45 protein-coding genes (2 of these 45 running past the window's edge) are annotated in these 57,671 nt (G+C 68.5%); 18 read left to right on the forward strand and 27 right to left on the reverse strand.

All coding sequences use genetic code 11. The features are described 5' to 3' along the window. The 4 genes from EV643_RS11475 to EV643_RS11490 all read right to left on the reverse strand — a co-directional run. Positions 1–168: the start of a DUF4190 domain-containing protein gene (locus EV643_RS11475; RefSeq protein WP_133799984.1), read on the reverse strand. It extends 498 nt beyond the left edge of the window; only the first 168 of its 666 coding nucleotides appear in the window; its start codon is at positions 166–168; its stop codon lies off the left edge, out of view. A gap of 233 nt (positions 169–401) precedes the next feature. Beyond that, a complete protein-coding gene (locus EV643_RS11480) occupies positions 402–1,571 on the reverse strand; it encodes a DNA polymerase III subunit delta' (protein ID WP_133799985.1) in 1,170 nt (389 codons plus the stop codon). Continuing rightward, positions 1,568–3,553 carry a dTMP kinase gene (tmk, locus tag EV643_RS11485; RefSeq protein ID WP_133799986.1) on the reverse strand — a complete coding sequence of 662 codons (1,986 nt, stop codon included), beginning with the start codon at positions 3,551–3,553 and terminating at the stop codon, positions 1,568–1,570. Before tmk ends, EV643_RS11480 begins: the two co-directional genes overlap by 4 nt. Before the next feature lie 61 nt (positions 3,554–3,614). After that, positions 3,615–4,727, reverse strand: a complete 1,113-nt coding sequence (locus tag EV643_RS11490; protein ID WP_133799987.1) for a pyridoxal phosphate-dependent aminotransferase — start codon at positions 4,725–4,727, stop codon at positions 3,615–3,617. Between the two features lie 64 nt (positions 4,728–4,791). Between EV643_RS11490 and EV643_RS11495 the strand changes: the two genes are divergently transcribed. After that, the gene (locus EV643_RS11495; RefSeq protein WP_133799988.1) at positions 4,792–6,216 is read left to right on the forward strand and encodes an aminotransferase-like domain-containing protein; all 1,425 of its coding nucleotides are present in this window, start codon (positions 4,792–4,794) and stop codon (positions 6,214–6,216) included. Between the two features lie 3 nt (positions 6,217–6,219). Here EV643_RS11495 and EV643_RS11500 read toward each other — a convergent pair whose 3' ends face one another. The 4 genes from EV643_RS11500 to EV643_RS11515 form a co-directional block, all read right to left on the reverse strand. Then, on the reverse strand, positions 6,220–9,024 hold the full coding sequence (locus EV643_RS11500; RefSeq protein ID WP_238165513.1) for a glycoside hydrolase family 2 TIM barrel-domain containing protein: 2,805 nt from the start codon (positions 9,022–9,024) through the stop codon (positions 6,220–6,222). Between the two features lie 108 nt (positions 9,025–9,132). After that, entirely contained in the window at positions 9,133–9,576 is a 444-nt protein-coding gene (locus tag EV643_RS11505) for a Fur family transcriptional regulator (RefSeq protein WP_133799990.1), read from the reverse strand. A gap of 18 nt (positions 9,577–9,594) precedes the next feature. Then, complete coding sequence (gene topA / locus EV643_RS11510) at positions 9,595–12,342, reverse strand: type I DNA topoisomerase (RefSeq protein WP_166665409.1); 2,748 nt, start codon at positions 12,340–12,342, stop codon at positions 9,595–9,597. 317 nt (positions 12,343–12,659) lie between these two features. Continuing rightward, complete coding sequence (locus tag EV643_RS11515; protein ID WP_166665410.1) at positions 12,660–13,961, reverse strand: alpha/beta hydrolase family protein; 1,302 nt, start codon at positions 13,959–13,961, stop codon at positions 12,660–12,662. Between the two features lie 153 nt (positions 13,962–14,114). Between EV643_RS11515 and EV643_RS11520 the strand changes: the two genes are divergently transcribed. The 4 genes from EV643_RS11520 to EV643_RS11535 all read left to right on the forward strand — a co-directional run bounded on the left by EV643_RS11520 (position 14,115) and on the right by EV643_RS11535 (position 22,950). Further along, positions 14,115–17,864, forward strand: a complete 3,750-nt coding sequence (locus EV643_RS11520) for an NPCBM/NEW2 domain-containing protein (protein ID WP_133799992.1) — start codon at positions 14,115–14,117, stop codon at positions 17,862–17,864. 294 nt (positions 17,865–18,158) lie between these two features. Then, on the forward strand, positions 18,159–19,466 hold the full coding sequence (locus EV643_RS11525) for a cytochrome P450 (RefSeq protein WP_133799993.1): 1,308 nt from the start codon (positions 18,159–18,161) through the stop codon (positions 19,464–19,466). Positions 19,467–19,791: 325 nt separating this feature from the next. Next, positions 19,792–21,351, forward strand: a complete 1,560-nt coding sequence (locus EV643_RS11530; protein ID WP_133799994.1) for a GGDEF domain-containing protein — start codon at positions 19,792–19,794, stop codon at positions 21,349–21,351. Between the two features lie 24 nt (positions 21,352–21,375). Then, positions 21,376–22,950, forward strand: coding sequence for a GGDEF domain-containing protein (locus EV643_RS11535; RefSeq protein WP_133799995.1), 1,575 nt, complete (start codon positions 21,376–21,378; stop codon positions 22,948–22,950). Positions 22,951–22,953: 3 nt separating this feature from the next. On the opposite strand, the gene EV643_RS11540 is transcribed toward EV643_RS11535, so the two are convergent. The 6 genes from EV643_RS11540 to EV643_RS11565 form a co-directional block, all read right to left on the reverse strand. Next, positions 22,954–24,393, reverse strand: coding sequence for a DUF7059 domain-containing protein (locus tag EV643_RS11540; RefSeq protein WP_133799996.1), 1,440 nt, complete (start codon positions 24,391–24,393; stop codon positions 22,954–22,956). A gap of 39 nt (positions 24,394–24,432) precedes the next feature. Beyond that, positions 24,433–25,221, reverse strand: coding sequence for a DUF2785 domain-containing protein (locus EV643_RS11545; RefSeq protein WP_133799997.1), 789 nt, complete (start codon positions 25,219–25,221; stop codon positions 24,433–24,435). Positions 25,222–25,401: 180 nt separating this feature from the next. After that, the gene (locus tag EV643_RS11550; RefSeq protein WP_133799998.1) at positions 25,402–26,166 is read right to left on the reverse strand and encodes an ABC transporter permease; all 765 of its coding nucleotides are present in this window, start codon (positions 26,164–26,166) and stop codon (positions 25,402–25,404) included. Position 26,167: 1 nt separating this feature from the next. Further along, the gene (locus tag EV643_RS11555; protein WP_133799999.1) at positions 26,168–27,163 is read right to left on the reverse strand and encodes an ABC transporter ATP-binding protein; all 996 of its coding nucleotides are present in this window, start codon (positions 27,161–27,163) and stop codon (positions 26,168–26,170) included. A 329-nt stretch (positions 27,164–27,492) separates the two neighbouring features. Further along, positions 27,493–29,796 (reverse strand): sodium-translocating pyrophosphatase, encoded by a 2,304-nt coding sequence (locus EV643_RS11560; RefSeq protein ID WP_133800000.1) that lies wholly within the window; start codon positions 29,794–29,796, stop codon positions 27,493–27,495. 227 nt (positions 29,797–30,023) lie between these two features. Continuing rightward, the gene (locus EV643_RS11565; protein WP_133800001.1) at positions 30,024–30,353 is read right to left on the reverse strand and encodes an STAS domain-containing protein; all 330 of its coding nucleotides are present in this window, start codon (positions 30,351–30,353) and stop codon (positions 30,024–30,026) included. A gap of 224 nt (positions 30,354–30,577) precedes the next feature. On the opposite strand from EV643_RS11565, the gene EV643_RS11570 reads away from it, so the two are divergent. From EV643_RS11570 to EV643_RS44115, 8 genes are all read left to right on the forward strand, one after another. Then, entirely contained in the window at positions 30,578–32,887 is a 2,310-nt protein-coding gene (locus tag EV643_RS11570) for a DEAD/DEAH box helicase (protein ID WP_202869513.1), read from the forward strand. Between the two features lie 39 nt (positions 32,888–32,926). Beyond that, positions 32,927–33,355 (forward strand): hypothetical protein, encoded by a 429-nt coding sequence (locus EV643_RS44830; RefSeq protein WP_202869514.1) that lies wholly within the window; start codon positions 32,927–32,929, stop codon positions 33,353–33,355. A gap of 378 nt (positions 33,356–33,733) precedes the next feature. Continuing rightward, complete coding sequence (locus tag EV643_RS11580) at positions 33,734–34,498, forward strand: ricin-type beta-trefoil lectin domain protein (RefSeq protein ID WP_166665411.1); 765 nt, start codon at positions 33,734–33,736, stop codon at positions 34,496–34,498. 532 nt (positions 34,499–35,030) lie between these two features. Next, entirely contained in the window at positions 35,031–36,458 is a 1,428-nt protein-coding gene (locus EV643_RS11585; protein WP_133800004.1) for an extracellular solute-binding protein, read from the forward strand. Beyond that, positions 36,458–37,381: a carbohydrate ABC transporter permease gene (locus EV643_RS11590; RefSeq protein ID WP_238165514.1), complete on the forward strand. Its 924-nt coding sequence runs from the start codon at positions 36,458–36,460 to the stop codon at positions 37,379–37,381. Before EV643_RS11585 ends, EV643_RS11590 begins: the two co-directional genes overlap by 1 nt. Continuing rightward, positions 37,378–38,199, forward strand: a complete 822-nt coding sequence (locus EV643_RS11595) for a carbohydrate ABC transporter permease (protein ID WP_133800005.1) — start codon at positions 37,378–37,380, stop codon at positions 38,197–38,199. The genes EV643_RS11590 and EV643_RS11595 overlap by 4 nt, the downstream gene beginning before the upstream one ends. 58 nt (positions 38,200–38,257) lie before the next feature. Beyond that, positions 38,258–39,358, forward strand: coding sequence for an ABC transporter ATP-binding protein (locus EV643_RS11600; protein ID WP_133800006.1), 1,101 nt, complete (start codon positions 38,258–38,260; stop codon positions 39,356–39,358). Beyond that, complete coding sequence (locus EV643_RS44115) at positions 39,358–40,611, forward strand: CehA/McbA family metallohydrolase (protein WP_166665412.1); 1,254 nt, start codon at positions 39,358–39,360, stop codon at positions 40,609–40,611. Before EV643_RS11600 ends, EV643_RS44115 begins: the two co-directional genes overlap by 1 nt. An 87-nt stretch (positions 40,612–40,698) precedes the next feature. On the opposite strand, the gene EV643_RS11610 is transcribed toward EV643_RS44115, so the two are convergent. The 6 genes from EV643_RS11610 to EV643_RS11635 all read right to left on the reverse strand — a co-directional run bounded on the left by EV643_RS11610 (position 40,699) and on the right by EV643_RS11635 (position 44,235). Continuing rightward, positions 40,699–41,319, reverse strand: coding sequence for a response regulator transcription factor (locus tag EV643_RS11610; RefSeq protein WP_238165515.1), 621 nt, complete (start codon positions 41,317–41,319; stop codon positions 40,699–40,701). A 338-nt stretch (positions 41,320–41,657) separates the two neighbouring features. Further along, positions 41,658–42,131: a hypothetical protein gene (locus EV643_RS11615; RefSeq protein WP_133800008.1), complete on the reverse strand. Its 474-nt coding sequence runs from the start codon at positions 42,129–42,131 to the stop codon at positions 41,658–41,660. Beyond that, positions 42,121–42,546, reverse strand: a complete 426-nt coding sequence (locus tag EV643_RS11620) for an Rv3654c family TadE-like protein (protein ID WP_133800009.1) — start codon at positions 42,544–42,546, stop codon at positions 42,121–42,123. The genes EV643_RS11615 and EV643_RS11620 overlap by 11 nt, the downstream gene beginning before the upstream one ends. Continuing rightward, the gene (locus EV643_RS11625; RefSeq protein ID WP_305000395.1) at positions 42,543–43,016 is read right to left on the reverse strand and encodes a TadE family type IV pilus minor pilin; all 474 of its coding nucleotides are present in this window, start codon (positions 43,014–43,016) and stop codon (positions 42,543–42,545) included. The genes EV643_RS11620 and EV643_RS11625 overlap by 4 nt, the downstream gene beginning before the upstream one ends. A 72-nt stretch (positions 43,017–43,088) precedes the next feature. Next, positions 43,089–43,295 (reverse strand): DUF4244 domain-containing protein, encoded by a 207-nt coding sequence (locus EV643_RS11630; protein WP_133800011.1) that lies wholly within the window; start codon positions 43,293–43,295, stop codon positions 43,089–43,091. Between the two features lie 106 nt (positions 43,296–43,401). Beyond that, a complete protein-coding gene (locus EV643_RS11635) occupies positions 43,402–44,235 on the reverse strand; it encodes an aldo/keto reductase (RefSeq protein WP_133800012.1) in 834 nt (277 codons plus the stop codon). 126 nt (positions 44,236–44,361) lie between these two features. On the opposite strand from EV643_RS11635, the gene EV643_RS11640 reads away from it, so the two are divergent. Further along, a complete protein-coding gene (locus EV643_RS11640) occupies positions 44,362–45,438 on the forward strand; it encodes an ArsR/SmtB family transcription factor (RefSeq protein ID WP_133800013.1) in 1,077 nt (358 codons plus the stop codon). Here EV643_RS11640 and EV643_RS11645 read toward each other — a convergent pair. Genes EV643_RS11645 through ssd form a run of 4 tightly spaced genes read right to left on the reverse strand, consistent with a single transcriptional unit; the run spans position 45,427 to position 49,329 of the window. Then, positions 45,427–46,185, reverse strand: coding sequence for a type II secretion system F family protein (locus EV643_RS11645; protein WP_238165516.1), 759 nt, complete (start codon positions 46,183–46,185; stop codon positions 45,427–45,429). The genes EV643_RS11640 and EV643_RS11645 overlap by 12 nt on opposite strands. Positions 46,186–46,233: 48 nt before the next feature. Next, on the reverse strand, positions 46,234–47,058 hold the full coding sequence (locus EV643_RS11650) for a type II secretion system F family protein (RefSeq protein ID WP_133800014.1): 825 nt from the start codon (positions 47,056–47,058) through the stop codon (positions 46,234–46,236). A gap of 34 nt (positions 47,059–47,092) precedes the next feature. Further along, complete coding sequence (locus EV643_RS11655; protein WP_133800015.1) at positions 47,093–48,250, reverse strand: TadA family conjugal transfer-associated ATPase; 1,158 nt, start codon at positions 48,248–48,250, stop codon at positions 47,093–47,095. Beyond that, positions 48,247–49,329, reverse strand: coding sequence for a septum site-determining protein Ssd (ssd, locus tag EV643_RS11660; protein ID WP_133800016.1), 1,083 nt, complete (start codon positions 49,327–49,329; stop codon positions 48,247–48,249). The genes EV643_RS11655 and ssd overlap by 4 nt, the downstream gene beginning before the upstream one ends. A gap of 229 nt (positions 49,330–49,558) precedes the next feature. Here ssd and EV643_RS11665 point away from each other — a divergent pair, with 229 nt between their 5' ends. Next, on the forward strand, positions 49,559–51,283 hold the full coding sequence (locus EV643_RS11665; protein WP_133800017.1) for a glycosyl hydrolase family 18 protein: 1,725 nt from the start codon (positions 49,559–49,561) through the stop codon (positions 51,281–51,283). A gap of 28 nt (positions 51,284–51,311) precedes the next feature. Further along, positions 51,312–52,859, forward strand: coding sequence for a cellulose binding domain-containing protein (locus EV643_RS46670; protein WP_133800018.1), 1,548 nt, complete (start codon positions 51,312–51,314; stop codon positions 52,857–52,859). 47 nt (positions 52,860–52,906) lie between these two features. Here the strand turns inward: EV643_RS46670 and EV643_RS11675 are convergent, their stop codons facing one another. After that, a complete protein-coding gene (locus EV643_RS11675) occupies positions 52,907–53,785 on the reverse strand; it encodes a LysR family transcriptional regulator (protein ID WP_133800019.1) in 879 nt (292 codons plus the stop codon). Positions 53,786–53,856: 71 nt separating this feature from the next. Between EV643_RS11675 and EV643_RS11680 the strand changes: the two genes are divergently transcribed. Together EV643_RS11680 and EV643_RS11685 are read left to right on the forward strand one after the other, a co-directional pair. Then, complete coding sequence (locus tag EV643_RS11680; RefSeq protein ID WP_166665413.1) at positions 53,857–55,068, forward strand: MFS transporter; 1,212 nt, start codon at positions 53,857–53,859, stop codon at positions 55,066–55,068. A 4-nt stretch (positions 55,069–55,072) separates the two neighbouring features. Continuing rightward, positions 55,073–55,522, forward strand: a complete 450-nt coding sequence (locus EV643_RS11685) for an aminoacyl-tRNA deacylase (protein WP_133800020.1) — start codon at positions 55,073–55,075, stop codon at positions 55,520–55,522. Here EV643_RS11685 and EV643_RS46675 read toward each other — a convergent pair. Both EV643_RS46675 and EV643_RS11695 read right to left on the reverse strand, forming a co-directional pair. Further along, on the reverse strand, positions 55,519–56,448 hold the full coding sequence (locus tag EV643_RS46675) for a helix-turn-helix domain-containing protein (protein WP_133800021.1): 930 nt from the start codon (positions 56,446–56,448) through the stop codon (positions 55,519–55,521). The genes EV643_RS11685 and EV643_RS46675 overlap by 4 nt on opposite strands. Then, positions 56,448–57,671: the 3' portion of a chitinase gene (locus tag EV643_RS11695; RefSeq protein ID WP_133800022.1), read on the reverse strand. The gene runs 471 nt beyond the window's last position; the window shows 1,224 of its 1,695 coding nt (coding positions 472–1,695); the start codon falls outside the window, past its right edge; the stop codon is at positions 56,448–56,450. The genes EV643_RS46675 and EV643_RS11695 overlap by 1 nt, the downstream gene beginning before the upstream one ends.

A 57,671-nucleotide genomic window follows, 5' to 3' on the forward strand; every position in this document is an offset into this window, starting at 1 on the left:
CGCGGCCAGGATCGCCGCGATCGGCGCGAGACCGGGCAGGCTGAACGCGAACGCCGCGACGGCGTACCGGTCGAGCCGGCGCTGGTCCGGGACCGGCACGCCCGTGAGCCAGGACTCGGCCGAGGGCAGCGTCCGCCCAGGCGGTCCAAGCGGAGGCGGTTGGGTCATGCGTCCTCCGGGATGGGCCACCAAAGCTGGCAAGTCCAGCCAGCCACCTCATCGGCCCCACCCCGCCCCGCGTTACACGCCCGTCCACCCACCAGACCCCGATCTCACCCACCGGGCACGCAGATCGAGCAGTCCGGGCGAGCCGGGAGGTAGGCGGGCGCCGGTGCGCAGGGCGCGGGGATGCGGGCGCAGGGCGCGGATGCGCTGGGGACGGGTGCGCGTGGGCGGGTGGGTCAGCCTTCGAAGAGGGCGATGGTCAGGGCTTCCAGGGCCAGGAGGGGGGCGACGTTGGTTTCGATGGCCTCGCGGCAGGCGGCGAGGGCCTCGATCCGGCGGAGGGTCTGTTCGGGCGTGGTCCGGGTGGCGAGCTGGTCGATGTTTCCGTGCAACTCGGCGTTGATCAGCTCCGCGCCGGCGGCCGTCTGGAGCACCAGGACGTCGCGGTAGAGCGCCATCAGGTCGACCAGCGAGCGGTCCAGCACGTCGCGTTCCCAGCGTTTGGCGCGGGCCTTCTGCTGGTCTTCGAGCTCCTTCAGCGCCGCGTTCGCCTCGCGCGGCTTGGCGCCCTTCGTCCCCACCCCGAGCGCCTGCTCCAGCTCCGCCCGCTCGCGCTCGTCGACGGCCGCCGCACTTGCCTTGGACTCCTCCTTCGCCGCGTCGACCAGCTGCTGGGCCGCGGTCAGGCAGGCCCCGAGATCACGCAGCGCGAACGGGACCTGGAGCACCCTCGTCCGCCGATCCCGGACCGTCTCGTCGCGAACCAGTGCCCGCGCCCGCCCGATATGCCCCTGCGCCGCCCGCGCCGCGAATCCGGCCAGCTCCGGCTCGGCCCCGACCTTGCGGACCAGCATCTCGGCGACCGCGTCCACCGGCGGAGTGCGCAGTACGAGCAGCCGGCAGCGGGACCGGATCGTCGGTACGACGTCCTCGACCGTCGGCGCGCACAACACCCAGACAGTGCGCGGAGCGGGCTCCTCGATGCTCTTCAGCAACGCGTCGGCGGCCTGCTCGGTCAGCCGGTCGGCATCCTCGACGACCATCACCTGCCAACGGCCCTGGGTCGGGCTCATCGCGGCCCGGCGGATCAGCTCGCGGATCTCGCCGACCCGGATCGACAACAATTCGGTCCGGATCAGCGAGACGTCCGGGTGCGCCCCGCTCAGCGCAGTACGGCACGAAGAGCACTCGCCGCAGCCCTGGTTCTCACACTGCAACGCAGCCGCGAAGGCCCGACCCGCGTTCGACCGGCCGGATCCGGGCGGCCCGGTGATCAACCAGGCATGCGTCATACCCGCCGTGGCCGCCCCGCTCTCGCCCCTCAGCCGTGCGGCCGCGCCGGCGACTGCGCGCTGCAGTACGCCGACTGCTGGTTCCTGGCCGACCAGGTCGTCCCAGACCGTCATAGCTCCACCTTCGGCAGCATCGGCAGCAACCGGGCCTGGATCTGCTGGGCGATCTGCTCGCGTTCCTGGGTGGCGTCGATGACGAGATAGTGCTGCGGTTCGGCAGCCGCGAGCTCGAGGAAGGCGGCCCGCACCCGCTCGTGGAAGTCCGCGGACTGCGCCTCGATCCGGTCCCGCTCCTCGAACCGGCCGAGCCCACGCTTCGGCGGCAGGTCCAGCAGGATGGTCAGGTTGGGCCGGAGGTCGTCGGTGGCCCAGCGGTTCACCCGCTCCACGTCGGCGATCTCGAGGTCCCGGCCGGATCCCTGGTAGGCGAGCGCGGAGTCGACGTACCGGTCGGTGATGACGACGGCGCCGGCCTTGAGCGCGGGCCTGATCACCGAGTCCACGTGCTCGGCCTTGTCGGCGGCGTAGATCAGCGCCTCGGCCCGGTGCGAGATGTCGCCGGTCGCCGGGTCGAGGACGATCTGGCGCAGCGTCTTGCCGAGGTCGGTCGCGCCGGGCTCGCGGGTGAGCAGCACCTCGTGACCGCGCTCCTGCAGCCATTTCACCAGGAGTGCGGACTGGGTCGACTTGCCCGCGCCCTCACCGCCCTCGAGCGCGATGAAGAAGCCCGTGGTCGGGTACACACCCGGAGTCTTGCCGAAGCTGCGGCGAACGTCACGCCAGAACGGCACCCCGGGCCGATCGTCCATCTGCCGCCAGGCGACCAGGCCGATCACACCGGCCAGGATCGCGGCGATCAGCATCGTCAGCGCCGCGCCGTTGTAGCTCAGCGAGCGGTCGCCGACCGTCACGGTCCGGCGGCCGATCGCACCGGCGATGAACGGCGCCACCGCGAGGGTGACCGCGAGCACGGTCCGGACCGCCGACTGGACGAACGCGAACGTCCGGCCGCGGACCGCATCCGGCACCTCGAGCCCGAGCAGGGTGTACCCCGAGACCCAGGAGGCGCCCGCGCAGAAGCCGAGCACGATCGCGATCATGGTGGCGATCTCGAGTTGCTGGATCAGCGCCAACCCGGCCAGCCCGATCCCGGAGCCGACCAGCCCGGCCGCGAACAACCGGCGCCGGGACAGCCCGGAGAACAGCCGCGGCGCGAACCCCATCCCGAGCGCGAGACCACCGAAGACAGCGCCGAACAGCACGCCGTACCCCGGATCGCCCGCGTCCAGATCCTCGACGTAGGTGCGGCCCAGTCCGATCACGACAGCACCGGCCGCGAACGCTCCGGAGATCCCGACCACCAGGCCGCGGACCACCGGCGTACCGGTGACGTACGACCAGCCGTCGACCATCGTCCGCCACAGGGTCGGGTGTTCCTCGTGCTCGTGCACGGCGCGGCCGATCTCGGCGACGGAGACGATCGCCAGCCCGCTGACCAGGAAGGTCGCCGCATTCACGTACACGGCCAGGTCGATCGAGAACTCGCCGAGCCCACGCGTCACCAGCGTGATCGCGGTGAAGATCACCGCCGCCGGCAGCGCCGACCCGTACGTCGTGATCAGGCTGAGCTGGTTCGCCGCCTCCAACCTGTGCCGTGGCACCAGGTTCGGCACGCTGGCGTCCTTCGCCGGGCCCCAGATCAGGCTGACGATCTCGATCAGCACGGTGGCGATCAGCAGCCAGGTCAACGTGCCGACCAGCGGGATGGTGACGAAGAACGCGGCCCGGATCAGGTCGCCCAGGATCATCGTCCAGCGCCGGTCCAGCCGGTCCGCGATCCAGCCCGCCACCGGACCCATCACCAGCGCCGGCAACACCCGCAGGAACAGCACCCCGCCGATCGCGAAGTTCGCCATCTGGTAGTCGTCACCCGCGAACGCCTTCGCCATCGCGGTCAGCGCCAGCAACCCGATCCAGTCGCCCAGGCTGCTCAGCCCGAACGCGATCCACAGCCGCCGGAACGCCCGGATCCGCAGCACCGCCCGCAGATCATGCGCCGGTGCTGGATCAGTCAACGGGTCATACACCTCCGGCACGCCCCGAAGCCTATCCGCCGCCCCCGACAGCGCCACGCTCGGTCAGCTTCTGGACCTCCGACTAGCGAGCTCGGCGGAGGGCGGTTGTCAGGGCCTCGAGGGCGGCCTTCAACTCGACAGCGGGGAGGTAGCCGAAGCCGAGGCGGAAGGTGCGGGGCTCGTCACCGAACCAAGTGCCGTTGGCGACCCGTACACCCTCGTCCGCGGAGACCTCGTAGAAGCGGCCGACTGCGGCGTCGTCGAAGGCGGAGGGCTTGAGGCGTACGCAGCAGAGTGCACCCGCGTCCGGCCGGATCCATTCGACGAGGTCCTCGTTCTCGCGCACCCACACGTCGGTCGCGGCCAGCCCATCCGCGAGCTGACGACGTCGTACGGCGAGGAGCTGGTCCTCCAACTCGAACACCCGGACGGCCAGCGCTTCGGTCACCGGCGGCGCGGAGACCACCGTGTTGAACTTGCCCAGCATCACCTGATCGACGAGCGCGGCATCGGTGCTGACGATCCACCCGATCCGCAGCCCGGCCGCACCGTGACACTTCGACAGCGACGCCACCGACACGGCCTTGGGCCCTAGGTGGACGGCCGTCTCCACCACCGGATCATCGCCGTACGCCGCCGTCCGATACGTCTCGTCCACCATCAGATACGCCTCGGGACAGACCTCCTCCATCGCGGCCACGATCTCCCGTAGCGTCCCCGGCGAGACGGCAACACCAGACGGATTCTGCGGCGTCGCAAGACTCACCAGCTTGGTCTCCGGCGTCAGCTGAGCCCGTACGTCGGCCGCGGTCAGCCGATAACCACCGTCGAAGGACACGGGGATCACCCGTACGTCGGCGCCGACGGATTCGTAAGCGTTGCGGGCCAACGGGAACAACGGCGCGGTCGTGACGACCTGGCCGCCACCATCGGCCAGCAGATACGCGAGCAGGAAGATCGCGTGCATCCCACCGACCGTGATCACGACCTGGTCGGCCTGAACTCCATGGGACGACGCGATCGCCGCCCGCAACCGGTGATCGCCGGAAGCCGTGCCGTACCCGAGCAGGAGCTCGCCCAGCTCAGGGGTCAACAGGTCGGCCAGCCGCAGGTCCGGCCCGTAGCTCTCGCCGAGTTCGTGCCGGGGCTGCTCGTCGGTCAGGGAAAGGATCTCGTTGCGGGGGAAAGTGGCCATGCCGTTCATCGTCCCGGCCGGGCCCTGGCGACCCCAGAGCCAATCTGGCAGAATTGGTTCGCGAATGAGACCAATCGAGCTGCTCGACCGATTGGGCCGCTGGTCGTCCGGCCGCGGCCCGCTGTACGTGCTGCTCGCGGCCCGGATGCGCCAACTGATCGACGACGGCGAGCTGCCTCCCGGCGTACAGCTGCCGCCCGACCGGGCGTTGGCGGGCGGGCTCGCGGTCGGCCGGACCACCGTCGTCGCGGCGTACGACCTGTTGCGCGCCGAGGGCCGGATCACCCGCCGGCAGGGCAGCGGCACCCGGGTCGCCGGCGCGCCATCCTCGGCAACTGTGGAAGACGCTCCGGTCGACCCGATCTTCCTGGATTCGCTGGAGTCCCGCGACGACGGCGTACTCCTCGCCATCTGCGCCGCACCCGGTGATCCACCGCCCGAACTGGCCGAGGCATACGCCAACATGCTGCCACTGCTCGCCAAGATCAGCGGCGACATCGGCTACTACCCGTACGGCCACCCCGTACTCCGGCAGGCCATCGCCACCCGGTACTCCGACCACGGCGTACCGACCGCTTCGGATCAGGTCCTGGTGACCAACGGCGGCCAGCAAGCACTCACTCTGTTGGCACGAGCGTTCCTACGACCCGGCGACCAGGTCCTAGTCGAGGCCCCCACCTATCCGGGCGCACTGGAAGCCTTCCGGGAGGAGGCCGCGGTACTACGCGGTCTGCCGGTGGGCCTGGAGGGTTTCGAGCCGGCCGTTCGCGAGCGTCGGCCGGCCCTCGCGTATGTGATCCCGACCTATCACAACCCGACCGGTTCCGTGCTGTCCGCGTTGGCCCGGCAACGGCTCGCGCGGTCCGCGGCCGCTTTGGGGGTGCCGCTGATCGAAGACGAAGTCCCCGCCGACCTGGGCTTTCCTGGCGTACCTCGGCCGCGGCCGCTCGCCGCTTTCAGCGATGCCGTGCTGTCGATCGGCTCACTCAGCAAGAGCGTCTGGGGCGGCCTGCGGATCGGCTGGGTCCGCGGCCCCACGCCGATCATCGCGCGGCTTGCCCGGCTCCGCGCGGTGTCCGACCTGGGCGGCAACGTACCCGCCCAACTGGCCGCCGCAGAGTTGGTCGCGCGGCTCGACTCCCTGGACCTCGCCACCGAGCTGAAGAGCCGCCACGACCAACTGCGCTCCCTGCTGGCCCGCGAGCTGCCGACCTGGGAAGTCCCGCCGATCCGCGGCGGCCAAACACTCTGGGTACGGCTACCGGAGGGCGACGGCAACTCCTTCGCCCAAACAGCCATGCGCCACGGCATCGCCGTACTACCGGGCGCAGGCCTGGACGTGACCGGCGACAGCGACGCCTACCTCCGCCTCCACTTCCGCGCCCGCCCAGACGAACTCACCGAAGCCGTCCGCCGACTGACCTCCGCCTGGCACTCCTACCACCCACCAGCCGGCCGGGTCTCCACCCGGCCGGCCATCGCGATCTGACAATCAGCTGACAAACTTGATCGACAGGGTCGCCGGGGCGGTGTGGAGCTTGTACTGGTCGGGGAGGGCCGGGCCGCAGGAGTTCGAGCCGATGCCGGCCTGGGCCAGGTCGAGCGTGACGTACGTCGGGTCGCCGGGGATCACGTCGATCGTGTGCTTGGCGTTCTCCAGGTCGGCCGTGGTCCAGTTCCGGACTGTCAGGCCGAACAGGTCCGGCGCAGCCTCGATCCGGAGGGAACCGGCCGAACCGGTGAGGGCGGCCCACCGGGTATCGATGCGGTGGCCGTTCTCCTGCGGGCGGACGTACGGGGTCTGCAGTTGGTCGACGGTTGCGGAGTACTTGCCGACCGCGGCCGCTGCGCGGGTGTCGACGTACGCCTCGTTGGGACCGGCGCCGAACCACTCGACCTGGTCGACCTTCGGCAGTTCGAAGGTGATGCCGAGCCGCGGAAGGGTGTCGGGGAACTGTCCGTCCGGCACGACCTTGAGGTCCAGCAGCACGCCGTCGTCGACGGTGGTCCAGCGCCAGGTGGCGACGAGACCCCACTGCAGCGCGGGCGGCGCAGTACGGGTGACGACCTCCCAGGCGCCGTCCTTGACACCACTGGAGACGATCCGGTGCTGCACGCGATGCAGGCCGTTTTCCTTCCAGGCGTTGGCGACACCCGGGATCGCGTCGTTGTCGATCTGGGCGCGCCAAACGTCCAGGCGGGCGTTGGTGATACCGGCCAGAGTGATGCCGTCGATGCCGACAGTCCCTTCGGCCGGACCGCTGCCTGTCGGTGCGGTGGCCTCGGCAGGAGTGTCGAGCCGCAGCTGACCCCAGGCGACCCGATGGCCGGCCTCGGCCCACGCGGTCCCCTCGGTGAGCTCGGCGGTGACCGTCGCCCAGGTCTCCGGCTGGTTGGCTTCCCGCTGTGCAAGGATCCCCGGCGGCAGCTCGACCGAGACGGTCTCACCTGGCGCGATCGCCGGCACCGGCAAGTTGCCGCTGCCGACGACCTCACCGTTGATCTCGGTGACCAGCTGGAACGTCAGGTGACTGGTGTCCAGCACCTCGTAGCGGTTGGTGATCGACACACCACCCTTGCCGTCAGCAACGATCACCAGGGGCTCGATCACCTTGATGTACTCGAGCATGCCCGGCGACGGCGTACGGTCCGGGAACAGCAGTCCGTCGCAGACGAAGTTGCCGTCGTGGATGGTCTCGCCGAAGTCACCGCCGTACGCGTAGAACTCCTTGCCGTCCACAGACGTCCGCAGCCCGTGATCGATCCACTCCCAGATGAATCCGCCCTGGCAGCGCGGGTACTTCTCGAACAGCGCGCGGTAGTCCGACAGCCCGCCCGGCCCGTTCCCCATCGCGTGCCCGTACTCGCACAGGATGAACGGCAGTCCCTTGTGCGACGCCGGATCCGCGCCGATCTTCTCCACGTTCTCCAGCGAGGTGTACATCTCGCTGTACACGTCGACGAACTCCGCGCCCCGGTCCCGCTCGTAGTGCACCGGCCGGGAGGGGTCGCGGTCCTTGGCGAAGTCGTACATGGCGCGCAGGTTCTCGCCCATTCCGCACTCGTTGCCGAGCGACCAGAGCACGATGCTCGGGTGGTTCTTGTCCCGCTCGACCATCCGGCGCATCCGCTCGACCAGGTCGGGACGGAACCGCTCGTCCATCACCGGGTTCGGCAGGTTCGGCGGTTCGGGCTCGTAACCGAACCCGTGCGTCTCCAGGTCGCACTCGTCGACCACGTACAACCCGTGCAGGTCGCAGAGGTCGAGGAAGTGCGGGTGCGGCGGGTAGTGGCTGGTCCGGACCGCGTTGATCCCGGCCCGCTTCATCAGCAGCACGTCGTCGAGCATGTCCTGCTCGGTCAGCGCGCGACCGCGGTCGGGGTGGAACTCGTGCCGGTTCACCCCGTTGAAGAGGACCCGGTTCCCGTTCACCGTGAGAATGCCGTCCACGATCGCGACCGTGCGGAACCCGATCCGCAGCCGCACCTCACCGCCCTCGCTCCGCAGCACAGCGTCGTACAGGCGCGGGCTCTCGGCGCTCCACGGCTCGACCTGCTCGATCCGCGTGTGCTCACCGGTCGGCAGCTCGAGGCCGAGCTCTGGGACGACGACGGTGCCCGGTACGTCGGACTCCACCAGGAGCGTGCCGGCGCCGTCGACGTGGTCGAAGGCGGCCTTCACGAAGACGTCGGTCGGGGCGGACGGCTTCAGCGCGAGCAGGTTGACCTCGCGGAAGATGCCGGACAGCCACCACATGTCCTGGTCCTCGACGTAGCTGCCCAGCGACCACTGGTGCACCCGGACCACGATCCGGATCTCCTTGCCCGGAGCAACCAGGCTGGTGAGGTCGAACTCGCTCGGCAGCCGGCTCCCGGACGACCAGCCGACCAGGTTCCCGTCGACGTGTACGGCGAACCGCGAGTCGACCCCCTCGAACCGCAGCACCACCCGGGCGCCGTCCCAGTCGGCCGGGACGATCACCGAGCGCACGTAGTCGCCGGTCGGGTTGTCCGTCGGCACATGCGGCGGCTCGAGCGGGAACGGGTAGACCACATTCGTGTACGCCGGGGCGCCGTACCCACTCAACTGCCAGTGGCCCGGCACGCTGATGGTGTCCCAGGACGACGTATCCGGGTCCTTCAGGTCGTCGGGCGCGTCGGCCAGGCTCGGCGAGAGCCGGAAGCTCCAGTCACCGGTGAGCGCGATCCGGGCGGAATCGTCGTCCAGCCAGGCGCGCGGCGGCAGCACTCCAACGGCAGGGGCGAAGTCTTCGACGTAACTGTGGTCATAGGTCACAACCGTTGAGCCTACGACCAACCCGTTCACCAATCCACATCGATCAACAGATTTGGACACAAATTCTGACCGATTCCGGCCACGATGCTGCGTGGGCGACCGTAGTACTTAGCTTGCGCAGTCCGCGCAGACCCCTACCAGGGCAACCTGTTCGGGGGCCAGGCGGAAGCCCAGGTCTCGCTGGAGTTTGCGGCGGACTGGGTCGAGGATGTTGCCGGCTACGTCGAGGACTGAGCCGCATTCGCTGCAGCGCAAGTGCAGGTGGCTGGGGGCCAGGTCGCCGGCGAGGTGGTACGTCGTCCCCGCGCGGCCGAGGTGCACGTGCGTCACCAGACCGAACTCACCCAAAGCGTCCAGAGCCCGGTAGACGGTCGCCCGGTGGATGCCCGGCCGCAACTGTTCAGCTCGTTCGCCGATTTGTTCGGCGCTCAGGTGTTCCTCGGTGTTCGCCAGCACCTCGACGACGGCGAGCCGGGCCGGGGTGACCCGCTCGCCCCGCTCGCGCAGCCGCTCTGCGGTGACCTCCGCCGGACCCTTCGCAGTCGTCGCCATACCCCAGTCTGACCTATCTCACGACTTCTTCGCGGCGGCCTTCGTGGTCTTCTTGGCCGCGCTCTTCTTGGCCGTCGTCTTCTTAGCCGCTGTCTTCTTAGCGGCGGTCGTCTTCTTCGCCGGAGACTTTTTCGCCGTCTTCTTCACCGGCCCACGGGCTCGCTTGTCCGCGAGCAACTCAGCCGCACGCAGCAGCGAGATCGACTCGACCGAGTCGTCCTTGCGCAGCGTCGCGTTCGTCTCCCCGTCGGTGACGTACGGACCGAACCGGCCCTCCTTCACCACCACCGGCTTACCGGACTCCGGGTCCTCGCCCAGTTCCTTCAGCGGCGGCGCGGCGGCCCGGCGACCCCGTTGCTTCGGCTCCGAGTAGATCTTCAGCGCCTCGTCCAGGGTGATGTCGAACATCTGGTCCTCGGACTGCAGCGACCGCGAGTCCGTACCCTTCTTCAGGTACGGCCCGTAGCGCCCGTTCTGCGCGGTGATCTCCTCACCTGACTCCGGATCCTTGCCGACCACCCGTGGCAGCGACAGCAGCTTGAGCGCGTCGTCCAGGGTGATCGTGTCCAGCGACATCGACTTGAGCAGCGACCCGGTCCGCGGCTTGGCGCTCTTCGGCGCGTCCTCCGGCAGCACCTCGGTCACGTACGGCCCGAACCGGCCGGCCTTGGCGACCACCTTGAGCCCGGTGTCCGGCGTCGTACCGAGGTCGTGCTCGACACCCGACGGCTGGCTCAGCAACTCCAGCGCCTTGTCTACCGTCAGCTCGTCCGGCGGCAGGTCCTCCGGCACGTTGGCGCGAGCCTCTTCCGAACCCTCGACGTACGGGCCGTAGCGGCCGACGCGGACCACGATGCCGCTGTCCGGCGGGCCGACCGGGAAGGTGGACATCTCCCGGGCGTCGATCTCGCCCAGGTCGTTGACCATCGAGTGCAGTCCCTCGACACCGTCGTCGCCGAAGTAGAACCGGCCGAGCACGCCCTCGCGCTGCAGGTGGCCGGCCGCGACCTCGTCGAGAATGTCCTCCATCCCCGCCGTGAACGCGTAGTCGACCAGCCGGGTGAAATGCTCCTCCAGCAGCCGGACCACCGCGAACGCCAGCCAGGCCGGCACCAGCGCGGTGCCCTTCTTGTAGATGTACCCGCGGGCCTGGATCGTGCCGATGATCGACGCGTACGTCGACGGACGTCCGATCTCGCGCTCTTCCAGCTCACGGATCAGCGTCGCCTCGGTGTACCGGGCCGGCGGTTTCGTCTCGTGCCCGGACGCCAGCACCTCGATCGCCGGCAGCACGTCGCCCTCGGCCACGTTCGGCAGCTGGGTCTCGCGGTCGTCGGTCTCGGCCGACGGGTCGTCCGCGCCCTCGACGTACGCCTTCAGGAAGCCGTGGAAGGTGATCACCCGGCCGGACGAGGTGAACTCGCAGTTCTCCCCGGTCGAGGCGCGGGCGTCGATCTTGATCGAGACGCTGCGCCCCTCGGCGTCCTTCATCTGAGACGCGATCGTGCGCATCCAGACCAGCTCGTAGAGCCGGTACTCCGCGCCGGTCAGCCCGGTCTGCGCCGGGGTCTGGAACACCTCGCCGGCCGGCCGGATCGCCTCGTGCGCCTCCTGCGCGTTCTTCACCTTGGAGGTGTAGACCCGCGGCTTGTCCGGCAGGTACGACGCGCCGTACAGCTCGCGCACCTGGGCCCGGGCCGCGGTGATCGCGGTGTCGGACAGCGTGACCGAGTCGGTACGCATATAGGTGATGTTGCCGTTCTCGTACAGCCGCTGGGCGATCTGCATCGTCTGCGACGCGGACATCCCCAGCTTGCGCCCGGCCTCCTGCTGCAGCGTGGTGGTCCGGAACGGCGCATACGGCTTGCGGGTGTACGGCTTGGACTCGATCGCCCGGACGGTGAACTGCGAGTCGCGCAGCGCGGCGGCCAGCGCGGTCGCGGTCTCCTCGTTCAGGTGGACCGTGGTGCCACTCTTCAGCTCACCGGTCGCGGCGAAGTCACGACCCTGGGCGACCCGGCGGCTGTCCACCGAGACCAGCCGGGACGGGAACTGCCGGGGCGTCCGGCCCTCACCGGCGTCGAGGGTCGCGTCCAGGTCCCAGTACGACGCGCTGCGGAACGCGATCCGTTCGCGCTCCCGGTCGACCACCATCCGGATCGCGACCGACTGGACCCGGCCGGCCGACAGCTTCGGCATGACCTTCTTCCACAGCACCGGCGAGACCTCGTAGCCGTACAGCCGGTCGAGGATCCGGCGCGCCTCCTGGGCGTCGACCAGGGCCTCGTTGATGTCCCGGGCGCTGCTGACCGCGTCCTGGATCGCCTTCGGGGTGATCTCGTGGAAGACCATCCGCCGGACCGGGACCTTCGGCTTCAGCTCGTCCAGCAGGTGCCACGCGATGGCCTCGCCCTCGCGGTCCTCATCTGTGGCCAGGTAGAGCTCGTCGGCGTCCTTCAGCAGGTCCTTCAGCTTCCGGATCTGCGCCTTCTTGTCCGCCGGTACGACGTACAGCGGGTCGAAGTGGTCGTCGATGTTCACCCCGAGCCGGGCCCAGGGCAGTCCCTTGTACTTCGCCGGGATCTCGTCGGCGCCCTTCGGCAGGTCCCGGATGTGGCCGAAGCTGGACTCCACCACGTACCCGGACCCCAGGAAACCGGCGATCATCCGCGCCTTCTTCGGCGACTCGACGATCACCAGCCGGCGTCCGGTCGTCGTCGACGACGTACTACCGGACGATGTCTTCGTTCCAGTTGCCCCTGCCACTGCGCTCCTTGCCTGTCACCCTCGTCATGCCGTCAACGCCTGCGGCCGGACTCCTTGTTCCCCCAGGTTCCCCCGAGCGCAAACCGACCTGCCGAGGACAGAGTACGGCCGACAGCAACGCATTTCTCAACGCACGGTAACCGGTCGCGACGCCACCCGACGTATTCAGGTGACGGAAAGCACCGGAAACCCCCGCCCATCCGGTCACCACAGAGCAGTGTTTGACTCCTTCCCCGCCCCACCGCCCCGGTCGTTTGATTCACCCCGCCCGGACGACCAGCCTCTCAAGATACGTCATCGAGGCGGCGCGCAAGGGATCAGCGAGCGAACCGGACCTCCGGGAAGCGCGGCGACTCGGACCGCAGCAGCGACCGCGGCCGGTTCTTCAGGGTCTGGTCGAAGAAGGCGGCCAGATAGGTCCGCTGAGCGAACACACTGCGGCCCGGATCGACCCGGCCGACGATTCGCTCGATCAGCATCGGCCCGGCCGGCTCGTCGCCGTACACGGCCCGCATTGCCTGCGGAAAGATCACCTGGTTGTCGGAGAACGCCTGATGCTCGGACCCGGGCAGCTGCAGGTCCAGCTTCCAGCCGCGCTGCGCCTCCCAGAAGGCCGGCCAGGACCGGTCGTAGAAGTCCTTGTCCGGATCGGTCCGCTGGTTGGTGTCCGAGCCGAACAACAGGAACGGCCGGTCCAGCCCCCGCTTCGCGACCTCGCCGAGCGGGCCCTCTTCGAGGTTGTACTGCAGCATCCCGTCGAGATCCGCACCGGCCGCGAACCGCCCGTCGGCCAGCATCGTCTCGGCCCCGGTGAACCCACCGGCCGAGAACCCGAAGATGCCGGTCTTGCGCAGATCGAGCGCACCACCCAGCCCCTCGGGCAACCGCCTGCCGTCGACGTCCGGGTTCTGCCCAGCGGCGAGCCGCTCGAGTTGGCTCAACACGAACCGCGCGTCGGCGACCCGGGTCGCGATCGCCCGCTGGTACGCCGCTGCGTCGGGCTCACGCGTTACGCCGGGCACGAACCGTTCACCGGGGAACTCCACCGGGCTCTCGTGGGTGTGGTCCATCGTCACCACGACGTACCCGTGACTGGCCAGGTCCTCGACCAGCGCGGTGTTCTGGAACCGGCTGTACGGGTAGCCGGGTGAGAACAGCACCACCGGGAACCGCCCGTACTGGACGGTGGCTCCGACGCGGGAGTGAGTCAGCGTGTTCGCGTAGTCGAAGGTGCCGATCGGTTGCTCGAAAGCCTCGGCCCAGGGCGCGTCGGTGAACGCGGCGGTCTTCGCCGGCATGTATTTCGCGATCGGCTCACGCGCACCGGTCCTCGCCGGGTACCAGACGCTGATCATCAGCTCGCGCTTCCCGCCGGGCGCGGACAGGTCGTCGCGGGCCGGGTCCACCAGGTGCAGCTCCGTCGTCCCCAGGTTCTTCCGCCCGGTCGGCTCGGGCAGCTCGAAGGTGATCGGCTCGATCGCCCTAGCAGTGCGCTCAGCAGTGCGCTCCGCGCTGCGCTCGAGCGGCTCGGCGGCGTGCGCGACAGCGGGGACAGCCAGCAGGACAGTCAGGCACAGAGCCGCGGCCAGCGGCCGGCGAGCCACCCGATGGTTCGTCATGCGAATCATCGTCGCCGCCACGAACACTCGCGCGGGCCGCCGTCCGATGGAGACCACGTCTCAACTTCATGACAGCCGAGCTAGTGACAACAGCTGAGCAGGTGGGCTATCAATGAGCCAATCTTGTTCATTGATGCGTGAAGTGAGGCAGTCGTGAGCATTAGTGTCCGCGTTAAACGTTCAGCCCTTGTCACCGGGTCAGCCCTCGCCCTGATCGCGGGCGCCCTGACCACCACCGCCGCCGGTACCGCCGCGGCTCTCCCCGGAGACACTTCGCTCGGCGCCGTCACGGCCTTCGAAGCGGACTCCTCGACGTACACGCTCACCGCCGGCTCCGCGAAGGTCCGGGTGGCGTTCCTCAAGGACGACGTGTTCCGGCTCTGGCTGGCCCCGGACGGGACGTTCACCGATCCCGCCAACACGCCGCCGACCGACCCGAACGCGCCGGCCTCGAACATCGTCGCCAAGACCGACTACGGCGCGCCGCGCACGTCCTGGCGAGACCACGGCGGCTACTACTCCCTCAAGACGGACAAGATCGAGGTCCGCGCGAACAAGTCGCCGCTGCGCTTCTCCCTCTACCGCTCGAACGGCCAACTGGTCTGGTCGGAGACCGCGCCGCTGTCCTGGAACGACACTTCGGCGAACCAGTCCCTCGGCCGCGGCGCGAATGAGCAGTTCTTCGGCGGCGGCATGCAGAACGGCCGCTTCTCCCATCGCGACCAGACCATCCGGATCTCCCGCGACTTCAACTGGGAGGACGGCGGAAACCCGAACGCCTCGCCGTACTACATGAGCACCGCCGGGTACGGCGTACTCCGGAACACGTTCAGCCCGGGGAGCTACAACTTCACCGATCCGGTCGTCACCACGCACGACGGGAAGCGGTTCGACGCGTACTACTTCGTCGGCGACCTGAAGACCTCGCTCGACCGGTACACCGAGCTCACCGGCCGGCCGTTCATGCCGCCGATCTACGGGCTCGAGTACGGCGACTCCGACTGCTACAACCGCGGCCACTACGCGACCGATCCGGATCCCTCCAACGACTGGAAGGTCCACCCGGACAAGGTGACCACGCTGGACGCGGTGAAGGTGGCCCAGCGGTTCCGCGACGAGGACATGCCCGGCGGCTGGATGCTGGTCAACGACGACTACGGCTGCGGCTACTCCGACGACACCGAGTCCGAACAAGTCGGCGGTACGTGGTGGGGCAAGCGGGAGATCCCGCCGCTCAAGCAGACCGGTGACGAACTGCGCTCGCGGAACATCGAGATGGGCCTGTGGACCCAGTCGTCACTCGACCGTCAGCCGGCCGAGGTCGGCGAGGCCGGGGTCCGTGTGCGCAAGCTGGACGTCGCCTGGGTCGGCCCGGGGTATCGGCACGCGTTGAGCGCCTGCGACACCGCGCACGGTGGCATCGAGCAGTACAGCAACGCACGTGGCTTCGCGTGGATGGTCGAGGGCTGGGCCGGCGCCCAACGGTGTGCCGTGCAGTGGACCGGTGACCACAGCGGTTCGCTGGACGCGATCAGGTGGCAGATCCCGGCCATCACCGGCTCCGGCAACTCCGGGATCGCGTACAGCGCCGGTGACGTCGACGGCATCTTCGGCGGCTCCGGGACGAGCTACACGCGGGACCTGCAGTGGAAGGTGTTCAACCCGGCGTTCATGACGATGTCCGGTTGGGCGACCCCGGCGTACAAGCACCCGTGGACGTACGGCGAGCCGTACACCTCGATCAACCGCAAGTACCTCAAGCTGCGCGAGCGGTTGCTCCCGTACTTCTACTCGTACGCCGCCGAGGCGCATCGGACCGGTGCTCCGCTGAACCGATCCCTGGTGCTCGAGTACCCGAACGACCCGAACACCTGGGGTGACGCGGCGAAGTACGAGTTCCTTGCGGGCAAGGAGTTCCTGGTCGCGCCGATGTGGGGCGCCGACGAGGTGAAGAGCGGGATCTACCTGCCGAAGGGCCGCTGGATCGACTACTGGTCCGGCAAGGTCTACCAGGGCCCGACCACGGTCAACGGGTACCACGCGCCGCTCGACACTCTGCCATTGTTCGTCAAGGCGGGCGCGGTGGTCCCGATGTGGAAGAGCGGCATCAACGCAGCCGCCGAGCAGGCTTTCGGGGATCGGGTGACCGTTGACATCTATCCCGAGGGCAAGTCGTCGTTCAGCCTGTACGAGGACGACCGCGTCACGCGTGATTACAAGGAAGCGAAGTCGGCCACGCAACGGCTGGAGGTCGACGCCCCGATCGCAAGCCGCGGCGACATCACCGTCAAGATCGGAGCCAGCCGCGGTTTGTACACGAGCAAGCCGGCCACCCGTCCGTACGAGCTGACCGTCCACACCGGCACCGCCCCGAGCAACGTGTCGATCGGGGATGGCAAGCTCACCAAGCTGGCCAGCAAGGACGCGTACCTCGCTGCATCCACCGGCTGGTACTACGAGAACGGCGTGGTGCTGGTGAAGACCCCGTCGATCTCCACGTCGGGCGACGCCACGGTCCGCCTGTCCGACACCACGTCGGTCGGCGGCGGCAAAACGGTGACGGACACCTTCGGCATCCCCGAGCTCGTCACACCGTCCCTGTGGAACGCGCCCGGCCAAGCCACCGAGGTCACCGCGTCCTTCAAGAACGCCGGTACGACGACGATGCGCGACGTACGACTGGTTCCGAACCTGCCGGCCGGGTGGACATCGACCGGCACGAGCACGTTCGCCGCGGTAGAGCCGGGCAAGTCGGTGACGACCAAGTTGCAGGTGATTCCCGGCGCCGACGTGAAGCCGGCCAGCTTCACCTTGCGCCTGGACGCGTCGTACCGGGTGCATGACAACTCCTACGTCAACAGCGCGGTCGCAACGGCACAGTTGCCCTACGCATCGTTGTCGCAGGCGGCCAACGTGGTCGGCATCAGCAACGCGTCGACCTACGCCCAAGGCAACTTCGACGGCTCCGGCAACAGCTTCTACGGCGAGGCTCTGGCCGCAGCCGGCTACACCCCGGGCGCCACCCTCACCGTGCAGGGAGCGGAGTTCACCTGGCCGACCGGAGCACCCGGTACGCCGAACCTCGTGAAGAACCAGTCGGCCCCGATCCTCGTCACCGGGACCGGCTCCCACCTGGCCTTGCTCGGCGCCGGCGCCAGCCTCAACGCCAAGGGCAGCGTCACGATCCTCTACACCGACGGCACGCAATCCCAAGCACCACTGCAACTCCCGAACTGGTGCTGCCAGGATCCGACCACCGGTGGAGCCAAACTGGCCGTCGGGGTGAAGGGCCGTTACACGCAGGCCGGGTTGGCCAACACCACCACGGACTACCGGGTCTTCTACACCGCGGTCCCGCTGACGCCGGGCAAGACGGCGAAGGCGATCAAGTTGCCCGGCGGCGGACTCGGCTTCTTCGCGGCAACGCTCGCCGACAAGCCGTTGCCCCCGGCACCGACCGGTCAGCCATGGGTCAGCGACCTCGAGTGGATCGACTCGACGAACGGCTGGGGTCCGGTGGAACGGGACCGCAGCAACGGCGAGGACGGGGCCGCTGACGGCGGACCACTGACGCTCGACGGCACGCAGTACGCCAAGGGCCTGGGGACGCACGCGCCGTCGACGGTGAGCGTCCGGCTGGCCGGCAACTGTTCACTGTTCACCGCCAAGGTCGGGGTGGACGACGAGATGGAGGACCGTGGCAAGGTGAGCTTCAAGGTGCTGGTGGACAGCGTGACGAAGTACACATCGGAGCTTCTCACCGGAACCTCCCCGACGGCGCCCGTTTCGGTCGATGTGAGCGGCGGCCAGACCTTGACCCTGCAGGTCACGGACGCCGGTGACGGGATCACCAGCGATCATGCAGACTGGGCGGAGGCACGCCTGACCTGCGCAAACCCCTGACGTAACGGTCGAAAGCCCGGAGCGCATCCGACTTTCGGCTTGTCTGACCCTGATCGATCCCCGGAACCCACCTACCGCCCTACCAGGGGCGGGAACAGGTGGGTTCCGGTGGCATCGGGCCCCTTCGCCGTGACACTCTCTGACTCGGTACAGCCATGGCCCCCTCCCATGGTGGTGCCAACGCCACCATCAAAGTGGTGCCAACACCATCAGATCCGGTCATCGCTCCGGCTAGTTTCGTGACAGACGAAAGCCGTCGGGGGCAGCTGTTTCAGAGAGGGCGCGTGGGAGCCAATGGTTGCGACATACCTGAAGAAGTGGGTCGGCGGCCGGCTGTTGAACAGGACCACTCGAAAGGGTGGTCTTGATCTGTCGAAGATGCGGATGTTCCCGCGGCAGGTCTCGATGCCGCTGCGCCGGACCGGGGTCGACCCGGTGCCGGAGCTGGGCCGGATCCGCGAGGCCGAGCCGGTGCACAAACTGGCCCACCTGTTCGGGCTGAACGTCTTTGTGGTCAGCGGTCACGCCGAGGCCAAGGCGGTGCTGGCCGACACCGCGAACTTCTCCAACGACATCCGCCCGCTGGTCGGCTCCGACCCGAACAAGCCGTCCGAAGGGATCGGCGGCCTGGGCTTCACCGACCCGCCGGACCACACCCGGCTGCGCAAGCTGCTCACGCCCGAGTTCACCAAGCGCCGGCTGGCCCGGCTCGAACCGGCGATCGAGAAGATCGTCAACGACCAGCTCGACCTGATGGAGGCCAAGGGCCCGGTCGTCGACGTGGTCGCCGACTTCGCCTTCAACGTGCCGTTCCTGCTGATCGCCGACCTGCTCGGCGTCGAGGAGTCCGACCGCGACCGGTTCCGCGCCCTCGGCCCGGCCCGGTTCGACCTGTCCGGCGGCGGGATCGGCGTCTTCGGCTCGGCCAGCGAGTCCCGCGACTTCCTCTTCGAGATCGTCCGCAAACAGCGCAAGGAACCCGGTGACGGCCTGATCGGCTCGATCATCCGCGAACACGGCGACACCATCGACGACATCGAGCTCGGCGGCCTGGCCGACGGCGTCTTCCTCGGCGGCTACGAGACCTCGGCCAGCATGCTCGCGCTCGGCACCCTGGTACTGATGCGCGACCCGGACAACTTCGAGCGGATCCGCACCGAGCCCGATGCCGTCGACTCCATCGTCGAGGAACTGCTCCGCTACCTCACCGTCGTCCAGGTCGCCTTCCCGCGATTCGCCCGGCACGACCAGGAACTGTTCGGCCACCAGGTGAAGAAGGGAGACCTGGTCGCGGTGTCCCTGTCCGGCGCCGACCGCGACAAAACCGTCTTCGGCCTCGACGCCGAGGACTTCTGGCCCCGCCGCGCCGCTCCCGCCGCTCACCTGGCCTTCGGCCACGGCATGCACCGCTGCGTAGGCGCCGAACTGGCCCGGATGGAACTCCGTGCCGCCTTCACCGCCCTGGCCCACCGCTTCCCCAACCTCTCCCTGGCCATCCCCGAAGAACACCTCCGCTTCCGCGACTTCTCCATCGTCTACGGCGTCGAATCCCTCCCCGTCCAACTCCACCCCGCCGCCCAATCCCAACAGGCCGCCGGCTAACCCCGGACGCCGCTGTCGGCTGACACTCCGTCGACACCTCGCTGTCAGCTTGAACACCATCGCGGGACCTCGGACAGGCTGTTTCGTGTCCCACCTCCCCAGTTCTTGGTGACACCCCGTCGCAGGAACACGTGCCGAAGGGCTGGCGATGGGCGCCGTACCAATCCGCGCGTGAGGCTGGTTCGGTTGCTGGGTGTGTGTGGGTGGTTTCACATGGTCAGGGCTGGATTGCGGTTGGCTGGTGACAGGGGCGGTTCGCGCGACCACAATGGGCGGTCCACCCGGGCGGCGGGTGATTGACCGAGCAGGAGGCCGGGGGCGAGCGATGGGGATGGACTCCGGTCCGCTGACTCAGCGGATTGCCGCGGCGATGACGCTCGCGCAGTCGGGCGGGCATGCGGTCGCGGCTGCCGAGATCGACGCGATCCGCGCCGAGCTGGGTCCGGTACCGAGGTACGAGCTGGCCGCGGCGGAGTACGTCCGTGGGGTCACCGCGCATCACGCCAGCGACGCCGACGAGGCGCTGGCCGCGGTACAGGACTGCCTGCACGTGGCCCGGGCGATCGGCGAGCCGGGCTGGGAGGCGAACGCGCTGCCGATCCGGATCATCAACCTGGCCCGCAGCGGCCGCGGCGGCGACACCGTCAACGACCTGGTCGCGGCCGAGCACGCGTTGAACCGGACCACCGATCCCGGCCTGATCGCGTGGGCGCACACGGGTCTCGGGTACGCGTACGACGTACTGCGGCTGTTCGAACTGTGCATCCCGCACTACGAACTCGCGACCAAGCTCGAAGTCGACGTGTTCGAGCTCGCCGAGTCGCCCGCGATCGACCGGCTCAATCTGGCCGAGACGTATCTGCGCTGGGCCCACGAACTCGAGCGGCTCGGCGACCCGTCGTACGAGCGGGAGATCCAGGAACGACTCGCCTCCGCGGCGTACTGGGCGGCCCAGGCCGAGCAGGTGATCGTGGACGACGAGAGCCAGGAGTACTGGCGGCTCAGCGCCCGGCTCTGGCTCGCGGCCGCGGCCACGAACGACGATCCGGCCGCCGCGGTGACCGACCTGATGGAGTGCCGCGACCAGATCAGCAAACTCGGTGAGACCGAACGGCTCGCGATCGCCGGTGCGTACCTGGCCAGGGCGCTCGCCGCGGCCGGCGAGATTCCGGCCGCCCAAGCAGCCGCCGAGCGAGCCACGGATGACCTGATCCCGTTGGCCGATCCGTCCACCCAGTTGCTCGTCCTGCACACCAGATCGCAACTCGCCGCGGTCACCGGCGGCCGGGGAGCCCTTACCGGGTTGGCTTATGCGCGATCTGTTGCCCGCGGCTGGTGGCGGGAACGCCAGCGCGCGCTGAACGCAGTACGGCATGCGCTTGCCGTGCACGATCTGTCCGCCCGGCACGATGCGGAGTGGCACGCGGCCCGGCAGGATCCGCTGACCGGAACCGGCAACCGCCGGGCGATGGACGAGCGGCTCACGGCGGCCCGCGATTCCCAGCGTGCGGTGACGTTGCTGGCCATCGACGTAGACGACCTGAAGATCGTCAACGACACCTACGGGCACGCCTGTGGTGACGAGTTGTTGCAGGTTGTGGCAAATCTCCTGATAGAACAGGCGCGAGCCACCGATGCCGTGATTCGATCGGGCGGCGACGAGTTCTTCGTCGTGCTGGACCAGCCGGACGCCAAGGGCGGTCATTCGCTGGCCCAGCGGATCCGGGCCGGTGTGGCCGGGATCGCGGCCGGGACGGACAAGCCCTGGCTGGCCGCGTTGAGCCTGAGCATCGGGTACGCCGCGACCGCGGAAGGGATCGCGGTGGACCAGTTGATCGGGTTGGCAGACCGCCGGTTGTACAAGGACAAGCGCCGTCCCCGTTGAGGGAACGGCGACAGGGGAGATGTGGTGCGGCAGACCTCGGGGGTGACAGCGCGGATCGCGGCGGCGATGACGCGCGCCCAGTCGGGCAGTCCGGCCGAGGCGGCCCAGGACATCCGCCGGCTGCTGACCGAGCTGGGTCCGGACCCGACGCCGGAGCGGGCGGCGGCGGAGTACGTGCGCGCCGTGGCGGCTCATCACGGCACCGACGCGGAGGAGGCGCTCGACGCGGTCGACGCGTGCATCCGGGTCGCTCGCGCGATCGACGAACCGGGCTGGGAGGCGAACGCGATCGCGCTGCGGATCGTCACGCTGATCCGGACCGGCGAGGGCGGCGACTCCGTGGCGGACCTGGTCGCGGCCGAGAACGCGTTGTCCCGCACGCACGATCTCGCCCTGGCCAGCTGGGCCCACACCGGCCTGGGATACGCCTACGACCTGCTCCGCTTGTTCGAGCTGTGCATCCCGCATTTCGAGCTCGCCGCCGCGACCGACGGTGATCCGCTCGACCTTGCCGAGGCGCCGGCGATCGACCGGCTCAACCTGGCCGAGTCAAACCTGCGCTGGGCGCACGAGATGGAGCGCCTCGGCGACCCGTCGTACGACGATCAGATCCGGCACCGCAAGGACGAGGCGCGGCGGTGGGCGGCCGAGGCGATCGAGGTGATCGTCCGCGACGACCTGCTCGGCTACTGGCCGATCGCCGGGCGGATGTGGCTGGCCGCGAGCAACGGCGACCGGGATCCGGTGCAGGCCACGGTGATCCTGAAGGACTGCCGCGACCAGCTGGTCAAGCTCGGCGACCATGAGCTGGCCGCGATCGCGGGCGCCTACCTGGCCAAGGCGTACGCCGCGCTCGGCCGGCTCGACGACGCCATGGAGGCCGCCGACCGAGCCGGCACGGATCTGCCGCCGACCTCAGATCCGCCCGTCGAGGCACTCGTCCGGCACACCGCCGTCCAGATCGCCGCCGACGCGGGTGATGTCGGCGCCGCGGCCGGACTCCAGTACGCGCGCGCGATCACCCGCGGCTGGTGGGCCGAACGCCTGCGCGGCCTGTACGCCGTCCGCAGCGCCCTCGCCACCCACGAACTGTCCATCCGCCACGACGCCGAATGGCGAGCCGCCCGCGAGGATCCGCTCACCGGCGTCGGCAACCGGCGTGCCCTGGACGAACGGATGAACGCCGCCCTCGACTCCGGCCGATCCATCGCGGTGGTCGCGATCGACGTCGACGATCTCAAGGTGGTCAACGACAACCACGGCCACGCTCGCGGCGACGACGTACTACGCCTCGTCGGGCAACTCCTGACCGAACAGTCCCGCGCCGAGGACGTCGTGGCGCGAGCCGGCGGCGACGAATTCGTCGTGGTGCTGGACAACCCGGACGAACGCGGCGCCCGCGAACTCGTCGACCGGATCCGCAAGGCCGCCGACCGGATCGCGGCCGAGGCCACCGACCCGTGGTTCGCCATGCTCCGGCTCAGCATCGGCCAGGCCTCCAGCACCGACGGCACCCCCATCACCGACCTGCTCACCCAGGCCGACATCCACATGTACACCGACAAACGCCGCCGCCGCACTCCCCCAGCCACCGCCTGACCCTTAGTAGTCGAGGAACCCTTCGACGACGAGCCGGCGGATCTCTGGCAGGTAGTCGGCTCGGAGATCGTCGCGGTCGAGGAGTGTGGCGAGGGCGTCGAGGATCTGGCCGGCCGTGAGGTCGCCGTCGCAGGCGCCGACGAAGCCGGCCAGGACGGTGTCCACCTGTTCGGCCCGGCGCATGCCCCGCTGGCGCCGGAGCACGATCGTCGCCGGATCCTCCGCTCCCGGTGGGCCGGCCGTCTCCTGGATCACGTCGTCGGCCACCTTGAGGAACAACTCGGTCAGCTCCGCCGGAACACCTTCCATCCGCTGGAACCGCTCCAGCACATGCGGCCCGATCGGCTGCTCGATCTCGTACGGCCACTCCTCCGCATCCGTGCTCCCCGCGACGTTGTGCAAGGTGATCCACCCCATGCCGATCGCCTCGACCTGCTGTTCGTCAAGCCAGCGCACCCATTCGTCATACCGACTCGGGTACTCCGGCCGCCCGTGCAGGCCCGCATCGCGCAACCACAGCTCGACGTACTCGGCCGGGTCGAGCTGCTCCCGTTGCACCGCCCAGCTGGACCGATCCCCCGTCCAGCCCGCGATCCGCTCCTGCCAGTCCTGGCCGCGAACGCAGGTCCAGTTCGCGAGCAGCTGACACCACCCGCCCTCACTCAGGTACTGCGGCGCCTGGCGCACGAGCTGCTCGACCACGGAGTCCCCCGCGAACCCCGTCTCCCGATACGTCAGCTTCCCGTCCGTCGGCGGCGCGATCACGTACGGCGGGTTGCTGACTATTAGGTCGAACCTCTCCGATTCGACCGGCTGGTAAAGACTTCCGCCACGAACGTCGAGCTCGACCCGGTTCAGGGCGGCCGTCCATCGGGTCAGCCGCAGGGCACGGTCGTTCACGTCCGTGGCGACGATGTGGTTCGCCCGGTCGGCCAGATGCAGAGCCTGGATCCCGCAGCCGGTGCCGAGATCGAGCGCCTTCTCCACCTTCAGCGGGACGGTCAGCTTCACCAGACTGAGGCTCGCCGGCGCGATACCGAGGACGTAGTCGGGCCGCATCGGTTCGCGGCGGCCGTCCAGCCCCGGCGTGAGATCGGCGACCACCCACCAGCTCCGGTCGTCCTCCGCGTACGGCCGGATGTCCACCGCCGCCCTGAGCTCGCCACCATCGGCCACGAGGATGCCTAGGGCAAGTAATTCGTCGAGTGGAATCGCCTTGCGCGCAAGGGTTTCCGGTACCGGGCGCTGCAACAGGAAGAGACGGATCAAGGTGTCGAGGGCATCACCACCGGCCGTCTGACGGTAGGCGAGCGTGGTCTCGTTCCGCGTCAGTGCGGCGTTGGCCTGGGGTCCGAGGCGCTCGGCAACACCCTCGACCGTGTACCCCGCCGCCTCGAACGCAGCACGCAACCGGTCCCCGCAGGCGATCGTCAGCTCTTCCATGCCGACCATCCTCGCAGGCCCAGTGTTTCGCCTTCGTTATCAGAAGTAGTACGGCGTCGCGGTACGGAAGACCTCGGCGAGTTTGGCCTTGACGGCGGTACGGTGCGGGACCTTCTTCTTGACCTGATCGATCCGGACGCCATGATCGAGCAGCAGGTAGACCACGCGGAGCGTCCGCAGGGTGTTGGACACCTCGGGCCGGATCCCATCGGCCGGGTGGTTGCCGACCGCCCAGAGCGCGGGGTCGAGCCAGCCGGTCGCGTCCGCCTCGGTCAGGTCGGAGCGGGTCAGCGTCGCGGCCAGGGCGAACCCCAGCCGGTCGTCCTCGAGATCGCGCAGCACGAACGAGGTCGGGGTCAGCAGCCGGCCGATCCCGAGCCGCAGCATCTCGACCGGCTCGACCGCCGGCATCAGGCCGAGCGTGCCGAGCAGGTCGCCGCCATGGGCGACAGCGTGCAGCCAGCCCAGTTTCGGGTCGAAGCCGCGCAGGTCCTCCTCGGCGACGTACCAGCGTTCGAACGGCGGCACCCAGCTCGGCTCGAACACGCCGGCCGTGACGATCGAGTCCAGGATCAGCGGGGCGAACGTGCGCGCCTGGACCTCGGCATCACCGAGCCTGGCGACCATCTCGTCGCCGAGCTCACGCAACTGGTCCTTGCCGAGCACGCCATTCCCGATCCAGGTGGCCAGCGTCGAGTACGCCTGCGCGTCCCGGACCACCGGGTCGGGTGACCGCAGCATCGTGGACAGCTCCGCGACGAGATCGGTGAGCGGACGATCGGTCGGAACGGCGAAGCCGTCGGTGCGCACCCGGGCCCAGTCGGTCATGCGCGCACGCTAACCGGTTCATCAACAAACCCGCCACCCCCGTTCCGCAAACGCCCACCGGATACATGGGAAACGGCCCGTGGTGCATCCGATGGATGCGCCACGGGCCGAAGCGGCCAGGACCCCTCAGCCCGGCCGGGCCCTCACCGCCGGATCGCTGCACCATCCGGCGGTTGCTTATTAGGCGTCGCGCTTGCTGGCACTGAACAGGGCCAGCGTCATCAGCGCGGCTGCCCAGCCCGCGAAGTAGAGCAGCGCCCACCAGGGACCGAGGGCGAAGCTCGAGCCGGCCGCGTCACCACCGGCGAGCCCGAAGTCCTGACCCTGGTTGAGGAACGAGCTGCCGTTCGCGAACGGCGACCACTTGGACAGGTCGTCGCCGACCTTCGGGATCAGGTTGAACAGGTTCTCGACCAGCAGCGGCCACAGGATCAGGATCGCGATCGCCCCGGCGCTCTGCCGGATCAGGATGCCGACCGCCACCGCGATCACCGCGGACAGCGCGAAGATCAGGCCCTGACCGGCGATCAGCCGCCACTCCGCGCTGGTGTTGATCGCCAGGTCGGCATTGGCCGCGAACAGGTTGCCGATACCCCAGCCGCCGAACGCCGCGATCAGGCCGACCACAGCGGCCAGGAAGGCGACCACGGCCGTCTTACCGAGCAGCAGCGAGGCACGCTGCGGCACCGCCTGGAAGCTGGTCCGGATGGTGCCGAACCGGTACTCGGTGGTGACGGCGAGCGCGGCCATCACCATCATCACCATCTGGCTGAGCTGGGCGCCCGGCTGGGTGATGAAGATGGTCGCCTGCTGCTCCTCCTCGGCGTTGAGGAATCCCGTCGTCAGGGCGGCGAAACCGACCGTCAGCACGGCGGCGATGATCATGCACCACCACGGTGAGCGGGTGGAGAAGAGCTTGATCCGCTCGACTGCGATGACCGACATGTCAGTTGTCCTCCTTCGGCCCCGCGGCCACCTCGGTGCCGGACAGCGCCGGTACGTTCACGTCCGTGACCTCGGCGATCTCGTGCGCGTGGTACTCGACCGAGTCGCCGGTCATCTGCATGAAGGCCGCCTCCAGCGAACCGCGCTGCAGCGTCAGCTCGTGCAGGACGATGCCCTGGGCGGCGGCCAGCTCACCGATCTGGTCGGTGGTCACGTTGCCCTCGACGAACAGCGCCTTGCTCTGGTCGTCCGGCTCCTCGACCCGGGTGACCAGGTTGTGCTGCTGCAGCAAGCCCTGGAACTGGTCGAGCTGCGGGCTGCGGACCTTGACCGTCGTGCCGCTGGCGCGGTCGACGAACTCGGTGGTCGAGCTCTGCGCGATCAGCTTGCCGCGGCCGATCACGATCAGTTCCTCGGCGGTCAGCGCCATCTCGGACAGCAGGTGGCTGGAGACCAGCACGGTCCGGCCCTCGTCGGCCAGCCGGTGCATGAAGGTCCGGATCCAGACGATGCCCTCCGGGTCGAGACCGTTCACCGGTTCGTCGAAGAGCAGGATCTCCGGATCGCCGAGCAGCGCGCCGGCGATGCCGAGCCGCTGGCTCATACCCAGCGAGTAGGCGCCGGCCCGCTTGTTCGCGACCGAGCTCAGGCCGACCATGTCGAGCACCGTGTCGACCCGGTCCTTGGGCAGCTTGTTGGACGCGGCCATCCAGGCCAGGTGGGCGCGGGCCGATCGGTTCGGGTGCACCCACTTCGCGTCCAGCAGGGCGCCGATCTTGGTCAGCGGCTGGTGCAGGTCGCGGTAGTGCTGTCCATCGATCCGGACGTCGCCGGAAGTGGGGGTGTCGAGACCGAGGATCATCCGCATGGTGGTCGACTTGCCGGCCCCGTTGGGGCCGAGGAAGCCGGTCACCTTGCCTGGTTTCACCTCGAACGACAGGTTGTCAACGGCAACGGTTGCGCCGTATCGCTTGGTGAGGCCTTTTGCCTCGATCATCGCCGTACTCCTCGTTCGGTAGCGCGCCGGATGTCAGGGCGGGCAGTCAACTCAGTATCGAGGCCGAGCCGGGTCACCACATCGGACCCCGGTCTGATCCGGTGTGTCCACCTCACGATGGAGTCTCCCGGCCGGCCGGTGCCCGACACCATCAGGCAACCCCCTGACACTGCCCCCGAGCATCCCCTACTCGGGCGTGCACCCGCATCCGACGAAAGTCGACGACACCCTGACCAAAGGGGCAAAAGGTTTGCATCCAGATGGAAAGGGTGCGGGCAAACGGAAGGCCCACCGGGAGGGATCTCCCGGTGGGCCGAGCGTTTGATCGATCAGGCCGCGGCGTTGACCTCGGCCGGCGTGTCGGAGATGACCGACTCACGGCGCTTGGAGACGACCACGGCCCCCGTGAGGATGGCCACCGCCACCAAGGCGATGATGATCCGCAGCGGGGTGTTGGTGTCGTCACCGATCGACGACATACCGACCACGGCCGGCGCGATCAGCACCGAGACCAGGTTCATCACCTTGATCAGCGGGTTGATCGCCGGGCCGGCGGTGTCCTTGAACGGGTCACCGACGGTGTCACCGATGACGGTGGCCTCGTGCGCCGGCGAACCCTTGCCGCCGTGGTTGCCGTCCTCGACCAACTTCTTCGCGTTGTCCCAGGCACCACCGGAGTTGGCCAGGAAGACGGCCATCAGGGTGCCGGATGCGATCGCCCCGGCCAGGTAGCCGGCCAGCGCCGGGGCACCGAGGCCGAAGCCGACGGCGATCGGTGCAGTGAGCGCGAGCAGACCCGGAGTGGCCAGCTCCCGCAGCGAGTCCTTGGTGCAGATGTCGACAACCTTGCCGTACTCCGGCTTGCCGGTGCCGTCCATTATCCCCGGGATGTCGCGGAACTGGCGGCGAACCTCGTACACGACCGCACCGGCGGCGCGGCCGACGGCGTTGATCGCGAGGCCGGAGAACATGAACACCACAGCGGCACCGATGATGATGCCGACCAGGGTGCTCGGGTTGAACACCAATGCGTCCGCCTCGAACTTGGCGTAGTTCTCCGCCAGCGAGGACCGGATCGAGTCGGTGTAGGAACCGAACAGCGCGGTCGCCGCGAGCACCGCGGTGGCGATCGCGATGCCCTTGGTGATCGCCTTGGTGGTGTTGCCGACTGCGTCCAGCTCGGTCAGGATCTGGGCCGCCTCGCCGTCCACGTCACCGGACATCTCGGCGATGCCCTGGGCGTTGTCGGAGACCGGGCCGAAGGTGTCCATCGCGACGATGACGCCGACGGTGGTCAGCAGACCACAACCGGCCAGCGCGATCGCGAACAGCGCGACCACACCCGACCCGCCGACCAGGAACGCGCCGTACACGGCGGCCGCGATCACCAGGGCGGTGTAGACGGCCGACTCGAAGCCGACCGCGATGCCGGACAGGATCACCGTAGCGGCACCCGTCAGCGAGGTCTTGCCGACGTCCTTGACCGGCTTGTCCTCGGTACCGGTGAAGTAGCCGGTCAGGGCCAGGATGACCGCGGCCAGCACGATGCCGATGATCACCGAGACGGTGGCGATGACCCGCGGGTCGCCGTCGTTGGCGGCGATCGCCTCGGTGGCGCCGGTCAGCTCCCGGAAGGTGCCCGGCAGATAGACGAACGCCGCGACCGTACAGAGCACCGCGGAGATCGCCGCGGAGATGTAGAAGGCCCGGTTGATCGTGCGCAGACCGTTCTCGCCGGTGCGCGGGCGGGTCAGGTAGACGCCGACGACCGCGGTGAGCGCGCCGATGGCCGGCACGATCAGCGGGAAGATCAGGCCCTGCTCGCCGAACGCGGCCTTGCCCAGGATCAGCGAGGCGACCAGCATGACGGCGTACGACTCGAACAGGTCGGCCGCCATACCGGCGCAGTCACCGACGTTGTCGCCCACGTTGTCGGCGATGGTCGCCGCGTTCCGCGGGTCGTCCTCGGGGATGTTCTGCTCGACCTTGCCGACCAGGTCGGCGCCGACATCGGCGGCCTTGGTGAAGATACCGCCGCCGACCCGCATGAACATGGCCAGCATGGCGGCACCGAAACCGAAGCCCTCGAGCACGGTCGGAGCGTCACCCTTGAACAGCAGCACGACCACGGCGGCGCCGAGCAGGCCGAGACCCACGGTCGCCATCCCGACGGTCCCACCGGTCCGGAACGCGACCCGCATGGCGGGCTCGCGGCCCTCGTCCCGTGCCGCGGCGGCGACCCGGACGTTCGCCCGCGTCGCGAGCCACATGCCCAGGTAACCGATCGCCGCGGAGAAGCCCGCGCCGACCAGGAAGAAGACCGACCGGAAGATCTTCAGCACGGTCTCGTTGTCGCCGTCACTGTGCGCGGGCAGCAGGAACAGCAACAGGAATGCGACCACAGCGAAGATCGACAACGTCCGGAACTGGCGGCTCAGATAGGCGGATGCGCCTTCCTGGACCGCCGCGGCGATCGTCTTCATGTTCTCGGTGCCATCGTTCGCGGCAAGCACCTGACCGCGGAAGACCATCGCGATGAGGACCGCGAGAACCGCGATCACCCCGACGACGACAACCAGCGTGGTGTTGCTCGACGAAAGATCCACCGCTTGTGCAGCAAGCAGCGCGGACATCCGTCCTCCTTGTTGGCAACCCCTCAGGGCTTGACGGCCCTCGCCCTGCCACAACCGAAGGGTTGGGAAAATACGACACAGCGCCAATGGCCTGGCGCGGTGGGTCACTCTAACCGGTATCCGACCAGACCTGACGACAGGGTGGTCTACGCCATACCCGAGGCCTCAGGCAAGCGGATCACCCAGGGTGATGACAGGGACACCTTTTCGGATTCGGCTGGACCGGTTCAGGTGGCCGAGGCGACGTCGGGGTGGATCTCGAAGACCTTCGTCAGCCCGGTGATCCGGAAGATCTTGAGCAGCCGTTCCTGGGTGCAGACCAGGGTCAGCGAACCCTCGTGAGTGCGTACCCGTTTCAGTCCGCCGACCAGGACGCCGAGACCGGTGGAGTCCAGGAACTCCACGCGTTCCAGGTCGACGACCAGGTCGTACTGACCCGCGTCGACGAGCGAGACCAGGGTCTCGCGGAGCTTGGGCGCGGTGTAGACGTCGATCTCCCCGCCCACTTCGAGGACGGTACGTCCGCCCTCAGGACGTGTCGTCAGCGACAGATCCACTTCGGCCTCCGATCGGCATGAACTGCTGCATTCAACCATGTACGGACCGTGAGAAGGGCCGTGTCCGAAAACTCTTTCATCCCAGCTCATCCCACGTCGACCTACCTGGCCGAAATCCCTTGTGCATCAGCACACGCACCGGACCTGTGCATTCGACCGTGCATCCGGCGCCCGTCGACGCATTGTCCGAGCAGCCTATGACGCGGGGCGCTAGGGTCGTTGCCATGGGTAGTGAGGCGGCCACTGTGCTCAAGAGGCTCGCTGCCGGACCAGGCCGCGCCGAGCGGCTGACGCACGTGGAGTCCGTGCCGCCCCGGGCAGGGCAGACCGGGCCCTGGCCACGCTGGGTGCCGCCAGATGTGCTCGCCCAGCTGGCTGATGCCGGTGTGGTCGAGCCGTGGAGTCATCAGGTCGCCACCGCCGAAGCGGCGTACAGCGGGCAACACGTCGTTGTTGCCACCGGCACGGCTTCGGGGAAGTCACTCGGCTACCTGCTGCCTGCGTTCGCCACGCTGAGCATCGCGCAGGCCGCGTCACCCCATCGGCGGACCGCGTCCGTCTTGTACCTGTCCCCGACCAAGGCATTGGCGCACGACCAGTTGCGCGCGATCTCGCAGTTCACCGTGCCGGGCCTGCGGCCGACGACACTTGACGGCGACTCCGAGCGGACCGAGCGCGACTGGGCCCGCGACCACGCCACCTATGTCCTGAGCAATCCGGACATGCTGCACCGATCCGTCCTGCCGAACCACCAACGCTGGGCCCGCTTCCTCGCTTGCCTCCAGTACGTCGTGGTCGACGAGTGCCACCACTATCGAGGTGTGTTCGGCGCCCACGTGGCCGGCGTATTACGCCGGCTCCGCCGGATCTGTGCCCACTACGGCGCGCACCCGATCTTCGTCTGCGCCTCCGCGACCGTCGCCGAGCCGGCCGTCTCCGGTGAACGCCTGACCGGCCTGCCGATGGTCGAGGTGACCGAGGACGGCTCCCCGCGCGGCGGCATCTCCTTCGGCCTGTGGGAGCCGCCGCTCACCTCCCTCACCGGCGAGAACGGCGCCCCCGTACGCCGCTCCGCCACGGCTGAGGTCGCCGATCTGCTGACCGACCTCGTGGTGTCAGGAGTCCGGACGGTCGCCTTCGTCCGGTCCCGGCGTGGGGCCGAAACGGTCGCATTGACCGCCCGGGACAACCTTGCCGAGGTGGATCCGTCGCTGGTCGACCAGGTCTCGGCGTACCGGGCGGGGTATCTCCCGGAGGAGCGCAGACGACTCGAAGGCATGCTGCAGAGCGGCGAGCTGACCGGGGTGGCCGCGACCAACGCGTTGGAGCTGGGCATCGATATCGCCGGGCTGGACGCGGTGCTGCTGGCCGGCTGGCCCGGGACTCGGGCGTCGCTCTGGCAGCAGGCGGGACGGGCCGGGCGATCCGGAGGCGACGCGCTCGCCCTGTTGGTGGCGCGCGACGACCCGCTGGACACGTTCCTCGTCCGGCATCCACAGGCGATCTTCGGGCGTCCGGTCGAGGCGACCGTGTTCAACCCTGAGAACCCGTACGTCCTCGGCCCGCAGTTGTGCGCCGCCGCGCAGGAGTTGCCGCTGACCTCGGCCGACTACGAGATCTTCGGCGCGACGACCGAGTCGGTGATCGGCCAGCTCGTCCGTCAGGGTCTGCTCCGCGAGCGGCCGCACGGGTGGTTCTGGACCCGGCGGGAGCGCGCCGTCGACGCCATCGACATCCGGTCGGCCGGCGGTAAGACGGTGCAGATCGTGGAGGACCAGACCGGCCGGCTGCTCGGCACGGTCGACGGCGGCTCCGCCCACGCATCGGTGCACACCGGCGCTGTCTACGTCCACGCGGGCGAGTCGTACCTGGTCCGGAGTCTCGACCTCGAGGGCCACGCGGCGATCGTCGAACAGGCCTCACCGGACTACACCACCTTCGCCCGGGATGTCACCGAGATCAGCATCCTGGCCACCGAGGACACCACCGCCTGGGGATCGGCCGAGCTGTCCCGCGGCTGGGTGCAGGTGACGAGCCAGGTGATCTCGTTCCAGCGCAAGCAACTCGTCACGGGTGACGTCCTGGACGAGCAGCCCCTCGACCTCCCCGAGCGCACCCTCCGCACCAAGGCTGTCTGGTGGACCATGCCGGACCCCGTCGTCGCCCAGCTCGGCCTGTACGACGTACCGGGGGCCGCGCATGCCGCCGAGCACGCGTCGATCGGGCTGCTGCCGTTGTTCGCGACCTGCGACCGGTGGGACATCGGCGGCGTCTCCACCGCCCGGCACCCCGACACCGGCTGCCTGACCGTTTTCGTGTACGACGGCCACCCCGGCGGCGCGGGATTCGCCGAACACGGATACGGAGCGGCCCGCGAGTGGTTGACCGCGACACGTGAGGCGATAGCACACTGTGAGTGCGTGGACGGGTGCCCGTCGTGCGTACAGTCGCCAAAATGTGGGAACGGGAACAACCCACTCGACAAGGGCGGCGCCGTGGCGCTGCTCACCGCATTACTCGGCAGTGAGGCCTGACCGCTCCAGCACCAGTTGCTGGGAGAGAGGCAGCAAATCATGGTCGTTCTCGGAATCGTCCTGATCGTTCTCGCCGTGCTGTTCGGCCTGGGCGTCTCCGTCTCGTCCGGCGCCTCGACCAAGATGGAGGTCTTCGGCGTCGACTTCGGCGTCGGGGTGACGACGGTGTTCTTCCTCGGCGCGGCTGTCGGGATCGCGGCCGCCGTCGGGCTGTGGCTGACCAAGCTGGGCCTCGGCCGCGGCTGGCGCCGGCGCAAGGAGGTCCGCGAGCTCCGCCAGCGGGCCGCGGCCGGACCGGAAGCCGTCGAGCCCGCACCCACCGGCGACACAGCCGTCGACACGACCGGCGACACGGCCCGCGACACAGGCCCCGACTCAGGCCGCGACAGCGAGGCCGAACCCACTGCCGAGGCGGATGACGAGCCGCGCATTGTTGCCGACGGCACCGAAACCAAGCAGCCGCACTGAAGCCCTTTCACCTTTCCCTTCAAGTACCTGCCCACAGGAGTGTCTCGAACAACCCACAGCGACAACACAGCGACCCGACGACCAGATTTCGATGCCTTGCGCAACGAAATATCGCTGGCAGTTAGTTGCCATTGGCATCAAGTGACGCGGGATAGACGTACCCACCTCCGGCAGGCCCGTGCATTACTGGTCGTGGCGTCAACGTCGCGCTGAGTCACAGCCGGCCTTCCGGGCCATACCGCCTCCTCACGGGGGATCGACCCGTGGTTCGCCCTACGCGCAAAGGGTGTATCCGCGGTTCCCGGAAGCCGCTCCGCTCCGCGTCACGGGGTCCCGACGACCTGACGCCGCGAGATGGCACGACCTCTGGAGGTTGTCTTGATCATCCGTAGATTGTTGAGTCGCACCGGCGTGGCGGTTCTCGCCGTCAGCGTCGCACTGGCCACGGCCGTACCGGCCCAGGCCGCGACTCCGGCACCTGAGCCACCGTCCGGCGTTGTCCAGGTCGGCGCGGTGAAGCAGATCGCCAGCAGCGCCGACACCCGCTACTGCCTGACCTTCGTCGCCGCCGAGAAGGTCCCGATGGCGGTGATGATGGCCTGCGCTCCGGGGAAGGAGGGCAAGACCCAGCAGTGGATCTACACGCCGAAGGGCCAGCTGCAGGTCGCGATGAGCAAGAGCGTCGGTGGCGCCCTTGCCAAGACCGGGGCCTGCCTGGACACCGGCTCCGACCTGGTCGCCACGCCGGCGAACGCGCCGGTGCTGGTGCTGCCGTGCCGTGACGGCGACGGCCAGAAGTGGAACTACGACGAGGCCAGTGGGTCCTTCGTCAACGCGGCGAGCGGAATGGCACTCAGCTCGCTGCTCGGCAAGGGCATGGAGAAGAACGCCCAGCCGACCGGCAGCTTCTCTGCCGCGGGCACACCGAACCAGGGCTGGAAGGCACTCCCGCTGCCCGGCCTGGACATCCTGGGTGCGGTTCTGGCACTCGTGAACGCGCTGCTGGCGTCTCTGGGCCTGGCCCTGCCGCTGCCGATCGCGAACGCCGCGTCCAGCCTGCTGGAACTGGTCCGGGGCAAGACCCCGATCCCAGGCCAGCTGGAGGTGCTGCCGAAGCAGATGATGGAGCTGGCCCGGCGCTGATCGGGAGGTTCATCTGCCGCACAGAGGAGGGCGGCCCCGACGATGTCGGGGCCGCCCCTTTCCTTTCACTCGACGGATGAACCGTCCTTTCACTCGAGGGATGAACCGGGTGGAGCGGTGGTTCCGGTTGCCCGCTGCTTGCGCGTCAGCGGGAGCCCGTGGTCACCGCCTCGGGATCACCACCAGCAGTGCCAGTAGCAGTGATCGAAAAGGTCGTCGAGAAGGCAAGCGAGTCCGTGTACGAGCCCCATGTCCGTCACCTCCGTTCCACTGATCCGATCGGCTTTGACGGTACCCGCCGCTGTCACGGTGTGTATCTAGCGAGCTACTCTTTGACGCGAAACTGCGAGTGAGCTTTAACTATTTCGCAATGCTTGCCGCCTGCATCCGACTTGACACGGTGGCCGACGGCAACGGAAGTGCAAGAAAGTTGACAACGTTTTCTTACGCTCCATGGAAAAGTCTTCACAAAGCCGCCTCCGAGTGCCATCGTGAACCGGCACTGCACAGACCCCCGCTAGGAGTTCCCCTGATGCGACGAATCTCGCGGTTGACCCCGCCGGCCCTCCTGGGCGCGGCCGCCCTTGTCCTGCTGACCGGCTGTCTCGGGTCGTCGGACTCGGGCAGCGGGGACCAGGACGCGAACCGCAACGCCGAGGCGACCAAGGTCGAGCTGACCATCGGCGCGAACTCGGTCAAGGGTGGCAAGAACAGCGCCGGCGCGACCTTCACGCAGGACGTGCTGATCCCCAAGTTCGTCGAGGCGCAGAAGGCCAAGGGCGTCGACGTCACGGTCAAGTTCCAGGGTGACGGTTCCGACGACGAGGTGTACAAGCAGAAGCTGTCGCTGGACCTGTCGAACAAGTCCGGTCCCGACCTGATCAACATCGACGGCATCTGGGTCGGCGAGTTCGCCCAGGCCGGATACATCAAGCCGCTCACCGACACCGTCGGCGACGCCGCCAAGGTTGACGAGTGGGACGGCTGGAAGCAGATCCCCGAGTCGGTCCAGCAGCTCGGGATGTTCGAGGGCCGGCGGTACGGCGTACCGGGTGGCACCGACGGCCGGGTGATCTACTTCAACAAGAAGCTCTTCCAGCAGGCGGGTCTGCCGGCCGACTGGCAGCCGAAGTCCTGGGCCGACATCATCGCCGCCGGCCAGGCGCTGAAGAAGCTGCCGGGCGTCACCCCGATCCAGCTCAACGGCGGTACGGCGATGGGCGAGGCGACCACGATGCAGGGTGTGCTGCCGATGCTCGTCGGCACCGGCGCGACAATCAACACCGACGGCAAGTGGCTCGGCAACAGCGCGCAGATCCGCGAGGTGCTCGACTTCTACAAGCAGATCTACGGCAGCGGTCTGGGTGACCCGGTGCTGCAGCGCGAGGCGAAGGGCCGGGACAAGTCGTTCGCCGAGTTCGCCGCGAACAAGATCGGCATCCTGTTCGAGGGCGACTACTTCTGGCGCAGCGTGGTGGAGCCCAAGGAGGGCGTCGCCAAGATGGCCGATCGCGACACCGCCGTCGGCTACGCGCTGATCCCGGCCAGCAAGCCGGGCGCCGGGGTCAAGGGCCAGGACTTCGTCTCGATGTCCGGTGGCGGTGCGACCGCGATCAACCCGAACACGAAGTTCCCGCAGCAGGCGTGGGAGTTGCTGCAGTTCATGAACTCGGCCGAGATGGTCGAGGCCGGGCTGGACGGTGCCGCCAAGATCACCCAGCGGACCGACGTCAACGCCAAGGTGCTGGCCGGTGACCCGATGCTGAACTTCGTCGCGACCAAGGTGCTGCCGATCACGCAGTACCGGCCGGGCCTGGCGGAGTACCCGAGGATCTCGGCGGCGCTGCAGCAGGCCACCGCGGACGTGGTCGGTGGCAAGTCGGTCGACGACGCGGGCAAGGCCTACGAGACCGCCGTCGAGGCGGCCGCCGGCGGCAAGGACAAGGTCACCACCAACTGATGTCAGCCACAACTGAACCCGTGCCGGGGCGCCCGGCACGGGTCCGTGGCCCGGCCCAGGACGTCGCGGGACTCGGTATCGGCCGGGCCTTCGGCTTCGTCGCGCCGGCCCTGCTGCTGATCGGCGCGTTCCTGGTCTTCCCGGCCCTGTGGACGATCTACATCGGCATCACCAACTACCGGTTGACCGGAGTCGAGGCCGTCTCGCCGTCGATCGTCGGGCTGTCGAACTACACGAGGGCGCTGAACGACGCGCTCTTCCACAACGCCCTCTGGCTGACGTTGCTGTTCGTGCTCGGCTCGGCGATCATCGGGCAGAACTTCCTCGGCTTCGCGTTGGCCTGGACGATGCGACGCGCGCGGCCAGTGGTACGGCGTACCGTCGAGGCCCTGGTCTTGCTCGCGTGGATCCTGCCGTCGACGGTGGTCGCTTACCTGTGGATCGCGTTCTTCGACCGGGACACCGGGACGTTGAACAGCATCCTCGGGACGCAGGGGACGGCCTGGCTGATCGAGTACCCGATGGCCTGCCTGATCATCTTCAACACCTGGCGGGGTACGGCGTTCTCGATGATGCTCTACTCGTCGGCGCTGCAGGCGGTACCGCCGTCACAACTGGAGTCCGCCCGGATGGTCGGGGCATCCGGATGGCAGACGTTGCGCGATGTGGTGTTCCCGCACATCCGCGGCCACGTGCTGACCAACACGCTGCTGATCTCGCTGTGGACCGCGAACGACTTCTCGCCGTTCCTGCTCACCAAGGGTGGGCCGAACCACGAGTCCGAGACGGTGCCGGTCTACATCTACAACGTGGCCCTGCAGGGCGGTGAGCTCGGCTACTCGTCGGCGATCTCGTTCCTGCTGCTGATCGCGAACCTGCTGGTCGCGCTGCTCTACCTGCGGCTGCTGAGGAGGCGCTCGTGACTCCGGCCTACGTCGTCCGGCGGATCGGGTTCTACGTCCTGATCTGCGCGATCACGTTGTTCTTCGCGATCCCGATGCTGTGGATCGCGTCCGCGCCGTTCGACTCGTCGCCGGGACTCGGCGTACGGTGGCCGGACTGGACGCTCGACAACGTCCGCAAGACCCTGTCGCATCCGTATGCGCTGCACTCGATGGTGAACTCGCTCATCATCTGCGTGACGACGGCTGCGGCTGTGACTGCCTTCGCCGCGCTGGCGAGTTATGCGCTGTCGCGGGTGCGGCTCCCTGGTCGCGATGCCTTGCTGTACGGGCTGTTGCTGCTGTCGTCGGTGGTGACCGGGACGGCGGCGATGGTGCCGATCTTCGTGATGATGTTCCAGCTCGGGCTGATCGACTCTCGGTTCGGGGTGGCGCTGGTGATGACCGGCGGGCTGTTGCCGGCGGCAATCTTCATCCTCAAGGACTTCGTCGACGCGGTGCCGAAGTCGTACGAGGAGTCGGCGCGGGTCTTCGGCGCTTCCACCGGGCAGATCCTGCGGGACGTGGTCCTGCCGGTCGCGCGGCCAGGTCTGGCGACCATCATGGTCTGGGCGTTCGTGAATTCGTGGGGCAACTTCCTGGTGCCCTTCCTGCTGATCCGGTCGATCGAGCTGCAACCCGGCGCGGTGCTGCTGCAGACCTTCACCGACGAGGGCGGCAGCGCCAACCTCACGGTGATCCCGGTCTTCTCGCTGCTGTTCTCGATCCCGGTCGTCGTGCTGTATCTGCTGGTGAACTCGCGATACGGGTTCCGCTTCCACGGAGGGATCAAAAGTTGAGGCATGGCGGGATGCTGAACCGAGAAGGGCTGCCGAGTCGAGAAGGGATGGGGGGCTGATGGCCGGCATCGACATCGAGGGCCTGGCGACCGTCTACCCGAACGGCGTGCGCGCTGTCGACGGCCTCGACCTGCACGTGGCCGATGGCGAGTTCTTCGCCCTGCTCGGGCCGTCGGGGTGTGGCAAGACCACGTTGCTGCGGACGATCGCCGGGCTGGAGAACGCGTCCGAAGGCACAGTCCGGATCGACGTGGCCGACGTGACCCGGATGGAGCCGGGCAAGCGCGGCGTCGCGATGGTCTTCCAGGACTACGCCCTGTTCCCGCACATGACAGTGTCCGAGAACATCACCTACCCACTGAAGGTACGCCGAGTCGCCGCCGCCACCCGTACTGCGACCGCCGGGCGCACGTCCTCGGAGTTGTCGTTGCAGGGGTTGCTCGAACGGCGACCGGGCCAGCTGTCGGGCGGTCAGCAGCAACGTGTCGCGCTGGCCCGGGCGATCGCGTCGGAGGGCAAGGTGCTCCTGCTGGACGAGCCGCTGTCCAACCTGGACGCGCGGCTGCGGCTGGAGGCGCGGACGTTCCTGAAGAAGCTGCAGCGCGATCTTGGGATCACGACCGTGTTCGTCACGCATGACCAGGCCGAGGCGCTCGCGCTGGCGGATCGGATCGCGGTGATGCAGAACGGTCGGCTGCGGCAGCTCGGTTCGCCGCGGGAGGTGTTTGCCCGGCCGGCCAACACGTTCGTGGCGAACTTCATCGGGTCGACGCCGATGAACCTACTGGACGGGGCTGTGGCTGCGGTATCCGATGGTGGTTCGGTGTCCGTCGCCAACGGGTCGTTGCCGGCTGCTACTGGTTCGGTGCCGGCCGGGGCGGAGGTGACGGTCGGCGTGCGGCCGGAGTACCTGACGTTGTCTGACGGTGACGTGAATGGGCCGTCTCTGCGGGGCGAGGTGGTGGTCGCGGAGAACCTCGGTACTTCGTCGCTGGTGTCGGTGGACTGCGGCGGCACGTTGATCGGGGTCACGGTGCCGGAGGAGAGCGAGCCGGCGCCCGGGACGTCCGTAGTACTGACAGCTCCGGAGCAACGGGTGCTGCTGTACGACCGCGAGTCCGGTGAGCTGCTTGCCAAGCAACCGGCAGCCGTTGGCTGATGGCTGTCACCACGTATCGGCGACGCTGGACCCTGGACGACCGGGCGGAGTCGGTGTGGCACTCGCTGCCGGTCGACGTACCGCCTGACTGTCCGGGGTTGTTGGTCATGTTGACAGTGCCAGCTGTCGAGGGCGTGGTGATCGACCTCGGATGCGAGGGTGCTGATGGTTGGCGCGGTTGGTCGGGTGGTGCTCGGCAGACCTTTGCGATCACACCGTCCGATGCGACGCCTGGGTACTTGGCCGGCGAGTTGGAGGCGGGCACCTGGTGGGTCGTACTCGGTCTGCATCGTCTGCCGGTCGAAGGGGTTGAGCTGATCGTCGAGGCCGTCACTGGGCCGGTTTCGGTGGTTCCAGGGCTCGCGGAGTACGAGGCTGCCGCGGCCGCGGTCGCAGTACCGGCTCGGCCGCCGCGGCGCGAACTGCCCGCTGCCGATGGTCTGCGGTGGATCGCCGGGGACTTCCACGCCCACTCCTTGCATTCCGACGGCTCCACCCCGATCGCTAACCTCGCAGCGCTGGGCGTCGCCGCCGGCCTGGACGTCCTCGCCTGCACGGACCACAACACGTCGGCACACCACCGGGAGCTTCCGTCCGTCGGCTCGCGCTTCGGCATCGGTTTGATCCGCGGCCAGGAAGTCACCACCGAGTCCGGCCACGCGAACGCCTTCGGCCCCATCGGCAGCATCGACTTCCGCCGCCCCGCAGCCGAGTGGGTCGCCGAGGTGGACCGCCGCGGCGGCCTGCTGTCGATCAACCACCCCCTCGGCGGCGACTGCTCCTGGCGCCAGCCACTCGGCGCGGCTCATCCCTCACTGGCCGAGATCTGGCACTCCTCCTGGCTCGACCGCCGCTGGGGTGGTCCCATCGCCTGGTGGGAAGCGTGGGGCCTCACCACGACCACCCCGATCAGCGGCAGCGACTGGCACAACCCGTCGTCACTCAGCCCACCCGGCACCCCCACCACCTGGATCGCGATCGACGCCGCCGCCTCCACCCCCGACGAGTTGGTCACCGCCACCCTCGAAGCCCTGGCCGCCGGCCGCACCTCAATCTCCGCCGGCTACCTGGCCCCCGTACTCCTCCGCAACGGCGACGAATTCGTTGTCCTCGGCGCCCCCAACACCGTCCTGATCTCCCCTGACGGCACCCGCCACCCCATCCACACCCCCGCCGAGACCCTCCCCGCCGCTCACCGTGGCGGCCACACCTTGGTAGACCACACCGGCAACTTCATAGCCCTCAGCAACTAGCCCCCTCCACACCTGAACCAGCGCCGACCGCACGTGTACCGAGTGCAGGTAGTCGGCGGGACTGAGGTTGTTGATATTTGATCTGACTCAGTCGAAGAGCCAGCCGTTGCGTTCGGCGATGGTGATGGCGTCGGCCCGGGTGCGAGCGCCGGTCTTGCCGATGGCGGACCAGAGTCGGTTGCGGACCAGGCGTTCGGAGACGTCGAGCTTCTGCGCCATCGTGGCGACGGAACCACCTTCGCGGGCCGCGCGCAGGGTATCCGTCTCGCCTCTGTCCAAAGGAGTTTCGGTATAGGTCAACGTCTCGGCGGCCAGGTTGGCGTCGACGACCCGAAGCCCGAGGTGCACCCGGCGTACCGCGTCGGCGAGCTGCGGTACCGGGCTGGTCTTCAGGGCGATCCCCTTCGCACCCGCTTCCAGACCGCGCCGGAGGTGTCCGGGCCGACCGTACGTGGTCAGCATGACGACGCGGCACTCGGGCATCGACGTCCGCAGCTCGGTCGTCACGTTGATGCTGTCGTACCCCGGCCCGTCGGCGTCCACGAGAGCGATGTTGGCGCGATGTCGTTTCGCGGCTCCCACCACATCCTCGGTGCGTGCCAGTTCGGCGACTATCTCCAGATCTCGCTCGCGTTCCAGACCGCTTCTGAGAACGCCGCGACTGAGGATCTGGTCGTCGACCAGCAGCAGCCGGATGCGGTCGGGCAAACGAGCCTCCGGGGTGACCGTCCGGGCGCCGGGGAAGTGCGTCCGGGAGGGATGAGAGCAGGACTTCGGTTGACGATGATGGAGCCGCACCACATGTCCCGTCCACATCAACGCGGTATCTCTACCAGATTGCGACCAGATCGCGACCCAACACCCCGACAGGTCCACAACCCCCACCGACGTAGGACGTGTCCACCCGGCTCTGTACCCCAACCCCCTCCCACAATCCGGCGCGAAAGCAACTATCCAGGCAACAGCAGACCAACCACGCGTACCGGTGCTTAGGGTGCGTGGGCTGCTCCGCCGACGCGGATGCTGAACCGTTGACCGGCGTTGGGTTACTGCAGGCGATCAAGGAGCCAGCGGGGTCCTGCGGCGGTGGCGCCGAGGGCTTCTACCCGTGCGCGGAGGGCTCGGTCGGCGGTGACCACGGAGATCGGGCGACCCTGGTGTTCGTCGGCAGCGGCACGGACGACGTCGACGATGGTGTCGTCGCCTGAACCGGATGCCAGGACGATGTCCAGCTCGCCGTACGGCTGGTCAGGCGAGCCGGCGCTTGGCGGCCTGCCGACGGCTGGAGGGCCGGCGGCAGATGGACGGTCGGCGGCGGTCGGAGGGTTGGCGGCGGCTCGGGCGGCTCCTTCGAGGATGACGGTGATATCGGCGTGAGTGTCGGGGTGCTGCTGGTACACGGTCAGGCTGGTCAGGAGGCGGCGAGCCGCGCCGGCCCGGTCGCGCCACCAGCCGTCGGGCCGCGAGCCGATCACGTTCGCCGCGTCGACCACGATCAGGTGGAGGTCGTTATCCGTCATCTGCCCAGTCTGCTCCACCAGGATCCGCCGCGATCTCGGTCACTGGGCCGGCGCGTGAGTTGGTGTGGATGGTGGGCGTCCCTAGGGCACCTAGGCGGAGGTGTACGGCGACCGTGAGGCTGACCACTTCTCCGTTGACGGCACATTGGGTTACCTCGGCGTGGTGGACCGTGGCGATCTCGCGGGCCGTCTTACAGGCGTCTGGGTCGCCGGATTGGATCGCTTGGGCGGCGCTGAGGGCGGCGAGGTCAGCGGCGGTGTTGGCTCTGTGGGAACCGAGTGAGACGACGATCCAGGGGACGGCGAGAAGGCCGGCGCCGAGGAACGCGAGGGCTACCCAGAGCATGAGCAGCGTGCCCGCGCCGCGCTCGTTGCGAACGCGATGACGGTGTCGCTGCCTGAGGTAGTGGGTCATGGGAGTTGGTCCTCACCTGGTTCGCTGCGGATGGTTGCTTTGGCTTCGACGGGGATTGCGGGGAGCTGCTTGAAGAGGGGCCAGTCGGGCGTCTTGCTGGTGGTGACGGTGACGTGGATGTAGTCGCCATCGCGGGTGATCTCGACCAGGGCGCCTGGTGGTGCGGCCCGTTCGCCGATTGATCGGGCGGCCTCGGGGGACTCGCCGCGGGCGACCGCGCGGGCAACATCGCGGGCTGCGTCCACGCTGCGGACGTTCGCCGTCACGACGCCGACGACCCAGAAGCCGAACACGATTGTTGCCATCAGCATCGGTAAGAGGATCGCCACCTCCGCGGTGACGGTGCCCTCCTCGGCGCGGCGGCGTCCTCCTTGACGGGCCCGACCTCCTCCGTGACAGGCGCGACGTTCTCCGCCACGTGCCCAACGGCCTCCGCGACGCGCCCCGTGTGTTTCTTGCTTGCGGTTCATCTCATCGCCTCCGTTCGCGGCGACTGCCCGGCCGCGCGGTGAGGGGCCGCGCGGCCGGAGTCGCTGGGCATGTCAGACCTGGACGCCGTCTACGCCGGCGGCCTGGAGAGCCCAGTTGATGATTGCCTTCAGCACCGAGATCATCGCTTCGGACTTGAGCAGCGCGATCAGGATGCCGCTGAACCCGCAGGCCGCGGCCAGAGTGACCGCATACTCGGCGGTGATGGCGCCGCGCTCGGTGCGCCGGCGACGGGATACGGGGACGAGGACCTTGGACATTTGCCGAACCTCCCGGTCTGCCATCCCGGCCAGTCCGGAACGGCTTACTGACAAGGTGCAGTCGGAAATGCCCTTGTGCAGAAGGAGATTTCGAACCTGGGGACAACTATCGGCCGAGCGAATCCAAGCGGGACAGGTGATCCGCCGTCAGCCGAAGAAGCCCAGCCCGGACGTTCTCGTCGAGATGAGCCGCCGAACTGGTGCCGGGGATCGGAACCACCGCAGGTGAGCGATGCAGCAGCCAGGCCAGCGAAACCTGGGCCGGTGTGGCGTCGAGCTCGGCCGCGATCTTGGTCAGCAGCGATGAGGTCGCGTGGCCACCATTCGCGATGGGAAGCCAAGGAATAAAGGCGATTCCCTCAGCGGTGCAGTAGTCGAGGACCTCGTCGTGCTCGCGATCGGTGAGGTTGTAGCGATTCTGCACACTGACGACCTCAATCTGCCGGCGAGCCTCCTCCAGTTGAGCAACCGTGACCTCGGACAGTCCGAGGTGACGCACCTTGCCCTCTGCTTGCAGCTGGGCCAGTGCACCCAACTGATCGGCCATCGGGACCTTGGGGTCGAGACGATGGAGCTGGAGCAGATCGATCCGGTCGAGGTTCAGTCTGCGCAGACAGAGCTCGGCGGCCTGGCGCAAGTACTCCGGCCGGCCGAGCGGGATCCACTCGCCCGGCGACGGACGGGTGTGACCGATCTTCGTCGCGATCACCAACCCGTCGGCATACGGATGAAGGGCTTCGGCGAGCAGTTCTTCGTTGGCCCCGATGCCGTAGGCGTCGGCGGTGTCGATGAAGTCGACGCCGAGTTCGACCGCTCGGCGGGCTACCCGGATCGCGTCGGCGCGGTCGGCGTACGGGCGATAGCCGGTCAGCCGCATCGCGCCGAAGCCGAGGCGGTGCACGTTCAGTTCGCCGATCTTCAGGGTGGCTTGGAAGTCCATGGTGATCCTCTCCTCGGGGCCGCGCGGCGACGGGAGCCACGCCGCCCATACCCGGCCATCGTCGGAGCCGGACCGATGGTCCGGAATTGATTTAGGCTGAGCTAAATCATCATCGGAGGACGGCAGATGCTGACAATCAGCTTCACGGTCGAGGATCTGGCGCGGACACGGCTGGCGATCTCACCGCTCTGGGAGGTCGTCGCCAGCATCCGGCTGCTGAAGACACCCCGGGCTCACCGGTTTCACTCGGGGTGGGCCGAGAGCACGAAGACACGGCTGGGCCAAGCCGGGGTCGAGCTCGGGTTGCTGTTCGATCTGGTCGATCCGCGGGTTTGGTACGTGGCGGATTTCCTCACTCCGCCGCCGCAGAGTCCGTTGCCGGATCTCATGACAGACCTGGCCGCGCTACGGCGAGTGCCGGGTCACCAGGTTCGCGCCGATCTCGACGTACTGGCCTACGCGCGTCGGAATCCGATCGGGTCGTTGGAAGACGCGACAATTCCGAGACGCCTCCAACGGGCCAGACCCGGGGAACTGCCGTCTGCTGCCATTGTCGACCTGTACGACGATCCGGTGGCGGGCGTGGATCGGCTGGCCGGTGAGTTGACGGCGTACTGGGAGCTGGCGATCGCGCCGTACTGGGGGCGGATCCGGGCGTTGCTGGAGGGGGACGTGTTGTATCGCGGGCGGCGGTTCGCGCAGGCGGGACCGGCTGGGTTGTTCGATGATCTCGCGGAGTCGGTGAGGTGGCGGGCGGGGGCGCTGCATATCCGGCATCGGCGGTTCAAGGGGGTGCGGCAGCTGGCCGGGGAGGGGTTGCTGTTGACGCCGTCCGCGTTTGTGTGGCCGACGGTGTACTCGAGCACGATTCCGCCGTGGCAGCCGACGCTGACCTATCCGGCTCGCGGGATCGGCACGCTGTGGGAGGCAGGCCGGGCCGGCACCGGGGTTGGGGGCGGTGGGGTGGTGGGGGTGTTGGGGCGGTCGCGGGCTGCGATTCTGGGGCGGCTGGATGGGCCGCGGTCGACGACAGAACTGGCGGAGTTGGTGGGGCTTACGGCGGGTGGGGTGTCGCAGCATCTGGGGGTGTTGCGGGCGGGTGGGCTGGTGACTGCGCACCGGGTTGGGCGCGTCGTTCTGTATGCGCGGACGAGTGTGGCGGAGGTGCTGCTGGCTGCGGGCTCGGAGTCGTCAGCGGGATAGGCCCGGGATCGTGGTCTCCAGGGTGTGGGCGATGGTGGGGACGATGCCGAGCAGGATGAACGCCGGGAGGAAGCAGAGGCCCAAGGGGAGAACGGCACGGGTTTCCACTGTGCGGGCTTGGGTTTCCATCGTCCATCGGTGGGCTTGGCGGGTGTCGTCGGCTTGGAGCTCGAGGGTCTTGGCCAGTGGGGCGCCGGAGTCGAGGGCTCGGCGGACGGCACGGGCGAAGGGCGCGCAGGGTGGTTCGTCGAGGAGGGCCGACCAGGCGTCGGTGGGGCCGACGCCGAGGGCCAGGCGGCGTTCTACTTCGGCCAGGAGGTCGGCGAGTGGGCCGTCGAGAGCTCGGCTGACTGTTCCTACTGCTGCTTGGGGTGGGCGGCCGGCTCGTAGGCAGGCAGCGAGGAGGTCGACTGCGAGTGGGAGGTCGGCGGAGATTTGGGCTTTGCGGCGGCGGACTGCGGCGGGTTCGAGTCTGCTGAGCGCGAGGGGGATGAAGTAGTACGCAGCTGCTGCGGCTAGCGCGCCGAGTGGAAGGCCGAATAGGAGCAGACCGCAGATGGCGCAGGCGGTGGCGACCAATCGGTGGTTGCGGGGTACGGCTGCTGACTTGCGGAGGCCGGTGGGTAGCTGCAGACGGGTTGCAGGACTTCGCTTGCGACCGAGACGGCGTGGACCAGGTCTGCCGGGTAAGAGAAGAGCAATCGCGAGCCCGGCGGCGAGTGCGGCAGGTAGCGCGGAAGTAGACAAGGTCGTCTCCAGACAGGTCAGCGGTCGGGGGCCTCGGGGCAGGGTGGGTTAGCGGAGGGTGGCTAGGTGGTTGGTCCAGTGGAGGCCGGTGGTGGCTAGGGCCAGGCCGAGGGTCAGACAGAGGTAGCCGGGTGGGGTGGTGGTGAGGAAGGTGAGAGGGTCGGCGCCTAGGGTGTAGCCGAGAGCGGTGCCGAAGAGGGGCAGGATCGCCAGCAGGCGGGCGGTGGTGCGGGCACCGGCCAGGTTGGTGGTGATTTGGCGGCGGATGGCTTCGTCGGAGCGGAGGGTGGTGGAGAGGCGTTCGGTGGTGGCAGCGAGGGAGGCACCGGACTCTTCGGCTACTTGCCAGGCTGCGGAGAGGGACTTGAGCGACTCGGCGCCTGGGGATTCGGCGGCCAGGTCCAGGACTGCGGGTACGTCGCCGCCCAAGCGTGCCGCGGTGGCGGCAGGGGTCAGGTCGGGGCAGATGGTGGCGGCGCCTTCGAGGGCTTCGGCGGGAGGGCGGCCTGCGGTGAGGTCGGCGGATAGGACGTCGCAGGCTTCGATGATCTGGGTCCTGCGCTGAGTTGCCAGGGCGCGGTGTCGGGCGGCGGATCGCTGGGTGGTGATCACGGCGACGATCGCGCCGACGGCCAGGGCGGAGACGACCAACTGCAGGCCGAGGGACAGGCCGATGGCCAGAGCGATGATGATGGCGGCGGCCACTACCTGGAGGCGGCGCTTGGCGGAGCCGGCGAACGCGGCGGCGCCGCGGGATGGGCGTCGGGTTGGGGTCGAGGCGGCAGCCAGACGGTGTAGTCCTCGGCCTCGGGGCGGTATGAGTGCCAGCACTGCTACGAGAACCATCAGGGCGGCGAGGAAGCGAGCGTTCATGCGGCACTCACCCGGCGCCGAGGACGGTGGGCGTTCATGCGGCGCCTGCCAGGAGTTGGGTGAAGCGGGAGGCGCCGTCGCTCAGTTCTAGATTGCCTCCGGCAATGAAGCGGACGGCGGGGAGGGTCAGCACTTGGCCGTCAGACGAGCGGGTGATCACCCGGATCTCGGCGACGCGGCGTATGCCGTCCCGGCCGCGCGACAGGTGGATCACCGCATGCAAAGCGGACGCGACCTGGCTGTGGACGGCATCTCGCCCTAGCCCGGCCAGTGCGCCCAGAGCTTCCAGGCGAGCCGGTACGTCGGAGGCCGAGTTGGCGTGGACCGTACCGCAGCCGCCCTCGTGACCTGTGTTCAAAGCACCCAGCAAGTCCACGACCTCGGCTCCCCGGACTTCGCCCACCACCAGACGGTCCGGACGCATTCGCAACGCCTGCCGGACCAGCTCGCGAAGGGTGATCTCGCCCGAGCCCTCGACGTTCGCCGACCGGGCCTCCAGGCGGATCACGTGCGGGTGATCAGGTCGCAACTCGCTCGCGTCCTCGACCACGACCAACCGCTCGGACGTGTCGACCATGGAGAGCAGGGAATTCAGCAACGTGGTCTTACCCGAACCAGTACCCCCGCTGATCAGGAACGCCAACCGTGCGTCCAGCAGATCGCGCAGTACCGGAACACCCGCGGCAGGAAGCGTCCCCGCCGCGACCAAGTCCTCCAGCCCGAACACCTTCCGCGACGGCACCCGCAGCGACAGACACGTACCGGGCGCGGCCACAGGCGACAACACCGCATGGAACCGGGTCCCGTCCGGCAAGCGCACATCCACATACGGCGTGGCGTCGTCCAACCGGCGACCGGCGGCAGCCGCCAACCGAGTCGCGAGGCGTCGTACCGCGGGTTCGTCGCCCGTGCGTAAGTGGATCCGCTCGAGCCCGGCACCACGATCGATGTAGACCTCGTTCGGACCGTTGACCAGGATGTCGGTGATCCCGGGCTCGGCCAGCAGCCCGTCGAGTGGACCCGCACCCAGACTCTCCCGGCGCAGTTCCTCGACGACGGCAAGCACCGTGGAATCACCGAAGACCTCGCCGTCGGCCCGCAACGCAGCGGCGACGCGAGCCGGCGTTGGTTCGGACCCCTGCGCGGCCAACGTCCCGCGCACTCGCTCCAGGAGTTCGCCCGGGACGTTCATGCCGCGGCCAATCCGTGGAGACCGAACAAGTCCAGCAACTCTCCAGCCGTCCGCCCGAGTGCTCCCCTCGGCCGTGGATCGAAGCGGCCCTGATCCATCAACGCCGGCAAATCCCGGTCGAACCGCAACCGCGCCGCGAGTGGCAACGACAGGTGCTCCGCCACGTCGACGGCAGACAGACCACCGAGACCTGGCTCGCGAGCAACCACCCGCAGATCGGTCGCCACCTCCCGGAGCGGCCGGACCAGGCGAGCCGCAGCCGCACAGGACCGGACATCGCGAGGCACCACGAGCAACGTGCATCTCGACCGAACGAACGCCTCTTCGGCCGCAGGATCAGCGCGGCGAGGTAGATCCACCACGACGAGATCACTACTTCGCTGGGCCGCGCTGAGCACCGATCGCATCGCCTCCGGCGGCAGGGCCGTCACATCCGAGCGATCCCACGACAGCACGGCAAGCCCATCCACCGTTGGCAATGCAGCCCGCAACGCGGCGGCGCTGACTCGGCCGGCGGCATTGAGCAAGCCAGGCCACCGCGCTCCGTCACCCGTCTCGCTGCCGAGCGCCAGATCGATCCCGCCACCCAGTGGATCGCCGTCGATCAGCATCGTCCGCAGCCCACGTCTGCTCCCGGTCACCGCGACCGCCGCGGCCAACGTGGTCGCACCCGCACCGCCACACCCGCCGACGAAGGCGAGCGTCGTCGCGGCCCGGACCCCGCCGTCCAACGTGTCGGCGAACTTGTCCCCCAGCGCGGCCTCGTCGGCCGGCAGCAGGAGGACATTCTCGGCGCCGATGGACAGCGCCCGTCGATAGATCTCCGCGTCGTCGGCGTCGACCGCTGCCACCACCACACCTGGCCGCCGGACGGGCTGGGTGCGGGCGAACGGTTCGGCCAAGTCCTGGCCGACCACCACCAAGACGGCGGACTGCCAGCAGCGGCGCAGTCCCAGCAGGTCCATCTCCACCTGTGGGGTCACCTCGGCCGCGGCGGTGAGGCGAAGCAGATCGTCGAGCAGCATCTCGTCGGCAGTGGCCAGCAGGACCGGCGACACCGGCGTCAGTGAAGTCTCCATACCTAGAAGGTGCCGCGACAATCCGTTTGCTCAGAAACCATCTGAATCCCTGTGGACAAAGGAATCCCGGCCCGGACGATGGCAAAGCGCCGCCGCGGCTCCCGACACCCTGTCGGGTTTCCGTCAGCAGCGGCAATCCGCCACAGTCAGCCGGAGACCCGCGCGCCCAGAACGGCTACGGTTCCTTTCGAAGCGTCTTTAACTAAATCCGCTCCGGAGGAGCCCGCCCATGAGCCGACTGCGTACCCTCGCCGCCACGGCGGCAGTCGCCGCCACCGCACTGATCGCCGCCGCCGGCATCAACGCGGCGACAGCCGGAACAGCAACCCAAGCCGCCCCCCAAGCAACCAGTGGCGGGGTCAAGACCGCCTACTTCACCCAGTGGGGCATCTACGCGAACGGGTTCTACCCGAAGAACCTGATCACCACCGGCGCCGCCGGGAAGCTCGACTTCCTCAACTACGCGTTCGCCAACGTCCACCCGACCGACCACACCTGCAACATGTCGAACAAGGCCGCGTCGCAGGACGAGAACAACCCGAACGCGGGTGACGGCGCCGGTGACGCGTTCGCCGACTACGGCAAGTCGTACGGCGCCGACATCAGCGTCGACGGCGTCGGCGACGTCTGGAACCAGCCGATCCAGGGCAACTTCAATCAGTTGCGCAAACTCAAGGCGCAGTTCCCGAACCTGAAGATCCTGATCTCGATCGGCGGCTGGACCTACTCCAAGTACTTCTCCGACGCCGCCGCCACCGATGCCAAGCGGAAGGCGTTCGTGAGCTCCTGCGTGAACATGTTCCTCAAGGGCGACCTGCCGGTGATCGACGGCTTCGGCGGCCCGGGCAGCGGCGCCGGCATCTTCGACGGCATCGACATCGACTGGGAGTACCCGGGCTCTCCGAACGGCCACGTCGGCAACCACTACAGCCCGGCGGACAAGCAGAACTTCACCCTGCTGCTGGCCGAACTCCGCGCCCAACTGGATGCCTACGGCAACCAGACCGGCAGGCGCTACTACCTGACCGCCGCCACCCCGGCCGGCCAGGACAAGATCGCCACCATCGAGACCGACAAGATCGGTCAGTACCTGGACTACAACAACGTGATGACGTACGACATGCACGGCGGCTGGGAGGCGACCGGGCCGACCAACTTCCAGGACCCGTTGTACGCCGCCCCGGACGACCCCAGTACGCCGATCCCGCCGGGCACGGCCAAGTACTCGATCGACGGAGCCGTGAAGGCGTGGACCACCGGCGACCTGGCGTACGGGATCCCCGGCGGGTTCCCGGCGAACAAGCTGACCATCGGATACCCCTTCTACTACAGGGGATGGAAGGGTGTCCCCGCGACCGCCAACGGCAAGTACCAGACCGCCACGGCACCCGCGGACGGCAGTGCGCTGAGCGGTAACGTCCCCGGTGTCTCCTTCTACAAGGAGCTCGTCGGGTTCGTCGACAGCCCATCGGCAACGTTCTTCGACGAAACCACGAAGGCGTCCTGGTTCTACCGCAACGGAACCTTCTGGACCGGGGACAACGCCCAATCCATCAAGGCGAAGGCCGACTTCCAGCACTGCAACGGCCTGGCCGGCGCGATGATGTACTCCCTCGAGGCGCTCGACCCCGCCGTCACCCTGTTCAACGCCGTCGTCAACTCGGTCAACGCCGAGACCCCCGGCTGCAGCGGCCCGCCCACCACACCGCCCACGACGCCGCCGACCACGCCGCCCACCACCCCACCGACGACACCGCCCACCACTCCCCCCACGACACCACCGACCACCCCGCCCACCACCCCACCGACGGCGACCCCGTGGGCGCCCAACACGGCGTACGCGACCGGCGCGCTGGTGTCCTACGACGGCCTCACCTACAAGTGCATCCAAGGTCACACCTCGCTGACCGGATGGGAACCGCCGAACGTCCCCGCCCTCTGGGGTCGGGTCTGATCACGTACCGCCCACTGATCGGAGCACCATGAAACGCAAACACATCGCCGCCGTGATCGCGACTGTCACAGCGGTCGTCCTGTCAGTCCTGGTCGCCCCCGCGGCCCAAGCAGCAACAGCAACCGCGTCCTTCACCAAGGTCTCGGACTGGGGCAGCGGCTTCGAGGGCAAGGTGACCGTCACCAACGGCACCAGCAGCCCACTGAGCACGTGGAGTGTGGCCCTGGACTTCCCGTCCGGCTACACGATCTCCAGCTCGTGGGACGCCACCCGGAGCAGCAGCGGCCAGACCCACACGTTCACGCCGCCCGGCTGGGCCGGACCACTCGCGCCGGGCGCCACCTTCACCTTCGGCTTCAACGGCAGCCCCGGCAACTTCCCGGGTCTCGCCGCCTGCCGTCTCAACGGCGGTTCCTGCACAGGCGGCGGACGCGGAACGGTCCCCGGAGCACCTGGAGGACTCACCGGTACTCCGTCCTCGTCATCCGTCAGCCTGTCGTGGAACGCGGCGAGCGGTGCGACGAGCTACAACGTCTACCGCAACGGTACGAAGGTGGGCAGCCCCACCGGTACGTCGTTCACGGACTCCGGGCTGACCGCGAACACGACGTACAGCTACCAGGTGAGTGCGTCCAACAGCGCGGGTGAAGGCGCCAAGAGCGGCAGCATCTCCGTCAAGACCACAACAGGCGGCAACGGTGACGGCACGCGAAGGGCCGCACCGTACCTCTACATGGGCTGGGGCGACCCGCCGAGCCCGTCGACGGTGATGAGCGCGACCGGCATCAAGTGGTTCACGATGGCCTTCATCCTGTCGTCCGGCGGCTGCAACCCGGCCTGGGACGGCAGCCGGCCACTCCAGGGCAGCGCCGACGCCAACGCGATCGCGGCCATCCGCGCGGCAGGTGGCGACATCGTCCCGTCGATCGGCGGCTGGAGCGGTAACAAGCTCGGCCCGAACTGCAGTACGCCGGAGGCCCTGGCCGGGGCCTACCAGCAGGTGATCAACGCCTACAACCTGAAGGCGATCGACATCGACATCGAGAACAGCGACGAGTTCGAGAGCGAAGTGGTCCAGGACCGCATCCTCAACGCACTCAAGATCGTCAAGCAGAACAACCCCGGGATCCAGACGATCCTCACGTTCGGCACCACCACGACGGGTCCGAACTACTGGGGCAACCGGCTGATCGAGCGGTCCGCGGCACTCGGCGCGAACATCGACGTCTTCACGCTGATGCCGTTCGACTTCGGCAGCGGCAACATCTACAACGACACCGTCGGCGCGTCCGAAGGCCTGAAGAACAAGCTGAAGGCGACCTTCGGCTGGACCGACGCCCAGGCGTACGCGCACCAGGGCATCTCCGGCATGAACGGACTGTCCGACCAGCAGGAGCTCACCACTCCGGCGACCTGGCAGAGCATCACCGACTGGGCCAGGGGCAAGGGCCTCGCCCGGCTCGCGTTCTGGTCGGTGAACCGCGACCGTCCATGCCCGGGCGGCGGCGTGGTCTCCAACTGCAGTGGCATCGCCCAGGACAACTGGCAGTTCACCCGCATCACCGCCGGCTTCTGACAACACCGGCAAGTGCGGCGGACGGCACCAAGCCGTCCGCCGCACTGTCACGCCTTGATGTCCTGCACAAAGGCACGGAACCGCTCGGCCGCCGGAGACAGCTCCGCCTGCCGCCGCCAAGCCATCCCGATCTCCCGGCGAGCCCGTACTCCGGCCAGCGGCACCGGCACAGCCCCACTCTCACTCCCCCGTACTGCGCCCTCCGGGAGCACCGCGACCCCGAGTCCGGCGCCGACCAGACTGTCGATCGTCGCCAGGTCAGTCGCCTCGAACGCCAGCCGCGGGGTGAACCCGGCCGCCCGGCACAACTCGTCGGTCACCCGGCGGAACCCGAATCCCGGCTGCAGCCCGATGAACGGCTCCGCAGCGGCCGCCACCAACTCCACTCGTCGCCGCCCCGCCAGCGGATGGCCGGGCGGTACGTGGAGACACAGCCGCTGCCGCTCCAGCGGATGCCACCCGAAGCGATCGGGATCCGGCCGGGGCGCAGTGATGGCAATCTCGGCATCCCCCGACTCGAGATCCCGAACGATGTCGTGCGCCGGTTCCTGCCGCAGCGCGAACCGGACCTGAGGCGCAACCTCGCGGAACGCCTTCAGCAGATCCGGGACCAGCCCGGTCGCGACCGAATGCAGGAACGCCAGCCCGACGGTGCCCGAGTCCGGGTCGAGCAAGGCATCGATCCGGACTTGGGCCGAGTCCACCGCAGCGACGCTGGCCCGAGCAGCCGAAAGCGCCAACCGGCCATACGGGTTGAGCCGGATCCCGCGGTGCTCGCGCTCGAACAGCCGGACTCCAAAGGCGCTCTCGACCCGGCGGAGTGAGCGGGACAGATTCGGCTGGCTGGTCCCCAGCAACGCGGCCGCCTCGGTCAGATGCTCGGTCTCGGCCAGCACGGCGAACCACCGGAGATCTTCGACATTCATACCGTCAGCGTATCGATCTCCGTCGTCGGCGGCATTTTACGTATGTAAAAACATCTGTCACCGTCGAAGGCATGCACACAGCGGTCGCCGTCAAGGCTGGCTATCTCCCTGGTGATCCCGGGTATCGCAGGCTGTCCGTGGCGTTGTTCGCCGCCGGGCTGGCGACCTTCGCCATGCTCTACAGCACCCAGGCGTTACTGCCGGAGCTGGCCGAAGCGTTCTCGGTCTCGGCCAGTCAGAGCGCGTTCAGCGTGTCCTTCGCCACCTTCGGCCTGGGCATCGCGCTGCTCATCGCAGGGCCTGCGTCCGAACTGCTCGGCCGCACCAACCTCATGCGCTGGTCAGTAGCCGCCGCGGCCGCGATCGCCGTGCTCTGTGCCTTCGCACCAACCTGGCAGACCCTGCTGGCCCTGCGAGGCGTGCAGGGCATCGCACTGGCGGGCCTTCCCGCCATCGCGATGGCCTACCTCCGCGAAGAGGTCCACGAGCAGACCCACGCGAGAGCGAGCGGCCTCTACATCGCCGGAACGGCCGTAGGCGGCATGGCTGGTCGCCTGGTGGCCGGCGGCCTGGCCGATGTCGGCGGCTGGCGGGCAGCACTAGCAGGGATCGCGGTGCTAGGCATTCTCTGCGCCGTACTGACGGCCGTCCTCCTGCCGGACTCACGCAACTTCGTCGCAACCAGACCAAGTGCGCGCGGCCTACTGCAGGTCGTCAAGGATCCCGGCCTGCTCGCTCTGTACGGAGTCGCCGCCACCGCCGTGGGCGCGTTCGTCGCGGTCTACAACGCGACCGGTTTCCGCCTGTCAGCAGCGCCGTACGGGCTTGGCCCTGGACTGGTGGGGCTGGTCTTCACTGTCTACCTGCTGGGGTCGGTGGCCTCGGCGACTGCCGGTCGGCTGGCGGATCGGTATGGTCGCCGCACAGTGGTCCCGGTCGGCTGTCTGGTGACCCTGGCCGGAGTGGCAACAACCCTGGCGCATCAGTTGCCCCTGATCGTCCTCGGGCTGGGGATCATGACGGCCGGCTTCTTCGCCGTACACGGTGTGGCCGGTGGTTGGGTAGCAGCCCGAGCCCACGCGACCGGCGGCGGTACAGCCCAGGCCTCCAGCCTCTACCTGTTCGCCTTCTACCTGGGCTCGTCCGTCTTCGGCGGTCTCGGCGGTACTGCGTGGACCCACTTCGCGTGGCCGGGTGTCGTCGCCGAGGCGGGCGTGCTCTTCCTGGTCGCCCTCCTCCTGACACTGCTGCTCAAACGCGTTCCCAGCCGTTTGCGAAACTAGCCAGGTGACCCGAGCCACCGAAGCAGCAGACGCCCTCGGCCTGACCTACGAGGAGACCCGCCACGGCCGGGTGAACTCGCTGGAGGAGGCCGCCGCCGCACGCGGGATCGACCCGGCCCAGCTGATCAAGACGATCGTGGTCCGGCTCGCGGACAACGACTACCGGTTCGTCCTGGTCCCGGGCGGCCGGGAGATCGCCTGGCCGAAGCTGCGTGCCCTGCTCGGGGTGAACCGCATCTCGATGCCGGACGCCGACACCGCCCTGCAGGTGACCGGCTACGTCCGCGGCACGATCACCCCGCTCGGCAGCAACCACCCCTGGCCGGTGATCGCCGACGAGCGGGTGACCGGGACCACTTCCATCGGCGGTGGCGAGCACGGCGTCGGCCTGACCGTGGACGCCGGGGCTCTGGTGAAGACCCTCAACGCCACGGTCGCCGACGTCACCGACTAGACCAGCAACCCGCGCTGGCCGGCCCGGAGACCAGCCTGGAACCGGGTCGTCGCGTCGAGTGCCTTCAAGATCCGCTGCATCCGCCGCTCGACCGTTCGCTGCGCAACCCCGAGCCGCCGCGCGATCGCCTGATCCGTCAACCCGGCAGCCGCCAGCGCGAGCAACTGCTGGTCCTCCGCAGTCAACGGCCCGTCCGACGGCTCGACCGACAACGGCGTCGCCTGCTGCCACAACAGCTCGAACAACCGCAGCAACCCATCCAGCAGACTGCCCGACTCCACCTCGACCAACACGTCCGGTCCCGTCTGCAACAACCCAGTACGCCGGTCCACGACGACCAGCTTCAGCGGTACGTCGCGCAGCACCCTGCAACTGCTCCCCGCAGACCGAACCACAGCCACGTCGGCCGGGTTGCCCAACGCCGCGACGTCGTAGATCGTCCGATAGCCGACCCCACGGGAACGGCGCACCTCGATCGGCAGGACGGCATGCGGTGGCTTGTCGAGCACCAGTACTTCGTCCTGCGCGCTCTGCTGAGCCTGGAAGAACCGCTGGGCGACCGCCTCGGCCCCACGGATCACCATGAACGGCTCGGCCTCCCGCCGGGCCCGGAACTCCGCCGTCAGCACCGAAGCTCCCACCCGGGCCTCCACGATCGCCGCCTGCTTGCGCAGCGCGAGGAGTTCGACGGCGGCCTCCGGGACGGCCGGCGTGTACCGGGCCGGGCGCCCCGGTGTTCGGAAGGCCAGTCCAAGAGACAGCACGGATCGAAGGTGCCGGGTCACCCGGGTGACGGCCCACCCAGTGTCGGCGGCCAGGTCGGTCGCGGTTGCTTCCGGCCGGGCCAGCAGCGCCCGGTAGAGCTGCTCGTCCTCCGAGCAGACACCGAGCGCCGCAAGCACCGGCGAAGGGCGATAGCTGTGCATCAGGGCAGCGAGTGGACGTGCGGGCCGACCGTGTTCGAGAACGCGTTGCCGTTGGTCGCGTCCCAGTTGGTCGACCACGTCATCGCACCACGCAGCGTGGGCCAGGTGGTGCTCGGCTTGAAGTTGCCGCAGTTGGTGCCGCGGGTGAGGCAGTCCAGTGCGTTGTTGACGATCGTCGGCGACACGTAGCCGCTCCCAGCCGCCCGGCTCGACGCGGGCAGTCCCAGACCGACCTGGTCCGGCCGCAGCCCGTTCTGCAGCATGATGCAGGCCTGCGCTGTGATGAAGTCGACCGTGCCCTGCGAGTAGACCTGGCCGTCGCAGCCGTTCATCGAACCGGAGTTGTAGTACTGCACGTTGACGACGGTCAGGATGTCCTTGATCGCGATCGCCAGCTTGAAGTACTCGAACGAGGTGCTCTGCATGTCGATCGTCTGCGGGGCCATCGCGATGATCAGCCCGGCGCCGAACTGACTCTGCAGACTCCGCAGTGCCTGACCCATGTACTGCGCGTTGACCCCGTTCTCCAGGTCGATGTCGATCCCGTCGAACCCGTACTCCCGCAGTACCGAAAGCGCGCTGTTGGCGAAGTTGGTGGCCGCGGTGGCGTTGCCGACCGAGATCGTGCCGTTCTGGCCGCCGACCGACAGGATGACCTTCTTGCCGGCCGCCTTCTTCGCGGCGACGTCGGCCTTGAACTCGGCGGCGGGGTAGTTCAGGCCCTGGTCGACGGTGAAGGTGATCCCACCGGGCCGGCTCGGATCGGCATCGGCGAAGGCGACCGCGATCACGTCGTACTCCGCCTGGACGTCGCGGATCCGCTGGACCGTGGCGCCGTTGTCGAAGTTCTGCCAGTAGCCGGTCAGGATGTGCTTCGGCAGGGTGGCCGGCGGATCGACCGGTCCGCTCGAGGTGGTGCCGGACACCGTCGCGCCATACGGCGAGCAGTTGCCGGACGGGTCGCAGGCCCGGACCTTGAAGCTGTAGGTGGTACTCGGGCTCAGACCAGTCGCGGTCCAGCTGGTCACGTTGCCGACGCGCTGGGCGGGCTCAGACCCGCGCACCACGTCGTAGTGGTCTATGCCGTTCGCGTCGGACGCGGCAGACCAGTCGAGCCGCAGGGAGCTGGACGTCGGGCTGCCCACCGTGAGACCACCCGGAGTGGTCGGCGCTGTCGTGTCCGGTGGCGGCCCGGTCCCGCCCGGCCCATCCAGTACGACGTC

Source organism: Kribbella caucasensis, assembly GCF_004361855.1.
Lineage (GTDB): Bacteria > Actinomycetota > Actinomycetes > Propionibacteriales > Kribbellaceae > Kribbella > Kribbella caucasensis.

What these genes read in the sequence shown, in the direction of transcription:
- EV643_RS11585 (WP_133800004.1), top strand. Translation starts at nt 35,031, where the DNA reads ATGCGACGAATCTCGCGGTTGACCCCGCCGGCCCTCCTGGGCGCGGCC.
- EV643_RS11625 (WP_305000395.1), bottom strand. Translation starts at nt 43,016, where the DNA reads ATGAACCGCAAGCAAGAAACACACGGGGCGCGTCGCGGAGGCCGTTGG.
- EV643_RS11665 (WP_133800017.1), top strand. Translation starts at nt 49,559, where the DNA reads ATGAGCCGACTGCGTACCCTCGCCGCCACGGCGGCAGTCGCCGCCACC.
- EV643_RS11640 (WP_133800013.1), top strand. Translation starts at nt 44,362, where the DNA reads ATGCTGACAATCAGCTTCACGGTCGAGGATCTGGCGCGGACACGGCTG.
- EV643_RS46675 (WP_133800021.1), bottom strand. Translation starts at nt 56,448, where the DNA reads ATGCACAGCTATCGCCCTTCGCCGGTGCTTGCGGCGCTCGGTGTCTGC.
- EV643_RS11675 (WP_133800019.1), bottom strand. Translation starts at nt 53,785, where the DNA reads ATGAATGTCGAAGATCTCCGGTGGTTCGCCGTGCTGGCCGAGACCGAG.
- EV643_RS11600 (WP_133800006.1), top strand. Translation starts at nt 38,258, where the DNA reads ATGGCCGGCATCGACATCGAGGGCCTGGCGACCGTCTACCCGAACGGC.
- EV643_RS11480 (WP_133799985.1), bottom strand. Translation starts at nt 1,571, where the DNA reads ATGACGGTCTGGGACGACCTGGTCGGCCAGGAACCAGCAGTCGGCGTA.
- EV643_RS11525 (WP_133799993.1), top strand. Translation starts at nt 18,159, where the DNA reads ATGGTTGCGACATACCTGAAGAAGTGGGTCGGCGGCCGGCTGTTGAAC.
- EV643_RS44830 (WP_202869514.1), top strand. Translation starts at nt 32,927, where the DNA reads ATGGTCGTTCTCGGAATCGTCCTGATCGTTCTCGCCGTGCTGTTCGGC.
- EV643_RS11615 (WP_133800008.1), bottom strand. Translation starts at nt 42,131, where the DNA reads ATGACGGATAACGACCTCCACCTGATCGTGGTCGACGCGGCGAACGTG.
- EV643_RS44115 (WP_166665412.1), top strand. Translation starts at nt 39,358, where the DNA reads ATGGCTGTCACCACGTATCGGCGACGCTGGACCCTGGACGACCGGGCG.
- EV643_RS11590 (WP_238165514.1), top strand. Translation starts at nt 36,458, where the DNA reads ATGTCAGCCACAACTGAACCCGTGCCGGGGCGCCCGGCACGGGTCCGT.
- EV643_RS11530 (WP_133799994.1), top strand. Translation starts at nt 19,792, where the DNA reads ATGGGGATGGACTCCGGTCCGCTGACTCAGCGGATTGCCGCGGCGATG.
- EV643_RS11650 (WP_133800014.1), bottom strand. Translation starts at nt 47,058, where the DNA reads ATGAACGCTCGCTTCCTCGCCGCCCTGATGGTTCTCGTAGCAGTGCTG.
- EV643_RS11550 (WP_133799998.1), bottom strand. Translation starts at nt 26,166, where the DNA reads ATGTCGGTCATCGCAGTCGAGCGGATCAAGCTCTTCTCCACCCGCTCA.
- EV643_RS46670 (WP_133800018.1), top strand. Translation starts at nt 51,312, where the DNA reads ATGAAACGCAAACACATCGCCGCCGTGATCGCGACTGTCACAGCGGTC.
- EV643_RS11540 (WP_133799996.1), bottom strand. Translation starts at nt 24,393, where the DNA reads ATGGAAGAGCTGACGATCGCCTGCGGGGACCGGTTGCGTGCTGCGTTC.
- EV643_RS11555 (WP_133799999.1), bottom strand. Translation starts at nt 27,163, where the DNA reads ATGATCGAGGCAAAAGGCCTCACCAAGCGATACGGCGCAACCGTTGCC.
- EV643_RS11545 (WP_133799997.1), bottom strand. Translation starts at nt 25,221, where the DNA reads ATGACCGACTGGGCCCGGGTGCGCACCGACGGCTTCGCCGTTCCGACC.
- EV643_RS11620 (WP_133800009.1), bottom strand. Translation starts at nt 42,546, where the DNA reads ATGACCCACTACCTCAGGCAGCGACACCGTCATCGCGTTCGCAACGAG.
- EV643_RS11515 (WP_166665410.1), bottom strand. Translation starts at nt 13,961, where the DNA reads ATGACGAACCATCGGGTGGCTCGCCGGCCGCTGGCCGCGGCTCTGTGC.
- EV643_RS11680 (WP_166665413.1), top strand. Translation starts at nt 53,857, where the DNA reads ATGCACACAGCGGTCGCCGTCAAGGCTGGCTATCTCCCTGGTGATCCC.
- EV643_RS11630 (WP_133800011.1), bottom strand. Translation starts at nt 43,295, where the DNA reads ATGTCCAAGGTCCTCGTCCCCGTATCCCGTCGCCGGCGCACCGAGCGC.
- EV643_RS11490 (WP_133799987.1), bottom strand. Translation starts at nt 4,727, where the DNA reads ATGGCCACTTTCCCCCGCAACGAGATCCTTTCCCTGACCGACGAGCAG.
- EV643_RS11570 (WP_202869513.1), top strand. Translation starts at nt 30,578, where the DNA reads ATGGGTAGTGAGGCGGCCACTGTGCTCAAGAGGCTCGCTGCCGGACCA.
- EV643_RS11655 (WP_133800015.1), bottom strand. Translation starts at nt 48,250, where the DNA reads ATGAACGTCCCGGGCGAACTCCTGGAGCGAGTGCGCGGGACGTTGGCC.
- EV643_RS11495 (WP_133799988.1), top strand. Translation starts at nt 4,792, where the DNA reads ATGAGACCAATCGAGCTGCTCGACCGATTGGGCCGCTGGTCGTCCGGC.
- EV643_RS11635 (WP_133800012.1), bottom strand. Translation starts at nt 44,235, where the DNA reads ATGGACTTCCAAGCCACCCTGAAGATCGGCGAACTGAACGTGCACCGC.
- EV643_RS11505 (WP_133799990.1), bottom strand. Translation starts at nt 9,576, where the DNA reads ATGGCGACGACTGCGAAGGGTCCGGCGGAGGTCACCGCAGAGCGGCTG.
- EV643_RS11560 (WP_133800000.1), bottom strand. Translation starts at nt 29,796, where the DNA reads ATGTCCGCGCTGCTTGCTGCACAAGCGGTGGATCTTTCGTCGAGCAAC.
- ssd (WP_133800016.1), bottom strand. Translation starts at nt 49,329, where the DNA reads ATGGAGACTTCACTGACGCCGGTGTCGCCGGTCCTGCTGGCCACTGCC.